We start from the raw sequence: 57,671 nt of genomic DNA, 5'->3' as shown, positions 1-57,671 counted from the left end.
GCGCACACGACCAGCTCGGCCGGCAACACCGCCACGGCGATCGCGGTGCCGCTGCACGTGCTGCAGACGACCGGCAGCACCGCCCTGGTGGGTGTGGCCGCCGCCGTGGCGCTGGTGCCGGTGGTGCTCGGCGGGGTGTTCGGCGGGGTGCTGGTGGACCGTGCCGGGTACCGGCGCACCAGCATCGCCAGCGACCTCGTCGGCGCGGTGACGATCGGGCTGGTGCCGCTGCTGGACGCCACCGCCGGCCTGCCGTTCGGGGTGCTGCTGGCGCTCCTCTTCGCCACGGGGCTGCTGGACACCCCGGGGCAGGCGGCGCGGCACGCGGTGCTGCCGGAACTGGCCGCGGAGTCGGGGCTCGCGCTGGACCGGGTGACGGGGTGGATGGACGCCGCCGAGCGGCTGGCGCGCCTGCTGGGCGCCCCCCTCGCCGGGGTGCTGGTGGGCCTGACCGGTGCGCTCACGGTGCTCGCGCTGGACGCGGTGACGTTCCTGGTGTCCGCGCTGCTCGTCGCGGTGGGCGCCCCCGCGGTCGCCCGCGCCGCCCGGGTGCGCACGGGGTACTGGCGGGAGATGGCCGAGGGCCTGGCGTTCGTGCGCGGCGACCGCCTGCTGCGCGCGGTGGTGCTCCTGGTGGCGTGCACGAACGCCTTCGACGCGGCGTTCAGCTCCGTGGTGCTGCCGGTGGTGGCGCGCGAGCGCTTCGGCGGCGGCCCCGCGCTGGGGCTGCTCGTGGGGGCGTTCGGCGCCGGGGCGGTGCTGGGGGCGCTGACCTACGGCGCCGTGGGCACCCGGTTCCCCCGGCGCACCGTGTTCGCGGTGGCGTTCCTGCTGGTGGGTGCACCGCGCTTCCTCGTGCTGGCCGCCGACCCCGGCCTGGTCGCGGCGGTGGTGACGATGGTCCTCACCGGGGTGGCCGCGGGGGCGATCAACCCGATCCTCGGCGCGGCCGAGCTCGAGCGGGTGCCGCCGCACGCGCGCGCCCGCGTGGCCGGCGTCGTGGGGGCCGGCGCCTGGGCGGCGATGCCGATCGGCCAGCTCGGCACCGGCGTGGCGCTGGAGCACGCCGCCCTGCCGGTCGTGCTGCTCGCGCTGGGCGGGGCGTACCTGGTGGTGACGCTGTGGCCGTTCGGCTCGGCGACCTGGGCGGAGCTGGACCGCGTCCCCTCCCCCACCTCCCCGTGACCCCGCGCGCGTGAACGCTGACCCGTGCGAGATCACGGAGGGGGTGGGGGAGGTCGGGTGAGGAACCCGTGGGACGGGGCGCTCGCCGCGAGGGGTGCGCGGCAGCCGTGGCACGGTGGGCCGGGCGGCCGTCGGCGCCGCGGGCGGGGGGACGGGTGTTCGAGCACGTCGGGGAACTGGTCGCGGAGCACGCCGGGGCCCGGTGGGTCCTGCTGGCCGTGCTCACCCTGTCGGCCCTGGACGCGTTCGTCCCCCCGCTGCCCAGCGAGTCCGTCGTCATCGCCCTGGCCGCGGTCTCCGCCGACACCGGCGCTCCGCACCCGGTGCTGCTGGGCCTGTGCGCGGTGGTCGGGGCGTTCTGCGGCGACAACCTCACCTACACCCTGGGGCGGCACTCCCCGCTGCGGCGCTGGATCGCGGGGCACCCGCGGCTCGAGCGCGCCTTCGCCCGGGCCGAGCGCGAACTGGACCGCCGCGGCGCGTTCGCGGTCCTGGCCGCCCGGTACGTGCCGGTGGGCCGCACCGCCGTGAACCTCACCGCCGGCGCCGCCCGGTTCCCCCGGCGGCGGTTCGTGGGCCTGTCGGCGCTGGCGGCGCTGACGTGGGCTGCGTACTCCGTGCTCATCGGCACCCTCGCCGGGCGGTGGGTGGAGTCGACCCCGCTGGCCGGCGCGCTCGTCGGCATCGCGATCGCCCTGGTGCTGGGCTTCGCCGTGGACACCGTGCTGCAGAAGGTGCTGCGCCCGCGCCCCCGGGTCTGAACCGGGGAGCGCGGGTCAGCGGGTCAGCGGGTCACCAGGACGTCTCCCCCGGCGGCAGCACCGCGAGCTCCGGCACCACGCTGTCCGGCCAGGTCGCGAACACCGTCATCAGCGCCCGCGCCACCGTGGCGGGCTGCTGCAGCTTCGTCAGGTCCGCGTCGGGGAAGCGGTCGGTGACGAACGGCGTGGCCATCCCGCCGGGGATCAGGCCGCTGACCCCCACGCCGATCGAGCCGTGCCGCTGCTTGCAGTCGCGCTGCGCCTCCTTGAACAGGGCGGCGGTGTAGGCGCGCAGGCCGTGCTTGCTGGCCGCGTACGCCGACGCCTCCGTCCACACGCGCCGCGCTGCGGTCGAGAGGGTGTTCACCACGTAGCCGTGGTTGCGCTCCAGCATCGCCGGGTAGGTGTTGGCCACCAGGTACATCGGGCCCAGCAGGTTCGTGGCCACCACGCGCTGCGCCTGTTCGGGGGTCTGGTGCTCGATCGGTGTGCACACGTCGAAACCGGCGTTGTTGACCAGCACGCCCACCGGTCCGTCCTGGTCGCGCACCGACGCGACGGCCGCCTGCACCGCGACCGGGTCGCCGACGTCCAGCACCAGGGGCGCCGCGGAGCCGCCGGCGTCGGCGATCTCGGCAACGGTGCCGTCGGCGCCCTCCTGCCGCACGTCGCTGACCCAGACCTTCGCGCCGGCCGCCGCCAGCTCCTTCGCGATCGCCGCGCCGAGCCCGCTCCCCGCACCGGTGACCAGCGCCACCTCACCCTTCAGATCCATGCTCCCGAACCTAGGGGGACGCCCCCGGACGGGCGAACGCGGCCGTCCGCGGCGCCCGTCGGCCGGCCCGGGCTCGTTAACCTGCCCCGCGACCGACGCACCACCGGGAGGACCCGTGGCACCCGTGAGCCCGCCGCGCTCCCGCCCCGGCGCGCACCCGCGCCGCTGGTGGGCGGCCGCGGGCGTGCGCACGCGCTCCAGCGTGGCGGCCGTGCTGGTCCTGGCGCTGCTCACCGCCACCGCGGGCACCGCCGGGCTGCTGGTGCTGCGCCGTTCCCTGCTGGACACGGTGGCGACCTCGGCGGTCGTGCAGGCCCGGCTCGTGCGGGCGGCGGTCAGCCCGGGAGCGCTCGACGGGAGCGACCCGGCGGCCCGCGAGCGCCTGGACGCGCTGGTGGGCGCCGGCGACGACCGGGGCACGCACGTGCAGGTGGTCGTCGACGGGCAGGTCGTCACCGCCAGCCGGGCCCTGGCCGGGCTGGCGCCGCTCTCCCCCGTCGTCCCGGAGGTGGCGCGGACGCGGGTGCGGGAGCGGTCCCTGCCGCAGCTGGGCGACGACGGGCGCTGGCTGGTGGCCGTGGTGGGCGCGGACGCGGACGGGCAGCGGTACACCGTCGTGGTCGCCGAGAGCACCGGGGGCGCGCAGCGGACCCTGCGCACCGCGGTCCTGCTGGTCGCCGTGGGCGGGGCGCTGCTGCTCGTGGCGGTCGGGGTCGCCACGCGGGTGTTCGTGGGCCGCTCGCTGCGCCCGGTGGAGGCGATCCGCCGCACGGTCGACGGCACCACCTCCGCGGACCTGGCCGCCCGGGTCCCCGTCCCGCCGGGCGACGACGAGGTGTCCCGGCTGGCGCGGACGATGAACGCGATGCTGGGGCGGTTGCAGGCCGCGCAGCGGGCGCAGCGGCGGTTCGTCGCCGACGCCAGCCACGAGCTGCGCAGCCCCGTGGCGACGCTGCGGGCGGCCGCCGAGGTGCAGCGCCTGCACCCGGGTTCGACCGGGCCGGCGGAGTTCGCCGCCCTGGTGGGCGGCGAGGCGGTCCGCCTGGAGCGCCTGGTCGCCGACCTGCTGCTGCTGGCCCGCGCCGACGAGGGTGCGGCGGTGCCGGTGCGCGCGGAGGTGGACCTGGACGAGCTGCTGGAGTCGGAGGCCGCGCGGCTGCGCGCCAGCACGGCGCTGGACGTGGTGGTGCGCACCGCACCGGCCCGCGTCCTGGGCGATGCCGGGCAGCTCGGCCGCGCGGTGCGCAACCTCACCGACAACGCCGCCCGGCACGCGCGCGGCCGGGTGGAGCTGGGGCTGCGCGCCGACGGGCCGGACGCCGTGGTGACGGTCGTCGACGACGGTCCCGGCGTGCCGGAGGGCGAGCGCGAGCGGGTGTTCGACCGGTTCGTCCGGTTGCAGGACAGTCGCGACCGCGCCTCCGGCGGCACCGGCCTGGGCCTGGCGATCGTCGCCGGCACCGTCACCGCGCACGGCGGCTCGGTGCGCTGCACCGCGCCGGCCGGCGGGAGCGGGGCGCTGTTCGAGGTGCGTCTGCCGCTGACCCCGCAGGCCGGGGACGTGCCGGGGGCGCCTCAGCCGCCGTCGGCCGCGAGCCGGTAACCGGCGCCGCGCACCGTCTGGATCGCCGCCCGCCCGAAGGGGACGTCGATCTTGCGGCGCAGGTACCGCACGTACACCTCCACGACGTTCGGGTCGGTGCACGCCAGGGGGTCCCACACGTCGTCGAGGATGCGCGCCTTGCTGACGACCTCGTCGCGGTGGCGCATCAGGTGGTGCAGGAGCGCGAACTCCCGCGCGGTCAGCTCGATCGGGACGTCGCCGCGGTGCACGCGCCGACTGGTGGGGTCCAGGCGCAGGTCGCCGGCGGCCAGCTCCACGGGGCGCTCCGGGGCGCCGCGGCGCACCAGCGCGTGCAGGTGCGCCACCAGCACGGGGAAGGAGAACGGCTTGGTGAGGAAGTCGTCCGCGCCGAGGTCCAGGGCGTCGACCTCGTCGTACTCGCCGTCCTTGGCGGTCAGCACGAGCACGGGGGTCCACACCCCGGCCGCGCGCAGGTCGCGGCACACCTCGTAGCCGTTGCGCAGCGGCAGCATCAGGTCCAGCACGAGCACGTCGTAGCCGAGCTCGGACGCCCGCCAGAACCCCTCGCGCCCGTCGTGGGCGACGTCCACCGAGAAACCCTCCGCGGTCAGGCCCCGGCGCAACGTCTCGGCGAGGACGGTCTCGTCCTCGACCACCAGGACCCTCACGGCACCCGCCCCGCACCCACGGCGGCAGCGTAGGCGGCCGGGCCGGCACGCGGGTGGCGCCGGCACCCGGACGGGTGCACGGCGCCACCGGTCAGGCCCACCGGTCAGGCCAGCGCGAGCCCGGCACCGACGGTGAGCGCGGTGGTCAGCGCGCCGAGGACGAGGCCGCGGCGGGGCGAGGCCGCCACCAGCGGCGAGAAGCGCAGCGGCCGCTCCACGAGGCGCGCGGTCAGCAGCGCGGGCACCACCGCCAGCAGCTCCACCGCCAGCAGCACCCGCCAGGAGGTGGTGCCGAGCACCTCGGTGGCGAAGACCACCGCGGGCACGTGCCACAGGTACCAGACGTACGACAGCCGCCCGCAGGCACGCACCGGCCGCAGGGACAGCACCCGCGCCACCGACCCGCGCGCCGCGCCGCAGGTGCCGGAGGCGATGAGCGCGACGGTGGCCAGGGTGGGCAGCAGGGCGATGCCGCCCGGGTACGGCAGGCGGGTGACGGTCACGGCGCTGACGGCGAGCACCAGGGCACCGGCCCAGCCGGCGGCGCGCAGCACCACCGCGCCGGTACCGGCTCCGGCGCACCGGGCCGCGACCAGGGGGGCGGCCAGGGCCAGCAACCCCCCGGCGCCGAACTGCCACGCCCGCGTGAGCGTGCTCAGGTACCCGAACAGCTCCAGGCGCGCGGTGAGGACGACGCAGGCCGCCAGCGACAGCGCGCTCAGCACCGCCAGGGCGAGCGCCAGGTCCCGGCGCAGCCGGCCGGGACGGGCGCGGCGCGCGACCAGCAGCACCAGCAGCGGCCAGACGAGGTAGAACTGCTCCTCCACCGCCAGCGACCAGTAGTGCTTCAGCGGGCTGTGCGCGACCTCCTCGCCCAGCTCGTGCGAGCCGAACGACAGCAGCCACCAGTTCGCGACCTGCGCGCCCGCGGCGACCGCGTCCCGGGCGATCGCGGGCAGGCGCTCGGGCAGCAGCACCAGCGCACCCAGCAGGGTCGCCAGGACCACCACGGCGGCGCTGGGCAGGATGCGCCGCGCGCGGCGCGCGTAGAAGTCGCGCAGCGACACGCCCCCGGTGNGCTCGGCCTCGCGCACCAGCAGCCCGGTGATGAGGAAACCGGAGACGACGAAGAACACGTCGACGCCGACCAGGCCGGAGCCGAAGAACGGCACGCCCGCCTGGAAGAGCAGGACCACCCCCAGGGCCACCGCGCGCAGCCCCTCCACGTCCGGGCGGAACCCGCCGCCCGCGGGCTCGGCGCTCCCCCGCGCCCGCACGTCCCTGCTGCCGTCCACGACCGTCACGCCGGCCCCCTCCCACCCCGCGGCTCGTTGCGGGAGGGAGGGTGCCACGGCGTCGCTGAGAGGACGCTGACGAAGCCGTGCCCGGGTGCGGCCGCGGCGCGCTCAGAGGACCGTCAGGCCCCGGTCCCGGAAGGCGTCGCGGGCCCGCTCGGTCTGCTCCACCGTCGGCGCGGGGGTGTCCGGCAAGGGGTACGGCAGTCCCAGCCGCTCGTACTTGGACCGGCCCGTGCTGTGGTGCGGCAGGACCTCCACGCGCTCGACCGCCGGCCCCAGGGACGCCGCGATGCGCGCCACGCCGTCGACGTCGTCCTGCGCGTCGGTCAGCCCCGGCACCAGCACGAACCGGATCCACATCCGGTCGCCGCGCCCGGCCAGGCGCTCGGCGAAGCGCAGCGTCGGCGCCAGCGGGCGGGCGGTGACGCGCCGGTAGGTCGCCGGGTCCGAGCTCTTGACGTCCAGGAGCACGAGGTCGACGTCGTCGAGCAGCTCGTCGCTCGCCCGCGCACCCAGGCAGCCGGAGGTGTCCAGCGCCGTGTGCAGGTCCAGCTCCTTGGCCCGGCGCAGGAACGCCGCCGTGAACGCCGGCTGCACCAGCGGTTCCCCGCCCGAGATCGTCACCCCGCGGCCGGAGGCACGCAGGAACGAGCGGTAGCGCACCAGGCGGCCGGCGTGCTCACCCACCGTGGTGGGGGTGCCGTTGCGCACGTCCCGGGTGTCGGGGTTGTGGCAGTGCCGGCAGCGCAGGGAGCACCCCGTCACCCACGTCACCAGGCGGGTCCCGGGACCGTCCAGGGCGGTGACGAGCTCCCACGAGTGCAGCCTGCCCTCGACGGCGTCGATGTCGACGCCGTCGAGGGTGCCGCCCGGCAGGGGCTGGACCACGGTGCGCTCCGGGCGCACCGCGGGCGGGAGCCCCGGGTCGACCGGTGTGCTGGTCACTCGAACCTCACAGGGAGCCGTGGAAGGTGCGGTTGATGACGTCCAGCTGCTGCTCGCGGGTCAGGCGGACGAAGTTGACGGCGTACCCGGACACCCGGATCGTCAGCTGGCCGTACTGCTCGGGGTGCTCCATGGCGTCCAGCAGCGTGGCGCGGTCCAGGACGTCGACGTTCACGTGGAACCCGCCGGAGGCCACGTACCCGTCGAGGACGCCGACGAGGTTGCCCACCCGCTCCTGCGCGGTGCGCCCCAGGCCGTCGGGGGTGACCGACGTGGTCAGGGAGGTGCCGTCCAGGGCGTCCTCGTAGGGGATCTTCGCCACCGACAGCGCCGCGGCGACCATGCCGTGCCGGCCGCGGCCGTTCATGGGGTTGGCGCCCGGGGCGAACGGGGCACCGGCGCGGCGGCCGTCGGGGGTGTTGCCGGTGTTCTTGCCGTAGGCGGGGTACACGCCCTCGACCACGTAGTCGACGACGAGGCCGGTCTCGTCGCGCACCGGGCGCACCGTGGCGTGCTTGATCGCCGACAGGGAGTCCACCGCGACGGAGAGGCCGGCGATGCCGCACGCCAGGGTGCGGTCGACGACCAGGTCGTGCAGCGCCATCTCGATCCGCTCGTAGGCGTACTCGTCGCGCATGTGGTGGATGACGTTCAGGGCGCTGACGTACGTCTCGGCCAGCCAGGCGATCATCGGCTCCAGCTCGGCCACGACGTCGTCGCAGTCCAGCACGTCGCCGGTGACCGGCTCCGCGGCCGGGGCCACCTGCACGCCGCTGACCTCGTCGCGCCCGCCGTTGATCGCGTACAGCAGCGTCTTGGCGAGGTTCACCCGGGCGCCGGGCCGAGGTTGCAGAGGGTCTGCAGGTAGCGGAACGACGTGCGGGTCACCAGCGGGCGGCCGTCCTCGCCGAGACCGCCGATGGACTCCGTGACCCAGGTGGGGTCGCCGGAGAACAGCTCGTCGTACGCGGGGGTCCGCAGGAACCGCACGATGCGCAGCTTGACGACGAAGTCGTCCACGAGCTCCTGCGCGTCCTGCTCGGTCAACCGGCCCTCGGCGATGTCGCGCTGGAGGAACACGTCGACGAACGTGGCGGTGCGGCCCAGGGACATCGCCGCGCCGTTCTGCTCCTTCACCGCGGCCAGGTAGGCGAAGTACAGCCACTGGATCGCCTCGCGGCCGGTGCGGGCGGGGCCGCTGACGTCGTACCCGTAGGAGGCGGCCATCCGCTCCAGCTCACCCAGGGCTCGCACCTGCTCCGAGTTCTCCTCGCGCAGCTGCACGACCTCGGCGGTGCTGCGGCGGGCGTCGAGCAGGGCGCGCTCGGCCTTCTTGCCCTCGATGAGGCGCGCGGTGCCGTACAGGGCCGGGCGGCGGTAGTCGCCGATGGTGCGGCCGCGGCCGTAGGCGTCCGGCAGGCCGGTGATGACGTGCGAGCGGCGGGCGGCGCGGATGGCCGGGGTGTAGGCGTCGAACACGCCCTGGTTGTGGGTCTTGCGGTACGTGGTGAAGATCTCCGCGACGCGCTCGGGGAGCTCGTAGCCGTAGGCGGCCAGGCCGTCCTGCACCGTCTTCAGCCCGCCGTTGGGCATGATCGCCCGACGCAGCGGGGCGTCGGTCTGCAGGCCGACGATGAGGTCCAGCTCGGGGTCCACGTACCCGGGGGCGTGGCTGGTGATGGTCGAGGGGGTGTCCACGTCGACGTCGTGCACGCCCTCGGCGCGCTCGGCCGGGAACATCGCGGTGAGCTTCGCCCACACGGCGCGGGTGCGGTCGGTGGCGGTGTGGCCGGGCACCAGCACCAGGGGAGCCGGGGGCTCCACCCCGTCGCAGTCCTCCGCAGCGTCCGTGCCGCGACCGCGGGGGTGGGCACCGGCACGGGGCCGGGGCGCGACGGCCCGGGCCCCGTGCCGGTGCGGGGGTCAGCCGCCCACGCGCTCCACGACGAGCTCGCGCACGCGCGCGGCGTCGGCCTTGCCGCGCATCTCCTTCATGACGGCGCCGATGAGGGCGCCGGCGGCCTGCGCCTTGCCGCCGCGGATCTTCTCCACCACGCCGGGGTTCGCGGCGATCGCCGCGTCCACGGCCGCCACCAGCGCGGACTCGTCGGAGACGACGGCCAGGCCGCGGGACTCGACGACCTCGGCCGCCGAGCCCTCCCCGGCGAGCATGCCGTCGAGGGCCTCGCGGGCCAGGCGGTCGGTGAGGGTGCCGGCCTCCACGAGCGCCTGCAGCTCGGCCACGTCGGCCGGGCCCACCCGCAGCGCGGACAGCTCCACGCCCTCGGCGTTCGCGCGGCGGGAGAGCTCACCGGTCCACCACTTGCGGGCGCCGGCCGGGGAGGCCCCGGCGGCGACGGTCGCCTCCACGAGGTCGACCGCGCCGGCGTTGGCGGTGTCGCGCATCTCCAGGTCGGAGAAGCCCCACTCGGCCTGCAGCCGCTTGCGGCGCTGCGCCGGGGGCTCGGGCAGCGCGGCGCGCAGCTCCTCCACCCACGCCGGGTCGGGCGTGATCGGCACCAGGTCCGGCTCGGGGAAGTAGCGGTAGTCCTCCGCGTCGGACTTCTCCCGCCCGGAGGTGGTCAGCCCGGTGTCCTCGTGCCAGTGGCGGGTCTCCTGCACCACCCGCTCCCCGGCGCGCAGGACGGCGGCGTGCCGGCTGACCTCGTAGCGCACGGCCCGCTCGACCGAGCGCAGCGAGTTGACGTTCTTCGTCTCCGAGCGGGTGCCCAGCGGGGAGTCGGGCGTGGGGCGCAGCGAGAGGTTCACGTCGCAGCGCAGCGAGCCCTGCTCCATCTTCACGTCCGAGACGTCCAGGGAACGCAGCACGTCGCGCAGCGCCGCCACGTAGGCGCGGGCCACGTCGGGAGCGCGGTCACCGGTGCCCTCGAGCGGGCGGGTGACGATCTCGATGAGCGGGATGCCCGCGCGGTTGTAGTCCACCAGGGAGTACTCCGCGCCGTGGATGCGCCCGGTGGAGCCGCCCACGTGCAGGGACTTGCCGGTGTCCTCCTCCATGTGCGCGCGCTCGATGAGCACCCGGTACGTGAACGCCGGCTTGGAGCCGTCCTCGCTGGCGGGGACGTCGACGTCCAGCCACCCGTCGTACGCGATCGGCTCGTCGTACTGGGAGGTCTGGAAGTTCTTCGGCATGTCCGGGTAGAAGTAGTTCTTCCGGGCGAAGCGGCAGTACGACGCGATCGTGCAGTTCAGCGCCAGGCCGATGCGGACCGCGGACTCCAGCGCCTTGGCGTTCAGCACCGGCAGCGCCCCGGGCAGGCCCAGGGACGTCGGGTCCACCTGGGTGTTCGGCGCGGCACCGAACTCGGTGGGCGCCGCGGAGAACATCTTCGTCACGGTCGACAGCTCGACGTGGACCTCCAGGCCCAGCACCGGGTCGAACTCCGCGACGGCCTCGTCGTAGTCGACGAGCTCCACGTCGGTGGTGCTCATGCGGACAACCCCTTCCACTCCGGGACCTGCGCCAGCAGCGGGCCGCCCCACGTCGCCGTCAGCCGCGCCTCCAGCGCGGCACCCACCCGGTACAGCCGGTCGTCGGCCTGCTGCGGCGCGAGGACCTGCAGCCCCACCGGCAGCCCGTCGGACAACCCGACCGGCAGGGACATGCCGGGGATGCCGGCGAGGTTCGCCGGGATGGTCGCCACGTCGCCGGCGTACATGGCCAGCGGGTCGTCCAGCTTCTCCCCCAGCCGGTACGCCGTGGTCGGCGCCGTCGGGGACACCAGCACGTCCACCTGCCCGAAGGCGGCGGCGAAGTCGCGCTGCACGAGGGTGCGGACCTTCTGCGCGCTGCCGTAGTAGGCGTCGTAGTAGCCCGCCGACAGCGCGTAGGTGCCCAGGATGATGCGGCGCTTGGCCTCGTCGCCGAAACCGGCGGCGCGGGTGGCGCGCATGACCTGCTCGGCGGTGACGCCGTCGCCGGCGGGGGTGACCCGCAGGCCGTAGCGCATGCCGTCGTACTTGGCGAGGTTGCTGGACGCCTCGCTGGGCAGGATCAGGTAGTACGCGGCCAGGGCGTGCACGATGTTCGGCAGGCTCAGCTCGACGACCTCGGCCCCGGCGGCGCGCAGCTCGTCGAGGGCCTCGGTGAACCGGGCGAGGACGCCCGGCTCGTACCCCTCGCCGGACAGCTCGCGCACCACGCCGACCTTCACGCCGGTCAGGTCGCCGCCGGCGCCGAGCCGCGCGGCGCCCACGACGTCCGGCACGGCCTCGGGGATGGAGGTGGAGTCGTACGGGTCGTGCCCGGCGATCACGGCGTGCAGCAGCGCGGTGTCCAGCACGGTGCGCCCGCACGGGCCCGCCTGGTCCAGGGAGCTGGCCAGCGCCACCAGCCCGTAGCGCGAGACCCCGCCGTAGGTGGGCTTGACGCCGACGGTGCCGGTGACGGCGGCGGGCTGGCGGATGGAACCGCCGGTGTCCGAGCCGATCGTCAGGGGCGCCTCGAACGCGGCCAGCGCCGCGGCGGAACCGCCGCCGGAACCGCCGGGGATGCGGGTGGGGTCCCACGGGTTGCGGGTGGGGCCGAACGCGGAGTGCTCGGTGGTCGAGCCCATCGCGAACTCGTCCATGTTCGTCTTGCCGAGCACGACCAGACCCGCACCGTGCAGCTCGCGCACCACGGTCGCGTCGTACGGGGGCACCCAGCCCTCGAGCATCCGGGAGCCGCACGTGGTGGGCATGCCCCGCGTCGTCAGGACGTCCTTGACGCCGATCGGCACCCCGGCCAGCGGGCCGAGCACCGCACCGGCGGCGCGGTCGGCGTCGATCCGGCGGGCGCGGGCCAGCGCCCCCTCGGCGTCGACGTGCAGGAAGGCGTGCACCCCGTCGGGGTTCTCCCCGGAGGTGGGGCCGTCGACGGCCTCGATGCGCTCCAGGTGGGCCTGGACGACCTCCTCGGAGGAGACGACCTTCGCGCGCAGGCCCTCGGCCAGGCGGGCGGCGTCCCAGCGGACGAGTTCGGAGACGCCGCTCACGCGTCCTCCTCCAGGATCTGCGGGACGCGGAAGCGCCCGTCCTCGGCCTCGGGGGCGGCGGCGAGCGCGTCCTCGGCGCTCAGGCCGGGGCGCACCACGTCGGGGCGGGTGACGTTGGTCAGGGGCACGGGGTGCGAGGTGGCGGGCACGTCGTCGGACACGACGGAGGCGACCTGCTGGACCGCGTCGAGGACCGCTCCGAGCTGGCCGGCCATCCGGTCCAGCTCCTCGTCGGTCATGTCGATGCGCGCCAGGCGCGCGAGGTGCTCGACCTCGGGACGGGAGATGGTGGACACGACGGGTGAGTCTAGGACGGGCCCACCAGCAGCTGCGTGGCGGCGAGCTCCCGGTACAGCGGGGAGCGCTCCAGCAGCTGCGCGTGCGTGCCGGCGGCGGTGGTGCGCCCGTCCTCCAGGACGACGATCTGGTCGGAGTCGACGACGGTGGACAACCGGTGGGCGACGACGACGAGGGTGCGGCGGTCGGCGGCGGCGGCCAGCGCCTCGCGCAGCAGGGCCTCGTTGCGGGCGTCGAGGCTGGCGGTGGGCTCGTCCAGCAGCAGCAGCTCCCCCGGCCCCAGCAGGGCCCGGGCGATGGCCAGGCGCTGGCGCTGCCCGCCCGAGAGGAGCACGCCGCGCTCGCCGACCTCCGCGGCCAGCCCCGGGCCGCGCTCGGCGAGCTCGCGCAGGCCGACGGCGTCCAGGGCGGCGAGGACCTCCTCGTCGGTGGCGTCCGGTGCGGCGAGCACGAGGTTCTCGCGCAGGGTGCCGGCCAGGACGGGGGCGTCCTGCTCCACGTAGCCGAGGCGGGCGCGCAGCGCGGCGCGCGGCAGGTCGCGCACGTCCACCCCGTCCACGCGCACGCTGCCGGCACCGGCGTCGTGGAAGCGCTCGACGAGGGAGAGCAGCGTGGACTTGCCGGCCCCCGAGGGGCCCACGAGGGCGGTGCGGGTGCCGCGCGGCACGGCGAAGCTCGCCCCGCGCAGCGCGGGGGTGCCGTCGGGGTAGGCGAAGGCGACGTCGTCGAACTCCAGCAGGGGCACCTCCCCGGCCCGCTGCGCCGGCACGGCGGCGGCGGGACGGGGTTCGCGACGGGGCTCGTGACGGGGCTCGTCCTGCTCCACCGGCAGCGCCAGCACCTCCTGCACGCGGGTCAGGGCGGCCGCACCGGCCTGCACGACCGTCCAGGTCTGCACGAGCTGGCCCAGCGGGGCGACGAGGGTGAACAGCAGCAGCACGAACCCGACGAGCTCGGCGACGCTCGTGGCGCCCGAGGCCACGCGGGCCCCGCCCACGCCGAGGACGGCGACGAAGGCACCCTGCACGGACACCTGCATCGCCGGGCCCAGCAGCGCCCGCACGCGCGAGGCGCGCACGGCGGCGTCGCGGGCGCGGCGGGCGGCGGCGACCACGCCGTCCAGCTCGCGGTCGGTGGCACCGCTGGCGCGCAGGGTGCGCAGCGCCCCCAGGACCCGGCCGACGGCGGAGCTCATCGCGCCCACCTCGGTCTGGGTGGCGAGGGTGAGCCGGCCCAGCCGGCTGGAGGCGATCGCGATGGCGGTGCCGGCCACGGCGATCGCGACGAGCGTCACCGCCAGCAGCACCGGGTCCAGGACGGCCATGAGCACGACGGCGCCCAGGAACGTCAGGACGGTGGCGAGCAGGTCGAACAGCCCGGAGGTGACGACGGCGGCCAGGGCCGTGGTGTCGCCGGACACGCGCGAGAGCAGGTCCCCGGAGGCGCGCGCGTCGCGGGCGGCGACGGTCAGCCGGGCCAGCCGGGTGACCAGGGAGGTGCGCACGCCCAGCACGACGCCGGCGCCGGCGCGCTCCAGCAGGAACTGCCGGGCGCCGTCGGTCACCGCGCCGAGCAGCACCACGGCCACCAGCAGCGCGGCCACGGGGGCGAGGGGCGAGCCGTCCTGCACGACCCGCACGACGGCGGCCACGGCCAGCGGCTGGGCCAGCGCGGTGGCCGCACCCACCAGGGACAGCAGCACCGCGACGGCGATGGCGGTGCGGTGCGGGCGCAGGTGCGGCAGCAGCGACCGGCCGGCCTCGCGCAGCGGGAGGACCTCGGGGGTCTCGGGAACGCTCACGGGCGCAGTGTGGGCGGACCGGCCGGTGGTGCGCGTCCACCGCTCGTCGTCGCCCGCCTCCGGCGAACGGGTGCGTGTCCAGTTCGTGATCGGGGACACGCGCGCAGCACCGGCGCCCGTGGGTCATCATGGGCGCACGCCCGGTGCGGCGAGGAAGCTGCACCTGAGAGGAGAACACCGATGACCGTCCTCACCCGCGCTCGCCGCCTGGCGCTGCTGGCCGGTGGCCTCGGGCTGGCGCTCGCCGCGAGCGGCTGCGCCACCGCCGAGGAGGCCGGTGTCGACGAAGGCACCGGCGCCGGCACCGGCACCGACGTCACCGGGGCCGAGATCGACTGCTCGCAGTTCGACCAGTTCGGCGACAGCCTCGACGGGACCGAGGTGGAGGTCTACACCTCCATCGTCACCCCCGAGGACCAGCCGTTCAAGGACACGTTCGAGCCGTTCACCGAGTGCACCGGCATCACGGTGAACTACAACGGCACCAAGCAGTTCGAGGCTCAACTGCCCGTGCGCGTGCAGTCCGGCAACGCCCCGGACATCGCCTTCCTGCCGCAGCCGGGCCTGCTGGAGCAGATGGTCTCCACCGGCGAGGTCGCCGCCGCCCCGGAGGCGGTGGCGCAGAACGTCGAGGAGCACTTCAGCGAGGACTGGCGCGACTACGGCTCCGTCGACGGCACGCTGTACGCCGCCCCGCTGGGCGCGAACGTGAAGTCCTTCGTGTGGTACTCCCCCTCGGCGTTCGAGGAGGCCGGCTACGAGGTCCCGCAGACGTGGGACGAGCTCATCGCCCTGACCGACCAGATCGTCCAGGACAACCCCGACACCAAGCCGTGGTGCGCCGGCATCGGCTCCGGCGAGGCCACCGGCTGGCCGGCCACCGACTGGCTGGAGGACGTCGTCCTGCACGAGCTCGGCCCCGAGGTCTACGACCAGTGGATCGCGCACGAGATCCCGTTCAACGACCCGAGGATCGTCGCCGCGCTGGACCGCGTCGGCTCGATCCTGCGCAACCCCGACTACGTCAACGGCGGCTTCGGCGACGTGGCGTCCATCGCGACGACGACCTTCCAGGACGCCGGCATCCCCATCACCCAGGGGAACTGCTGGCTGCACCGGCAGGCGTCCTTCTACCAGGCCAACTGGCCCGAGGGCACCGAGGTCGCCGAGGACGGCGACGTCTTCGCCTTCCCGTTCCCGCAGATCGGCGAGTCGGCCGGCAAGACGGTCGTCGGCGGCGGTGAGTTCGTCGCCGCGTTCGCCGACCGGCCCGAGGTGCAGGCGCTGCAGTACTACCTGTCCACCCCGGAGTGGGCGAACCTCAAGGCGCAGGCCACCGGTCCCGGCTGGCTGAGCGCCAACACGGGCCTGGAGCTGGACAACCTCACCAGCCCGATCGACCAGCTCGCGGCCGAGCAGCTGCAGGACGAGTCGGTCACGTTCCGCTTCGACGCCTCCGACCTCATGCCCGCCGCCGTCGGCGCGGCGGCCGAGTGGCGCGAGCTGACCGCGTGGATCGCGGCCGGACAGGACACGCAGACGACCCTCGACAACATCGAGGCCGCCTGGCCCGCCAGCTGACGGGCACCCCGAGGGGCCGGGCACCGCACCTGGTGCCCGGCCCCTCTCCCGCCGTCCGCACACCTCCGTCCGCTCACCTCACCGAGGAGGTCCTCCGGTGGATTGGCTGCTCGACGCCGACAGCACCGCCCACAAGCTCGCCCTCATGGTCGTCGCCGTCCTCGCCTTCGTGGTGGTGATGGGCGTCATCCTGTTCGCCGTCGACAAGCCCAAGCGGGTCCCCACCTGGCTCGTCGTCGCCGGCTTCGTCGGCCCCGCCCTGCTGCTCGTGACGATCGGCCTGGTGTACCCGGCCCTGAACACGCTGTGGCTGTCGCTGAAGTCGCCCGACGGCAGCAGCTTCGTCGGCCTGGACAACTACCAGCAGGTCTTCACCAGCGACAACCTGCAGCTCGTGCTGCGCAACACGGTCCTCTGGGTGGTCCTGGTACCGCTCATCTCCACCGCGTTCGGCCTGATCTACGCGTACCTGGTGGACCGCACCCGCTTCGAGTCCCTGGCCAAGGCGCTCATCTTCCTGCCCATGGCCATCTCCGGCGTGGCCGCCGGCCTGATCTGGCGGTTCGTCTACGAGTACCGCCCCGACCAGCCGGGCATCGAGCAGATCGGCCTGCTCAACCAGCTCCTGGTCTGGCTGGGGCTGGAGCCCTACCAGTTCCTGCTGCACCAGCCGTGGAACACGTTCTTCCTCATCGTCGTGATGATCTGGATCAACGCGGGCTTCGCCATGACGGTGCTGTCGGCCTCGATCAAGGCGATCTCCGACGACATCGTCGAGGCCGCCAGGCTGGACGGCGCCAGCTCCTTCCAGATGTTCCGCTCGGTCACCGTGCCGAGCATCCGCCCGGCGCTGGTCGTGGTCCTCACGACCGTCGCCATCAGCACGCTGAAGGTCTTCGACATCGTGTACGTGATGACCGGCGGCCAGTTCGGCACGTCCGTGGTGGCCAGCGAGTTCTACTCGCAGTCCTTCCGGCAGTTCAACCAGGGCCTGGGCGCGGCGCTGGCCGTCCTGCTGTTCGTGCTGGTCATCCCGATCATCGTCTACAACGTCCGGCAGATGCGCCTGGCGGAGGAGGTCCGGTGAGCGGGCAGACCGACACCAGCAGGGTCGTCACGAACCCCACCGGGGAGATCGAGTCCCGGCCCCGCAAGCTCAGCCGGGCCGAGAAGCGGGCCATCGCGGCGAAGAACCGGCTCAGCTCCCCCGCGGCCTCCGTGATCGCCCTGCTCATCGCGGCGCTGTGGACGGTCCCCACGCTGGGTCTGCTCATCACCAGCTTCCGGGTGGAGAGCGACATCCAGACCGACGGGTGGTGGAACGCCTTCGCCCGCCCGCTGTTCACCGGGTACAACTACGTCTCGGCGCTCGAGACCGGCCTGGGCGACAACTTCGTCAACACCCTGGTCATCACGATCCCGGCCGTGGTCATCCCCATCACGCTGGCCCTGCTGGCGGCGTACGCGTTCGCGTGGATCCCCTTCCGGGGGCGCGAACTGCTCTTCGTCGCCGTCTTCGCGCTGCAGGTCGTGCCGCTGCAGGTCACGCTCATCCCGCTGCTGAGCCTGTACGTCGACCTCGGCATCGACGGCTCGTTCTGGACCGTGTGGCTCTCGCACACCATGTTCGGCCTGCCCCTGGCGATCTTCCTGCTGCACAACTTCATGAAGGACGTGCCCGCCTCGCTGGTGGAGGCGGCGCGCATGGACGGTGCCGGGCACGTGACCGTCTTCTTCAAGGTGCTGCTGCCGCTGCTGGTGCCGGCCATCGCGGCCTTCGGCGTCTTCCAGTTCCTGTGGGTGTGGAACGACCTGCTCATCGCCCTGACGTTCGCCGGGGGTGACGCGACACCGCTGACCTCGGCGATCGCCGACCTCGCAGGCACCCGGAACAACGCCTGGTACCTGCTGGCGCCGGGCGCGTTCCTGGCGATGGCGGTGCCGCTGGCGGTGTTCCTGGGCCTGCAGCGGTTCTTCGTCCGCGGCCTGCTGGCCGGGTCCGTCAAGGGCTGAGGCTCCTCAGGACCGCCCGGCGCCGTCCGGGCGCGGGCGGTCCTCGGGGTGGGCCCGCAGCGCCACGACGGCCACGTCGTCACCGGGCTCGGGCACGGCCCGCTCCAGCAGCGCGTCGACGAACTCCTCCAGCGGCAGGTGGGCCAGGTCGGCGACGGCCTCCAGCAGCCGGTCGAGCCCGGTGTCGAGGGACTCGTCGCGCCGCTCGACGAGGCCGTCGGTGTAGAGCAGGACGGTCGCGCCCGGCACCAGCGGCGCCTGGTGGTCACCACGGTCCAGCTCGGGCGCCAGACCCAGCAGCAGGTCGGCGGGGGCCTCCAGGAGGCGGGGTGCGCGTCCGGGCTCCACGAGCAGCGGCGGCGGGTGCCCGGCGTTGGACCAGCGCAGCGTGCGCGTCCCCGAGGCCCGCTGGGCCGGCGTCTGCTCCACGCGCGCCAGGACGGCCGTGGCCAGGGTGCTCACCCCCAGCCGGTGCAGCGCCCGGTCGAAGACCGCCATGATCTTCCCCGGCGGGTCGGTCACCGCCTGGGCGACGCCCCGCAGGACCCCGCGCAGCTGGCCCATCTCGGCGGCGGCCACCTTGTCGTGGCCGGTGACGTCGCCGATGACGATGGTGGTCGAGCCGTCCCGGGTGAGGAAGGCGTCGTACCAGTCACCGCCGATCTGCGCCTCCTGCGCCGCCGGCAGGTAGCGCACCGCGATCTGCAGGTGGTCGGGCTGCGGCGGCTCGGTCAGCAGCGAGCGCTGCAGCGCCTCGGCGAGCGTGCGGGTGGCGTGCGCCCGGCGGCGCTCGTCCTGCAGCCGCCGCACGCGCTCCAGGGCTTGCGCGCACTGGGCGGCGAACGCCTCCAGCAGCCGCACCTCGTCACCCTCCAGCGGCCGCGGCTCGGCCCAGCCCACCGCCACGGACCCCAGCGGCTCACCGCCACCGGTGGACAGCGGCATCGCCGCCCACGCGGGCAGCTCCCCGGCGCCGGGCAGCGGCACGCTCGTGGCCCAGCGGCAGCCCTCACCGGCCGCCACCGGCCGGCCGCGGGCGGCGAGGGCCACCGGTGCGTCGGAGGTGAGCGGGATCCGGGCGGTCGGTGCGGTCGCCGCAGGCCCCTCTCCGCCGAGGAACGTCAGCGCCAGCTCGGCCCCCTCGCGCAGCGCCACCACCACGGCCTCGGCACCGGTGGCGGCGCGCCCGTGCTGGGCGAGGTGCTCCAGCACCCCGGGCACGGTCTCCGCGGTCGCGAGCGCGGAGGCCGCGGCGGCCAGACCCGCCAGGCGGCGCGCGGTGCGCCGTTCGCGCTCCCCGGAGCGGCGCAGCTCGGCGTTGAGCTCCTCCAGCTCGCGGGTGCGCTCGAAGAGGTCCCCCTCGACCTGCTGCACGCGCTCGGACCACTGCTGCCCGTCGGCCACCGCACGGCGGGCGGCCTCGCGGTCGCGGACGTAGTCGGTGATGTCGTCCGAGCGGTGCAGCAGCAGGACCACGTCGCCGCGCTCGTCGAGGACCGGCACGTTGCGCGGGCTCCAGAACCGCTCCTCGAAGCCGCCACCGGGTACGGGGATGTCGTACTTCTGCAGCGCCATGGTCTGCGGGCACCGGGTGTCGCGGGCCAGCTCCAGGGAAGCGCGCAGGTTGCGCAGGCCGTCGGCGGACGGGTCGTCGGGGTTCGCGGGGAACACCTCGAAGAGGTGCCTGCCCACCTGCTGCTCCAGCGTGGTGGCCGTCGCCTCCAGCCGCGCCCGGTTGGCGTGGACGATGACGAGGTCGGGGGTGAGCAGCAGGAACGGTGCCGGCGCCTGGTCGAAGACCATCGCGAAGTCGGGCACGGGCGGGTGCACGGCCTCGCCCCGCTCCGCTGGACGGTCCCCGACGGCCACGCGTCCTCCTGCTCCTCACCGGTCCCCCCGCAGCTCCCAGCCGATCACCCCGGGCTCCACCGCGCCACCGCAGCGGCCCCGCGTGGCGGGCGGCGGAGGCGGCTCGTAGCGTCGGCGGCGTGACGACGACGTCTGCCACCGCCCCCACGGCGCGCACCGCCCACCCGCGGCGCTTCCTGATGTGCGCGCCGGAGCACTTCACGGTCTCGTACGAGATCAACCCGTGGATGGACGCCGCCGCGCCGGTCGACGCCGCGCGGGCGCTGGCGCAGTGGCACCTGCTGCGCACCACGTTCGAGCGGCTGGGCCACGAGGTCGAGGTGGTGCCCTCCGCGCCGGGCCTGCCGGACATGGTGTACGCCGCCAACGGCGCGCTGGTGACCCCGCAGGGCTCGGTGGGGGTGCGCTTCGCCCACCCCGAGCGCGCCGGCGAGGCGGAGGCCTACGCTCGCTGGTTGGAGGAGCACGGGCTGGGCCCGGTGCACCGCCCGGTGCACGTCAACGAGGGCGAGGGCGACCTGCTCGTGGTGGGTGAGCACCTGCTGGCCGGGCACGGCTTCCGCACCGACCTGGCCGCGCACCGGGAGGTCGAGGAGGTCCTGGGCCGGCCGGTGACGTCGCTGCGGCTGGTGGACCCGCGCTTCTACCACCTGGACACCGCCCTGACGGTGCTCGACGACGACCCGCGCCACCCGGACGTCGCCTACTTCCCCGGCGCGTTCGACGAGGCGTCGCAGCGCACGCTGCGGGAGCTGTTCCCGCACGCGCTGCGCACCGACGCCGCCACGGCCGAGGTGCTGGGCATGAACGCCGTCAGCGACGGGAAGCACGTGGTGCTCTCACCCCGGGCGCAGCGCTACGCCGAGCAGCTCACCGAGCGCGGGTACGTGCCCGTGCCCGTGGACCTGTCGGAGCTGCTGCGCGGCGGCGGCGGCGCGAAGTGCTGCACGCTCGTGCTGCGGGACTGAGCGCTACTCCCCCGCGCCGTCCCCGGGCTCCCCGGGCTCCCCGGCCCCCTCGGGTTCCTCGGGCTCGGCGACGGCCTCGGGCCCGCCGTCCAGCAGCGCGCGGAAGGCGTCCTCGTCGAGGATCCGCACGCCCAGCTGCTCGGCCTTGTCCGCCTTGGACCCGGGCGCGTCGCCGACGACGACGAAGCTCGTCCTCTTCGACACGCTCGCGGACGCCTTGCCGCCGCGGGCGAGGATCGCCTCCTTCGCCTCGTCGCGGGTGAAACCCGTGAGCGAGCCGGTGACCACGACCGTGAGGCCCTCCAGGGTGCGGGGCGTGGACTCGTCGCGCTCGTCCTCCGTGCGCACCCCGGCGCGGCGCCACTTGTCCACGACGGCGCGGTGCCAGTCGACCTCCAGCCACTCGCGCACGGCCTCGGCGATCGTGGGACCGACGCCCTCGGTGGCGGCGAGCTCCTCCAGCGAGGCGTCCTCGATCGCCTGGAGGGAACCGAACCGCCCCGCCAGCGCGCGCGCCGCGGTGGGCCCCACGTGCCGGATGGACAACCCCACGAGCACCCGCCACAGCGGCTGCGACTTCGCCGCCTCCAGGTTCGCCAGCAGCCGGCGGCCGTTCGCCGACAGGGTGCCGTTCTTGTTGGTGAACAGCGGGACGCGCAGCAGGTCGTCCTCGGTGAGGTCGAACAGGTCGCCCTCGTCGGTGACGACACCGGCCTGCGGCAGCGCGGTGGCCGCCTCGTACCCGAGGGCCTCGACGTCGAAGGAACCCCGGCCGGCGACGTGGAAGATGCGCTCGCGCACCTGCGCCGGGCAGCTGCGCGCGTTGGGGCAGCGGATGTCGACGTCGTCGGCGCGCATCCGGCGCAGCGGCGTGCCGCACTCGGGGCAGTCGGTGGGGAAGACGAACTCGCGCTCGTCGCCGGTGCGCAGGTCCACCACGGGGCCGACGACCTCGGGGATGACGTCGCCGGCCTTGCGCACCACGACGGTGTCGCCGATGAGGACGCCCTTGCGCTTCACCTCGTCGGAGTTGTGCAGCGTCGACAGCTGCACCGTGGACCCGGCGACCTTCACGGGCTCCAGGTGCGCGAAAGGGGTGACCCGGCCGGTGCGGCCCACGTTGACGCGGATGTCCAGCAGCTTCGTGGTCACCTCCTCGGGCGGGTACTTGTAGGCGATCGCCCAGCGGGGGGCGCGCGAGGTGGCGCCCAGCCGGCGCTGCAGCGGCACCTGGTCGACCTTGACGACGACCCCGTCGATCTCGTGCTCGACGTCGTGGCGGTGCTCGCCGTAGTACCGGACGTACTCGGCGACCTCGGGCAGGGTGTCGACGACCTTCGCGCGCGGGGAGGTCGGCAGACCCCAGGCGGCGAGCCTGGCGTACGCCTCGGACTGGGTGGCGTTCTCCATGCCGCGCCGGGCACCGATGCCGTGCACCAGCGCCCGCAGCGGCCGGGTGGCGGTGACGCGGGGGTCCTTCTGCCGCAGCGACCCGGCGGCGGCGTTGCGGGGGTTCGCGAACGGCGGCTTCCCGGCGTCCATGATGCGGGCGTTGAGCTCCTCGAAGGCCGCGACGTGGAAGAACACCTCCCCGCGCACCTCCAGGAACTCCGGCAGGTCCTCACCCGTGAGCTGCTGGGGGACGTCGGCGATGGTGCGCACGTTCAGGGTGACGTCCTCGCCGGTGCGGCCGTCGCCGCGGGTGACACCGCGCACGAGACGGCCGTCCTGGTAGACGAGGTCGATCGCCAGGCCGTCGATCTTCGGCTCGCACAGGTACCGCGCCCCCTCACCCACCTCCTTCTCCACGCGCGCCGCCCAGGCGGACAGCTCGTCGGTGGAGAAGGCGTTGTCCAGGCTGAGCATGCGCTCGGGGTGGTTCACGGCGGTGAACTCGGTGGAGAACGTGCCGCCCACCGTCTGCGTCGGGGAGTCCGGGGTGCGCAGCGCCGGGTGCTCCTCCTCCAGCGCCCGCAGCTCGCGCTCCAGGCCGTCGTACTCCGCGTCGCTCAGGAACGAGGCGTTGCGCACGTAGTAGGCGAACCGGGCGGCCTCGATCCGCTGGACCAGCTCCTCCCAGCGGTGCCGCGCCGCGGCGGGGACCTCCCCGTGCAGCGGGTCCGGGGCGGTGCTCTCGGCGCTCTGGCTCACGGTGGACATCCTGCCGCGCCGCTCCGACACGTGCCGGGCGAGGGCCCGGGCGAGGGCACCGAGCGAGCACCGAGCAGGCACCCAGCGTTCACCCGGGCGATGCCCGGCGTCCCTCCGGGGGTCCGGCGCGCTGCCCTAGCGTCCCCGCCCGTGACCCCCCGCCCGCGGCGCAGCGCCGCCCTCCCCCTCGTCCTGTCCGGCGCCGTGCTCGCCGGCACCCTCGCCGGGACCACGGCGGCCTCCGCGCGCGAGGACCGCTTCGACGCGGACTTCCCTGCCCAGTCCGCCCGCCTCGTGGGCCACCACGTCCTGCCCGCCGCCACCTTCGGCGAGCCCGTGCCGAGCGGCTCGGCGATCGAGGGCGCCAACGGCGTGGCCGTGCCGTTCGACGCCCAGCCCGTGCAGGGCTTCTCCGGCAACCTCGTCCAGCCCGACGGCAGCTGGCTGGTGCTGTCCGACAACGGCTACGGCGCCAAGGCCAACAGCGCGGACTTCCTGCTGGCCGTGCACCGCCTGCAGCCCGCTGAGGACGGCTCCGTCGAGCTCGTGCCCGGCGGGTTCACCCTCTCCGACCCGTACCGGCACGTGAGCTGGGAGCTGACCCGCGAGGACCGCCGCCTGACCGGCGCCGACTTCGACGTGGAGTCCTTCCGGCAGGCCCCCGACGGCACGTTCTGGTTCGGCGAGGAGTTCGGGCCGTACCTGCTGCACACCGACGCCGCCGGCCGGCTCGTCGAGGCCCCCGTGCCGCTGCCTGGTGTGAGCTCCCCCGACGACCCCGCCCTGGGCGACGCCGAGCCGAACCTCGGCGGCAGCAAGGGCTTCGAGGGCATGGCGATCTCCTCCGACGGGCGCTACCTGTTCCCGATGCTCGAGGGCCCGGTGGCCGGCGACGACCCGCAGGACCTGCGGGTGCTGCGCTACGACACGCAGCAGAACCGCTACCGCGGCGAGGAGTTCACGTACCGGCTGGAGTCGCCGAAGAACGCCATCGGCGACTTCACCCGCGTCGACGACCACCGCTTCCTGGTGCTGGAGCGCGACAACGGCCAGGGCGCCACCGCGGTGTTCAAGGCGGTGTTCCTCGTCGACACCAGCCGCACCGACGCGGCCGGGCACCCGCTGAAGACCCAGCTGGTGAACCTCATGGCCGTGCCGGACCCGGACGGCGTCGCGCCGCAGCTCAGCGCGGAGTCGGGCTACGTGACGTTCCCGTTCCAGACGATCGAGAGCGTCGACGTGGTGGACGAGCACACCATCGTCGTCGGCAACGACAACAACTTCCCGTTCTCCGCCGGCCGCACCGAGGGTGCACCGGACGACAACGAGTTCCTCACCATCGAGGTGCAGGCCGACCTCGGCTGAGGCCCCGCCTCAGGCTGCGCCGGGCGGTCCACCGGTCGCCCGGCGCAGCACCAGGAACTCCAGGTCGTCGCGCTTCGGCACCCCGAAGCGCTCGTCGCCGTACGGGAACGGCCGGCGGTGACCCGTGGCGGAGAAACCCCGCCGCTCGTACCAGGCGATGAGGTCGGCGCGCTGGGCGATGACCGTCATCTCCAGCGCCGCCGAACCCCAGCGCCGCACCGCCTCGGCGTCGGCGCGCGCCAGCAGCGAAGCGCCGATGCCGCCGCCCTGCAGCACCGGGCGCACCGCGAAGGTGCCGAAGTAGGCCGTCTCCCCCGTCCGGCGGAGCTCGCAGCACCCGAGCAGGCGCGCGCCGGCCGGCCCGCCCGCGGGGTGCTCGGCCAGCAGCAGGACCGCGTCGGGGTCCGCCACGATCGAGGCGATGCCCTCCTCGTCGGTGCGCCGGCCGTCGAGCAGGTCCGCCTCCGTGGTCCACCCCGCCCGGCTGGACGCACCGCGGTAGGCGGACTCCACCAGCGCCACCACCGCGGGCACGTCCGCGAGCGCCGCCTCGCGGAACACCGGCCCCGCCTCAGTCACCGGAGGCCTCCGCGAGCGCCGCACCCGCCTCGCGCAGCCGGCGCAGCACACCGCGCAGCGAGTCCGGCGGCAAGTCCTGCAGGCCCTCGGTGCCGGTGAGGACCACTTCGGCCAGACCGGCCGGGGCCAGCCCCACGCGTCGCCACGGCCCCTGGACCGCGTCGACGAGCGCTGCGACCGCCGGCGGAGGGGCCACGGCGGGCAGGGCCCCCGCCCACAGGCGCACGCCGCCCTCGACGGTCGCCGCCAGCGACTCCCACCCGTGCGCGCCCAGGCGCGTCACGTCGAGCGCGACACCGGCCGCGCCCGCCTCGCGCACCAGCGCCAGCGGCGGCTCGTCCGGGGCCAGGCGCACGACGGGCTCGCCGCCGGCGGCGCGCACCGCGTCGACCACGGCGCGCAGGCCGGTGCGCACCTCGGCGCGGTCCACGGCGCGCAGGCTGCCGTAGCCGGACCGCGTGGGCAGCCGCCCGGCGAGCACGGCGGGCAGCGAGGGTTCCTCCACCTGCACCACCGGCCGGGCCCCGGGCACCAGCCGCCGCAGGTCGGCGACGTGGGCGGCGATCCCCTCGGCGAGGGAGGCGACGACGTCGCGCCGGGCGCCGGGGTCGGAGGCGCTGCGCTCCCCGCGGGGCAGCTCGACGGCGGCGGCCAGCGACCAGGGGCCCAGCACCGCCAGCACCAGCGGCCCGCCCCAGCCGTCGGCGGCCTCGGCCAGCTCGTCCAGGTCGGCGCGCAGGTACGCGTGCGCGCGCTCCTGGTCGCGGCCGGGTGCGTCGGTGAACCGCCAGCCGGACGGCTGCAGGTCCACCGGCAGGTCCACCAGGAGCGCGGCGGCGCGCCCGACCGGGTCCGCGCCCGGGCCGCGGGCGGGCAGCTGGGGCAGGTGCGGGGCGTGCGGGGGCTCGCCGAGCTCGCCGAACACGGTGCGGGCGGCCTCGCGCGGGTCGGTGCCCGGCAGGGCGACCGGTGCGCTCACGGCACCGGGGGCGGTGGCGCGGGCGGCGGGCGGCGTGGCGTCGGGCACGTCCGCGCACGCTACCGGCGCGGCGGGTGCGACGAACGACGGACCCGATCCGAGCCGGTCGTCCCTGGACGGCGACCGCGCCGGTGCGGGTGGATGGCCCACAGCCGCCTCACGGACGGGGGCGGCCGTCCCGCCAGCCCCACCGGAGAGGCCGCCCATGCACCAGCAGCCGGCACCGCGCCGCACCGCACGCCCCACCCCGAACCCCCCTGCCCGGCGGTCGCCGACGCTGGCGGCGGTCGGCGCCGTCGCCCTCGGCGCCACCCTGCTCACCGGCGGCACCGCGGCGGCGGTGAGCGCGCCCACCACCACGGCCCCCACCGCGTCGCTGCCGGGCGACGCCCCGCTGTCGGCGCTGGCCACCGCGCGGCCGACGACCCTCGAGCAGGCGCAGCGGCAGTTCACCGAGCGCTACCCGGCCTTCTACCGCGACCAGGAGCCGGCGTGGGCGCCGTGCACCGCAGAGGCCGTGGACTCCGCGCAGCTGGCCCCCCTGCTGGAGTGCGCGGAGGTGCTCGTGCCGCGCGACCACCTCGACCCGGCCGCCGGTGAGCCGCTGCGCATCGCGATCAGCCGGCTGCCGCAGCAGGGCGAGCGCCCCGCCCGCACGGTGATCACCAACCCCGGCGGCCCCGGAGGGGCCGGCCTGTCCCTGGCCACGCTCGGGATGCAGCCCGCGCTGGCCGGCACCGAGGTGGTCGGGCTGGACGTGCGCGGCACGGGCGCCAGCTCGGTCCTGACGTGCGGCGCGGAGGCGAACGCGGCGATGCTCCAGGCGCCCGACCCGCGCGACCGCTCCCCCGAGGCGCTGGCGGCCACCGCCGAGGCGATGCGGGCCACCGCGGCCGCCTGCGAGGACGACCCGCTGGTCGACGTGGTGAACACCGAGCAGACCATCGCCGACATCGACCTGGTCCGGCACGCGCTGGACCGCGAGACGATCGACTGGGTGGGCTACTCCGGCGGCACCTGGCTGGGGGCGCAGTACGCCACGTACTTCCCCGCGCGCGTGGGCCGGTTCGTGCTGGACTCCAGCGTCGAGGCGACCGCCGCCTTCCAGGAGGTGTTCAGCGAGAACCAGCCGCCGGCGTTCCAGCGGCGCTTCGAGGCCGACTTCGCCACCTGGGCCGCGAGCTACGACTGGCTGTTCGGCCTGGGCCCGACCGCCGGCGCGGTCGAGGGCACCTACGAGCGGGTCCGCGCCGAGCTGGCCGCCCGCCCCCTGCAGCTGTCGGGCGTCACGCTGGTGGACGGCAGCGTGGTCGACGTCCTCGTCGCGCAGGCCATGTACTCCAAGACCCAGTTCGAGTCCCTGGCGTGGATCCTGCGGAGCCTGGACGTGGTGACGGGCCTGCGCGCCGCGGCGGGTGCGGACGCAGCGGCCGGGGCCGCCGCGGACGCGGCGGCCGGCGACCTGGCCCGGCGCGTGCAGGAGCTGCTGCCCGAGCGCCTGGCCGAGGAGCGACCCACCCACGCGGACTCGTTCGCCGCGACGTTCCTGGCCACCACGTGCAACGACACCGCGTGGTCGCGCGGGGAGGAGTTCTGGAACGACCTGGGGCAGATCCAGGGCTCGCAGTACCCGCTGCGCGGCTGGGCCGTGACCCAGCAGCCGTGCGGCTACTGGGACCGCGCCCCGCTGAGCCTGCCGCGCCCGGACGGTCGCGACCTGCCGCCGCTGCTGATCGTGCAGTCGCGCCACGACCCGGCGACCTCCTACGAGGGCGCGCTCGCCACGCACGAGGCGCTGGGCTCGTCGGTGCTGATCACCGTCGAGGACGAGGGCGACCACGCCCTGTACGCCTCCGCGGGCAACCCGTGCGTGGACGCGGTCGTCGACGAGTTCCTCACCACGGGCGTCGCCCCGGAGCAGGACGTGACCTGCGCCGGGACCGGCGTGCCCGCGCCGGGCTCGCAGCTGCTCAGCTCGGTGCAGCAGGCGGTGCGCTCCGCGGTCACCCCGTGAGCTGAGGGCGGGGCGGTCGTGGTGGCGGCGGGCGGCGGCGTGAGGACCGGCAGCGCGTGGGCCGGCCGTGCGTGGGCGAGGATGGCGCGGTGAGCAGCACCACGCACCCCGCGCCGCGCACCCCCGCCCCGCCCGCCGCCCCCGGTCTGCCCGGCGACGGCGAGGGGGACGCCGAGCGCCGCAGCGGGCTGCGGCGCATGCGGCTGGTCGCCACGAGCCTGCTGGTGGTGGCCGCGGTCGTGTACGCCGCCACGCTGGGCCGCGACGGGGCCTGGGGCTTCGTCAACGCCGGCGCGGAGGCCGCGATGGTCGGCGCGGTGGCGGACTGGTTCGCCGTCACCGCGCTGTTCCGGCACCCGCTGCGGCTGCCCATCCCGCACACGGCCCTCATCCCCCGGCGCAAGGAGGCCCTGGGCAAGAGCCTGGAGCAGTTCGTCGCCGAGAACTTCCTGGCCGAGGACGTCGTGCGCGACAAGGTCCAGCGCGCCGGGGTCCCCGCCCGGGTCGGCTCCTGGCTGCACGGGCGCGGCGGCGCCGCCCGGGTGGTCGACGAGGCCGCCACGGTGCTGACGGGCGCGCTGGGGATCCTGCGCGACGAGGAGGTCACCGGCGTCCTGGACCAGGTGGTGGTGCGCCGGCTGGCGGCCGAGCCGTGGAGCCCGGTGCTGGGCCGCCTGCTGGCCGAGGTGGTGCGCGACGGCACCCACCGCCCGGTGGTGGACCTCACCCTCGCGGAGGCGCAGCGCTGGCTGCGGGCCAACGAGCACACGGTGCGCCGCCTCGTGGAGGAGCGGGCGCCGCTGTGGGCACCGGACTGGCTCAACGAGCGCCTCGGCAAGCGGGTCCACACCGAGGCGCAGCGGTGGGTGGACGACGTCACCGCCGACCGCGAGCACCCGGGCCGCAAGGCCATCGACGACCTGCTGGCCCGCTACGCCGACGCCCTGCAGAACGACCCGGACACCCGGGCGAAGGCCGACGAGTTCCAGCGGCGGCTGCTGAGCTCCCCGGGTCTGGCCGACACCCTGGCCGGGTTGTGGACGAGCGTGCGCGGCTACCTCAACGACGCCCTGGCCGACCCGTCCTCCTCGCTGCGCACCCGCAGCGAGGAGGCGCTGGTGGACCTGGGCCACCGCCTGGTGGACGACGCCGCGTTCGCCGCGCGCGTGGAGCGCCACCTCACCGATGCCGCCGGGCACGTGGTGCGCCGCTTCGCCCCGGAGCTGGCGACGGTCATCTCCGACACCGTGGCGCGCTGGGACGGCGACGACGCCGCGAACCGCATCGAGCTGTTCGTCGGGCGCGACCTGCAGTTCATCCGGATCAACGGCACGGTCGTGGGTGCGCTGGTGGGCCTGCTCATCCACGCGGTGACGGTGCTGGTGAGCTGACCGGGCGCACGGCCGCACCACCCAGGACGGGCGGCGGCGTGGGGTCCTCGCGCCGCGGACGGACGGGGCCGAGGACCCTGTCGGCGTAGGCGGCGGCGGGCAGCGGCCGGGAGAACAGGTACCCCTGGCCCTGCTGCACGCCGAGCTCGACCAGCCGGGCGCGCTGCTCCGGGGTCTCGATCCCCTCGGCCAGCACCCGCAGACCGAGCGCGCCCGCCATGGCCAGCACCCCGGCGACGAGCTGCCCGTCCCCCTCGACGACCCCCACCACCACGGAGCGGTCCACCTTGATCACCTGCACCGGGAAGCGGCGCAGGTAGTCCAGGGCGGTGTACCCGGTGCCGTAGTCGTCCAGGTGGACCTCGACGCCGGCGGCGTGCAGGCGGGTGAGCGTGCGGGCTGCGGGGCTGTCCAGGGGCAGCTGCTCGTGCTCGGTGATCTCCAGGTGCAGCAGGTGCGCCGGCACGTCGGCGGCGGCCAGCAGGGTCAGGACGCGGCCGGCCAGGTCCGGGTCGTCGAGGCTGGTGCGGGTCAGGTTCACGGCCACCGGCAGGGCGCGCCGGCCCTGGTCGCGCCAGCGGGCCAGCTGCTGCACCACCCCCTCCAGCACGGCGGTGTCCAGCTGGGCGTCCAGGTCGTTGCTGCGGACCAGCGCGAGGAAGTCGGCGGGGGCCAGCAGGCCGTGCTCCGGGTGGAACCAGCGCACCAGCGCCTCGGCGCCGGTGGCCCGGCCCGAGGCCAGGTCGACGAGGGGCTGGTAGTGCACCTCCAGGTGCCCGACCCCCGCAGCGCGCCCGGACAGCAGCCGGCGCAGCTGGCCGCTGAGCGTGTAGCGCCGGGCGACCTCCTCGCGCATGGCGGGGTGGTACGACACGGCCCTGGAGCCGCCGCCGGACTTCGCGGCGTACATCGCCACGTCGGCGCGGGTGATCAGCTCGGCCAGCGGCACCGGCCCGGAGGTCTCCTCGTGGGCGATGCCGACGCTGGCCCCGGTCCGCAACCGCAGGTCCTCGACCGGGACGGGAGCCGCGAGCGCGCGCAGGAGGTGGTCGGCGACGGCGGCGGCGCACGCGGTGGGGACCAGCACGGTGAACTCGTCACCGCCCAGGCGCGCGACGGCGCCGGCGGCGCCGGCGACCTCGCGGGTGGCCGCCACCAGCCGGTCGCGCACCTGCAGCAGCAGGGCGTCGCCCACGTCGTGGCCGTGCGTGTCGTTGACCTGCTTGAAGTCGTCGAGGTCCAGGAGCAGCAGGCTGCGGCCGCCGGCCGGGGCTCGCTCGCCGTGGGCCCGGGCCAGCCCGCGCCGGTTGGCCAGGTCGGTGAGGGGGTCGTGCTCGGCCAGGTGCTCGCTGGCGCGCAGGGCCGCCCGGGCGCGCAGCAGGCACAGCGCGGCGACGATCGCCCCGGTCACCGGGATCGTCCAGTCCGGCAGGCCCGGGGCGCCGCGGGTCCGCGCCACCCACCACAGCGCGGCCGGCACCGCCACCAGCGGCAGCAGCCCCAGCAGGGCCGCCGAGGGGGAGCGCCGGCGGGTGAAGGTGCGCGCCTCGAACGCCGACGTCATCGTCGGGTGCACGGCGGCGAGCCCGAACAGCCCCAGGGACAGCACCCCCAGGCTCTGCAGCGGTTCATCGGGCAGCGCCAGGCGGTGCCCGTGCAGCGCGCACGAGAGGTCGTAGGCGATGGTGAGCGCGGCGGCCACCAGCAGCAGCCAGGAGCTGACCGGCAGGGCGCGCCGCGAGGCGGTGAAGCGCAGCAGCACCGCCAGGACGGCGACGTCGACGGTGGCCACCACGACACCGGAGACGTCACCGCGCCCGTTCAGCAGCGCGGCCAGCACCTGGGCGCCGGCCAGGGCGAGGACCGCGACGGTGACGAGCAGGTCGAGGCGGCCGCCCGGGGAGGGTTCGCGGTCACCGGCCCGGCGGCGCGCCACGTGCACCACGATCCCGGCCGCGACGGCCTGGCCCGCCGAGACGGTGGCGTTCGCCGCGGCGGTGGCGTGCCCGTGGACCTGCACGAGCAGGGCCCCGCTCCCCCACAGCGCGAGCATCACCGCCACCAGCCACCACGCGGCCCCGCGCGGGCGGTGCAGCACCGCGCCCGCCACGACCAGCAGCACCGAGCCGGCCGAGGTCGCCACCACGGCCGCGGGGCGCCACCCCGGCACGACGAGCACGGCGCCGGCGGCGAGGAGGACGCCGGCGAGCAGCGACCACGTCAGGCGGGCGCTGCGGGCGGCGCGGTGCGAGGTCACGTCCCCCCCTCGGCCGCCGCGGGGGCGGGCTTGACCCCGGGTGCCCCGTCCGGGTGCGCCCGGGCGTGACGGGAGCGGGCGGGTTACGGTTCCGGGGTGAGCGAGCAGCGAGGCGGCGGTACGGGCTACGTGAACCCGAAGGGGTCCTTCGAGCGCGACCAGAACTACCTCACCACCCGCGTCACCGCCGACGGCCGCGACGGTTACCCCGTCGAGCCGGGGCGCTACCGCCTCGTGGTGGCGCGGGCGTGCCCGTGGGCGAACCGGGCGACGATCGTGCGCCGGCTGCTCGGCCTGGAGGCGGCGATCTCCCAGGGCATCTGCGGGCCCACCCACGACGAGCGCAGCTGGACCTTCGACCTGGACCCGGGCGGGAAGGACCCGGTGCTGGGCATCGAGCGGCTGCAGGAGGCGTACTTCGCGCGCGTGCCGGACTACCCGCGCGGCATCACGGTGCCGGCGCTCGTGGAGGTCTCCACCGGGCAGGTCGTGACGAACGACTTCGCGCAGATGACGCTCGACCTCTCCACCGAGTGGCGCGAGCACCACCGCCCCGGCGCCCCCGACCTCTACCCCGAGCACCTGCGCGACGAGATCGACGAGGTGAACGACGGCGTGTTCCGCGACGTCAACAACGGCGTCTACCGGGCCGGTTTCGCGGGCACGCAGGGCGCGTACGAACGGGCCTACGACCGGCTGTTCGCACGGCTGGACGAGCTGTCGGAGCGCCTGTCGCGGCAGCGCTTCCTCGTGGGGGACACGATCACCGAGGCGGACGTGCGGCTGTTCACGACGCTGGCCCGCTTCGACGCCGTCTACCACGGCCACTTCAAGTGCAACCGGAGCAAGCTCACCGAGATGCCGGTGCTGTGGGCGTACTTCCGCGACCTGTTCCAGACCCCCGGGTTCGGCGACACGACCGACCTGGTGCACATCAAGGCGCACTACTACGAGGTGCACCGCGACATCAACCCCACCGGGGTGGTGCCGAAGGGCCCGGACACCTCGGACTGGTGGGAACCGCACCACCGCGAAGAGCTGGGCGGGCGCCCGTTCGGCGACGGCACCCCGCCCCCGCCGCCGCTGCCGGAGGAGACCGTCCCGGCCGACCACCCGCCGCAGCGGGCCGCCTGACGGACCGCGCCGCCGGGTCCGGGTCCGGGTACTGGGGGTCTCAGCCCCGCGCGGGGGACGTCCCGGAGATCGTGGCCGACCCCAGCACCCGCGTGCCGGCGTAGAACGCCACCGTCTGCCCGGGCGCCACCCCGGTCAGCGGCGCGCGCAGCGCCACCCGCACCTCCTCGCCGGCCACCTCGGCGACGGCGGGCACGGCCTCGCCGTGGGCGCGCACCTGCACGTGGACCTCCACGGGACCGGACGGCTCCGGCGCGCTCCACACCGCCTCCACGGCACGCAGCTCCCCCACCGCGAGGCGCTCGGCGGGGCCGACGGTGACGGTGCGGCGCACCGGCTCGATGGACAGCACGTAGCGGGGACGGCCGTCGGGGGCGGGCCGGGTCAGTCCCAGCCCCTTGCGCTGGCCGACGGTGAACCCGTACGTGCCGGTGTGGGCGCCCAGCACGGCGCCGTCCTCGTCGACGACCTCACCGGGCTCCTCCCCCAGCTTCTCGGCGAGGAAGCTGCGGGTGTCGCCGTCGGGGATGAAGCAGATGTCGTGGCTGTCGGGCTTGCGGGCCACTGGCAGGCCGCGGCGCTCGGCCTCGGCGCGCACCCGCTCCTTGGTGGGGGCCTCGCCCAGCGGGAACATCGCGTGCGCGACCTGGTCGGCGTCCAGGACGGCCAGCACGTACGACTGGTCCTTGGCCGCGTCCGCGGCGCGGTGCAGCTCGGCGCCGCCGGGGCCGGGCAGCACGCGCGCGTAGTGGCCGGTGCAGACGGCGTCGAAGCCGAGGGCGATCCCCTTGTCCAGCAGGGCCGCGAACTTGATGCGCTCGTTGCAGCGCACGCACGGGTTGGGGGTGCGCCCGGCGGCGTACTCGGCGACGAAGTCCTCCACCACCTCCTCCAGGAACGACTCGGAGAGGTCCCACACGTAGAAGGGGATGCCCAGCAGGTCGGCGGCGCGGCGCGCGTCGAGCGCGTCCTCGATCGTGCAGCAGCCGCGCGAGCCGGTGCGCAGCGTGCCGGGGGCGCGGTTGAGGGCCATGTGCACGCCGACGACGTCGTGCCCGGCGTCCACCGCGCGCGCGGCGGCCACCGCGGAGTCCACGCCGCCGCTCATGGCGGCCAGCACCCGCATCAGGACGCCTCCGCCGCGGTGCCGGCGGACGGAGCGCCGGTGGCGGCCGCCGGGCGGCGCCGGCGCGCCCGGGAGGTGCGCGCCGAACCGGACGCGCGGCGAGCGCGCTCGACGGCGGGGCCGATCGCGGCGAGCGCGGCGTCGACGTCCGCGTCGGTGGAGCTCCACCCCAGGGAGAAGCGCAGCGCCCCGGCGGCCTCGCCCTCGTCCAGGCCCATCGCGAGCAGGACGTGGCTGGGCCGCGGCACGCCCGCCTGGCAGGCGGAGCCGGTGGAGCACTCCACCCCGGCGGCGTCGAGCAGGTACAGCAGCGAGTCGCCCTCGCAGCCGGCGACGGTCACGTGCGCGTTGCCGGGCAGGCGGTGCGCGGCGTCGAGGACGGGGTCGCCGCGCAGCACCAGGCCGGGCACGGCCGCGCGCAGGCCCGCCACGAGGCGCTCGCGCAGCGCAGCGGTGCGCTCCCCCTCACCGGGGTCGGCGAGCGCAGCGGCCAGGGCGGCGGCGGTGGCGCGCGCCGCGGGGGCGTCGAGCGTGCCGGAGCGGGCGCCGAGCTCCTGCCCGCCGCCGTGCTGCAGCGGCACGAGCGGGGTGCCGCGGCGCAGCAGGAGGGCCCCGGCACCGACGGGCCCGCCGAACTTGTGCGCCGACAGCGACAGGGCGTCCGCACCGCTGGCGGCGAAGTCCACGGGGAGGTGGCCGACGGCCTGCACGGCGTCGGTGTGCAGCGGCACCCCGGCGGCGTGGGCCAGTTCGGCGGCGGCGGAGACCGGCTGCACGGTGCCGACCTCGTTGTTCGCCCACATCAGCGACACGAGCGCGACCTCGCCGGCGCCGTCGGCCAGCTCGGCGCGCAGGGCGTCCAGGTCGGCGCGGCCGTCGGCGTCCACGGGCAGCAGCCGCACGTCGGCGCCCTCGTGCTCGGCGAGCCAGGCGGCGCAGTCCAGCACCGCGTGGTGCTCGGCGGCGCCGACGAGCACGCGGCGGCGGCGCGGGTCCGCGTCGCGGCGAGCCCAGTACAGGCCCTTCAGGGCGAGGTTGTCGGCCTCGGTGCCGCCGGAGGTCCACACCACCTCGGCGGGACGCGCCCCCACGGCGGCGGCCAGCGCCTCGCGCGACTCCTCCACGGCGGCGCGCGCACGGCGCCCGCTGGAGTGCAGTGACGACGGGTTGCCGGCCAGGGAGGCCGCGGCGGCGTACGCCTCGAGGGCCTCGGGCCGCAGGGGGGTCGTCGAGGCGTGGTCGAGGTACGCCGTCACCCCACCAGTGTAGGAGCGCGCGGTCGTGCCCCGGCCCCCTCGACCCGGCACGCGGCGCCCGCCTCGGGCAGACTGCGCCGGTGCCTGTTCCGACCACGCGCCGCGACGGACCGACCGCTCCCCGTGCCTCCCGGAGGACCTCCCCGCACCCCCTGGGCGTCACGCTGCGCCCGGAGGGCGAGGGCGGCGGCGCCGACGTCGCCGTCCTGGCCGCCCACGCCGACGCCGTGGAGGTGTGCGTGGTCGGCGACGACGGCCGCGAGGCGCGCACCGCCCTGCCGGACGTGGAGCTGGGCGTGTGGCACGGGCACGTGCCGGGCCTGCGGGAGGGCTCGCGGTACGGGCTGCGGGTGCACGGGCGCTGGGACCCGGAGCGGGGGCTGCGGCACAACCCCGCCAAGCTGCTGCTGGACCCGTGCGCGCGGGGGGTGGAGGGCGAGGTGGACCTCGTCCCGGAGGTCTTCGGGCACGCGGTCGGCGCCGACCTGCGCGGTGACCTCGCGGTGCCGGACGGGCGGGACAGCGCCGGGCACGTCCCGCTCGGCGTGGCGCTGGGGCCGATGCCCGAGCACCTGCGGGTGCGCCCCGGCGAGCAGCCGCGCACCCCGTGGTCGCGCACCGTCGTCTACGAGGCCCACGTGAAGGGCCTGACGAAGCGCCACCCGGACGTCCCGGAGGAGCTGCGCGGCACCTACGCCGCCCTGGCGCACCCGGCGGTGCTGGAGCACCTGACGTCCCTGGGCGTGACCGCGCTGGAGCTGCTGCCGGTGCACGCCAGCACCTCGGAGGTGCACCTGCGCCGGCGCGGCCTGGTCAACCACTGGGGGTACAACACCCTGGCCTTCAACGCCCCGCACCCGGGGTACGCGACGGCCGCGGCGCGCGCCGCCGGCGCCGCGGCGGTGCGCGAGGAGTTCCGGGGGACGGTGGCCGCGCTGCACGGGGCGGGCATCGAGGTGCTGCTGGACGTCGTCTACAACCACACGTGCGAGGAGGGCCCCGACGGCCCGCACCTGTCGCTGCGCGGGCTGGACGAGGCGACGTACTACCTGCGCGACGCGGGCGGGCGCCCCTTCGACGTCACCGGCTGCGGGAACTCCCTGGACTTCGGTGAGCGCCGCGTCGTGCAGTTCGCGCTGGACTCCCTGCGGCACTGGGTGAGCGAGTACGGGATCGACGGTTTCCGCTACGACCTGATGACGACGCTGGCGCGCGGCCGGGAGGGCTTCACCCCCGACCACCCGCTGCTGGTGGCGCTGACGAGCGACCCGGTGCTGGCGGGCGTCAAGCACGTCGCCGAGCCGTGGGACGTCGGCCCCTTCGGCTGGCGCACCGGCCAGTACCCGCCGCCGGTGCACGAGTGGAACGACCGGTTCCGCGACGGGGTGCGCCGGTTCTGGCTCACCGACGCCCGGGAGGTGGCGCTGGGCCACGGGGCGCCGGACGCGGCCGGGCGGGGACTGCGGGAGTTCGCCACGCGCTTCGCCGGCTCGGCGGACACGTTCGACGTCACCCGGGGACGGCTGACGAGCGTGAACTTCGTGACCGCGCACGACGGGTTCACGCTGGCCGACCTGGTCTCCTACGACCGCAAGCACAACGAGGCCAACGGCGAGGGCAACCGCGACGGCAGCGACTCGGACACCAGCTGGAACCACGGGGTGGAGGGCCCCACCGACGACCCGTCGGTGCTGGCGGCGCGACGGCGCAGCACCCGCAACCTGCTGGCGACGCTGCTGCTGTCCTCGGGCGTGCCGATGCTCACCGCGGGCGACGAGCTGGGCCGTTCGCAGGGCGGCAACAACAACGCCTACTGCCAGGACAACGAGATCTCGTGGGTGGACTGGGACCTGGCGGACTGGCAGCGCGACCTGCTGGCCGACACGCGTGAGCTGGTGGCGCTGCGCTCGCGCTACCCGGTGCTGCAGGACGCCGGGGTGCGGCGCGGGCACCCGGTGCGCGAGCAGCGCGAGGACCTGCTGTGGTTCGCCGAGGACGGCGCGGGCATGACGGTGGACCGCTGGCACGACGCGGGGCGGCGCATCCTGCAGGTGGTGGTCGACGGCCGCGACCGCGGCCTGGCGTCCGTGCTCGTCGTGGTGAACGCCGGCGAGCGCCAGCGCGACGTGGTGCTGCCGCGCGTGGAGGGGCTGGCGCGGTTCCACCCGCGCTGGAGCAGCACCCCCGACCGGCGGCGACGGGCGGCGGCGGCGGGCGAGCCGCTGCGGGTGCCGGCCTGGTCGGTGCGCGTGCTGGCGACCGCCTGAGCGGGCGGGCCCGGGCGGGCGCCGCCGCGGTGGTGCTGCTGCCGGGCACGGGTTGCCGCGCGGTGGAGCTCGCCGCGCAGGAGGCGGCGCTGGCCCGCTCGGGGCGGCGCGCGGTGCCGCTGGACCTGCCCGGCCACGGCGCGGAGCCGCCCGTGCCGGGCGCGGCGACGCTGGAGGCGGTGGCGGCGCGGGTCGGGGAGCGGGTGGCGGCGCTCGCCGGTCCGGGGCCGGTGGACCTCGTGGGCCACTCCACGGGCGGCGTGGTGGGTCTGCTGCTGGCCGCGCACCGGCCGGAGCTGCTGCGCCGGCTGGTGCTGGTGGACTCCAACGTGCCGGTGAGCGGCGAGGCGGTGGCCGCGAAGCGGGTCCGCGCGGCGGCGGTGCGCGCCGACGGCTGGCACGAGGTGCTGGTGACGTCCATGCGCGCGGCGTGGGGCGAGCGCCTGCCCCGGCTGCGCGAGGAGGTCGTCGCCCGCATCGCGGCCACGCCGGAGGCCGCTGTGCGCCGGTTGTGGGCGGACGTGCTGGAGCTGGACCCGCGTCCGGTGCTGCGGGCGGCGCGGGTGCCGCTGCTGCACGTGCGCAGCACCCGCGACGTGGACGCCGCCGGGTTGCGGGCGCTGAACCCGCGCGCCCGCTCCGCGGACCTGCGCCCGCTGGCCGCCGGGCACTGGCCGCACCTGGTCGAACCGGACCGGGTGAGCGCGCTGCTCCTGGAGTTCCTCGACGACGGCGGTGGCGGCGAGGACGGCGGTGGTGCGGGTGGCGGGGCGGACCCCGCCCCACCACCCGCGCCCTGAGCGGCGGCGCGCGTCAGGCGTTGGCGACGAGCCCCAGCTCGGCGGGCGTGGCCAGGCCGCCGTGCCGGGGCAGCACGCGCACGGTGTACCCGAACGGGCCGGTCTGCCGCAGCGCGACCTCACCCTCGTAGCGGTGCCGGCCGTCGCCGAAGTCCTCCGCGTGCCGCAGGGCCAGCACGCCGGAGGGGCTGAGCTGGTCGGACTCGCTGACGCGGCCGTGCACGACCTGCACCTCCACGTCGTCCGGGCGCAGCGAGCCCAGGGAGACGAAGCCGCGCACGTGGAGCACGTCGCCGACCTGGGCGGAGTCGCCCACGCCGGAGGACTCCACGTGGTCGACCCGCACGCCCGGCCACGCCCCGCGCACCTCGCCCTTCCAGCGCGCCAGGTCCTTCGCCGCGGCCGCGCCGGAGGCCGCGGCGGCCCGGCCCGCGACGGCGGCCGGCACGTACAGCTGCCGCACGTAGTCGCTGACCATGCGGCTGGCGAGGACCTTCGGCCCCAGCGAGGCCAGGGTGTGGCGCACCATCTCCAGCCAGCGCGCGGGCAGGCCGCGCTCGTCGCGGTCGTAGAACCGCGCGGCCACCGAGTTCTCGACGAGGTCGTACAGCGCCGCCGCCTCGAGGTCGTCGCGGCGGTCGGGGTCGTCGACGCCGTCGGCGGTGGGGATCGCCCACCCGTTGCCGCCGTCGTACCACTCGTCCCACCAGCCGTCGAGGATCGACAGGTTCAGCCCGCCGTTCAGGGCGGCCTTCATGCCCGAGGTGCCGCACGCCTCGAAGGGGCGCAGCGGGTTGTTCAGCCACACGTCGCACCCCGGGTACAGCGACAGCGCCATGGTGATGTCGTAGTTGGGCAGGAAGACGATGCGGTGGCGCACCTCGGGGTCGTCGGCGAAGCGCACCATCTGCTGGATGAGGCGCTTGCCGGTCTCGTCGGCCGGGTGGGACTTGCCGGCGATGACGAGCTGGACCGGCCGCTGCGGGTGCAGCAGCAGCGACTTCAGCCGCTCGGGGTCGCGCAGCATGAGCGTCAGGCGCTTGTACGTCGGCACGCGCCGGGCGAACCCGATGGTCAGCACGTCCGGGTCCAGGACCTCCCGGGTCCAGGCCAGCTCGGCCTCGCTGGCGCCGCGCTGCAGCCACGACAGCCGCAGCCGGCGGCGGGCGTCCTCCACCAGCCGGCCGCGCAGCACCCGGCGGGTGCGCCAGATCTCCTCGTCGGGGACCTGGTCGACCTTCTCGAACCCCTGGCCCTCGCGGACGAGTTCGGGGCCGATGTACTGCTCGCCCATGCGCAGCACCTCAGCGGCGACCCACGTGGGGGCGTGCACGCCGTTGGTGATGGACGCGATGGGCACCTCGGGCGCGTCGAACCCGGGCCACAACCCGTCGAACATGCCGCGGCTGACGGCGCCGTGCAGCTTCGAGACGCCGTTGGCGCGCTGCGCCAGGCGCAGCCCCATGACGGCCATGTTGAACACGCCGGGGTCGCCGCCGGGGTAGTCCTCGGCGCCCAGGGCGAGGACGCGCTCGACCGGCACGCCCGGCAGCGGGTTGCCGGGGCCGAAGTACAGCTCGATCTGGTCGCGGCCGAAGCGGTCGATGCCGGCGGGCACGGGCGTGTGCGTGGTGAACACGGTGGCGGCCCGGACGGCCTCCAGCGCCTCCTCGAACCCCAGGCCCCGCTCGACGTGCTCGCGGATGCGCTCCACGCCGAGGAACCCGGCGTGCCCCTCGTTGGTGTGGTAGACCTCCGGCTCCGGTGCACCGGTCAGCCGCGACCACGCCCGCAGCGCGCGCACCCCGCCGATGCCACACAGCAGTTCCTGCTGCAGGCGGTGCTCGCCGCCACCGCCGTAGAGCCGGTCGGTGACGGAGCGGGCCGCGTCGTCGTTCTCCTCCACGTCGGAGTCCATCAGCAGCAGCGGGACCCGCCCGACCTGCGCCTTCCACACCTGGGCCGTCAGGCGGCGACCGCCGGGCAGGTCCACGTGGACCTTCACCGGGGTGCCGTCCGCCTCGCGCAGCAGGGCCAGCGGCAGCCCGTCCGGGTCCAGGACCGGGTACGTCTCCTGCTGCCAGCCGTCGCGGGAGAGGGACTGCTTGAAGTAACCGGTGGCGTAGAACAGCCCGACGCCGACCACGGGCACGGCCAGGTCGCTGGCGGACTTCAGGTGGTCGCCGGCGAGGATGCCCAGGCCGCCGGAGTACTGCGGCAGGGCACCGGTGATGCCGAACTCCATGGAGAAGTACGCGATGGACCGCGGGGCGTCCGGCCCCAGGGAGGCGTACCAGCCGGGTCGCGCCAGGTAGGAGCGCAGGTCCGCCGCGGCGGCCTCGACGCGGCGCACGAAGCCCGCGTCGGTGGCGAGGGCCTCCAGCCGCTCCGTGCTCAGGGCGCCCAGCAGGGCGCCCGGTTCGCGGTGCACGGCTACCCAGGCGGCCGGGTCCATGGACTCGAACAGCTCGCGCGTGGGCTCGTGCCACGACCAGCGCAGGTTGCTGGCCAGCTCCCCCAGGGGGGCCAGCGGGGCGGGGAGCACGGTGCGGACGGTGAAGCGTCGGATGGCTCTCACGAACATCGACAGTAGCCGCGCGGGCACGCGCACGACAGGTGAGCGCTCCACCTCCGCGGCACCGCGCGCCCCGCCGCCGCCCGGCCCGCGCGAGCGGGAACGGCGGCCGCTCCCCCGCAACTTCCCCGCGACACCTCCGCCCGCCGTCGGTAGGTTGCCGCACGTGACGACGAAGGAGCAGCCGACGACGCGCGGGACCGCCGCCACCACGGCGCGACGCCCGGACACCCCCTCGGCGGGCGGCGTGCCGGCCGGGAGCAGCACCCGGCCGGTGGTCGGGCGCATCCCCGTCCTCGACGTCGCCCCCGCGGTGGACGCGGGGCGCTGGCCCTCCAAGGCGGTGGTCGGGGAACTCGTGCCGATCACGGCCACCGTGTTCCGCGAGGGCCACGACGCGGTCGCCGCCACGGCCGTGCTGGTGCGCCCGGACGGCACCGACGGCCCCAGCGCGCGCATGACCCTGACGAACGCCGGCACCGACCGCTACGCCGCCGTGCTCGTGCCGGACGGCGAGGGCGACTGGGGGGTGCGGGTGGACGGCTGGTCCGACCCGTACGGCACCTGGGACCACGACGCGACCATCAAGGTCGGCGCCGGGGTGGACGTGGCGCTCATGCTGGAGGAGGGCGCCCGGCTGCTGGAGCGCGCCGCGGACCTGCCGGGCCGCGACCGCGAGGGCGCGCAGGTGCTGCGCGACGCCGCCGGCCGGCTGCGCGACACCTCCCTGGGGGACGGCGAGCGGCTGGCCGCCGGGACGTCCGACGGCGTGCGCGCCGCCCTGGACCGGCTGCCGCTGCGCGAGATGGTCTCCCCCTCCCCCACCCACCCGCTGGTGGTGGAGCGACGGCTGGCCGCGTTCAGCAGCTGGTACGAGTTCTTCCCCCGGTCGGAGGGCGCGTACTTCGACGAGGCCGCCGGCCGGTGGGTCTCCGGCACCTTCCGCACGGCGGCAGAGCGGCTGCCCGCGATCGCCGACATGGGCTTCGACATCGCGTACCTCACCCCGATCCACCCCATCGGGCGCACCAACCGCAAGGGCCCGAACAACTCGCTGAACGCCGGCCCGCTGGACCCCGGCTCGCCGTACGCGATCGGCGCCGCCGAGGGCGGTCACGACGCCATCCACCCGGAGCTGGGCACCTTCGAGGACTTCGACTTCTTCGTGGCCCGGGCCAGGGAGCTGGGCCTGGAGGTGGCGCTGGACCTGGCGCTGCAGTGCGCACCGGACCACCCGTGGGTCACCGAGCACCCGGAGTGGTTCACCACGCGCGCCGACGGCACGATCGCCTACGCGGAGAACCCGCCGAAGAAGTACCAGGACATCTACCCGCTGAACTTCGACAACGACCCCGAGGGCATCTACGCCGAGGTCAAGCGCGTGGTGGACGTGTGGATCGAGCACGGCGTGACGTGCTTCCGCGTGGACAACCCGCACACCAAGCCGGTCGAGTTCTGGGAGTGGCTCATCGGCGAGGTGCGCCGCGAGCACCCCGAGGTGGTGTGGCTCTCGGAGGCGTTCACCCGCCCGGCGATGATGCACACCCTGGCCAAGGTGGGCTTCCAGCAGTCGTACTCCTACTTCGCGTGGCGCAACGCCGGCTGGGAGATCCGCGAGTACCTGGAGCAGCTCACCACGGAGTCGGCGCACTACATGCGGCCCAGCTTCTGGCCCACGACGCACGACATCCTCACCCCCACCATGCAGTACGGCGGCCCGCCGGTGTTCAAGCTGCGCGCCGTGCTGGCCGCGCTGCTGAGCCCGTCGTGGGGCATCTACTCCGGCTACGAGCTCGTCGAGCACGCCGCGCGCCCCGGCGCCGAGGAGCAGCTGGACAACGAGAAGTACCAGTTCCGTCCCCGCGACTGGGAGCGCGCGGAGCGCGAGGGCTGGAGCCTGGCGCCGTACCTGAAGCGCCTGAACGAGGTGCGCCGGGCGCACCCCGCGCTGCAGGAGCTGCGCGGCACGGCGTTCCACCCCTGCGACGACGAGAACGTCCTGGCGTTCTCCCGCCGCCGGGTGGCACCCGACGGGACCGAGGACCTCGTGATCGTGGTCGTCAACCTCGACCCGCACGCCACCCGCGAGACCACCGTGCACCTGGACATGGGCGCGCTGGGCCGGCAGTGGTGGGAGCGGTTCACCGTGCGCGACGAGCTGACCGGCGCGGTGCACGAGTGGGGCGAGCACGACTACGTGCGACTGGACCCGTACGTCGAGCCCGCGCACGTCTTCCACGTGCTGCCGCACGGGGCGGGAGGATGACCTTGGAGAACCTCCACATCGCCGGCCCCGGCCTGAAGAACGACCCGCAGTGGTACAAGACCGCCGTCTTCTACGAGGCCCTGGTCCGCGCGTTCTCCGACTCCAACGGCTCTGGCACCGGGGACTTCTCCGGCCTGACCGACCGCCTCGACTACCTCCAGTGGCTCGGCGTCGACTGCCTGTGGCTGCCGCCGTTCTTCGCGTCCCCGCTGCGCGACGGCGGGTACGACATCGCCGACTACAACGCGGTGCTGCCCGAGTTCGGCACCCTGCCGGACTTCCAGCGCCTCGTGCAGGAGGCCCACCAGCGCGGCATCCGCATCATCATCGACCTGGTGATGAACCACACCAGCGACCAGCACCCGTGGTTCCAGGCCAGCCGCTCCGACCCCGACGGCCCGTACGGCGACTTCTACGTCTGGAGCGACACCGACGAGAAGTACGCCGACGCACGCATCATCTTCGTCGACACCGAGACGTCGAACTGGACGTTCGACCCGGTGCGCCGGCAGTACTTCTGGCACCGCTTCTTCAGCCACCAGCCGGACCTCAACTTCGAGAACCCGGCCGTCGAGGAGGCGATGTTCGACACCGTCCGCTTCTGGATGGACATGGGCATCGACGGCTTCCGCCTCGACGCCGTCCCCTACCTCTACGAGGAGGAGGGGACCAACGGCGAGAACCTGCCCGCCACCCACCAGTTCCTCAAGCGGCTGCGGAAGATGGTCGACGACGAGTACCCCGGCCGGGTGCTGCTCGCCGAGGCCAACCAGTGGCCGTTCGACGTGGTGGAGTACTTCGGCACCGAGGAGGAGCCGGAGTGCCACATGTGCTTCCACTTCCCCGTCATGCCGCGGCTGTACTACGCGATGCGCGAGGGCAAGGCCACGCCGATCATCGACATCCTCTCGGCGACGCCGGAGATCCCCGTCTCCAGCGGCCAGTGGGGCACGTTCCTGCGCAACCACGACGAACTGACGCTGGAGATGGTCACCACCGAGGAGCGCGCCGCCATGTACGGCTGGTACGCGCCCGACCCGCGCATGCGCGCCAACATCGGCATCCGCCGGCGCCTCGCGCCGCTGCTGGACAACTCCCGACCCGAGATCGAGCTCATCCACGCGATGGTGCTGTCGCTGCCGGGCAGCCCGTGCCTGTACTACGGCGACGAGATCGGCATGGGCGACAACATCTGGCTCGACGACCGCGACGCGGTGCGCACGCCGATGCAGTGGACCCCGGACCGCAACGCCGGCTTCTCCTCCGCCGACCCCGGCAAGCTGTACCTGCCGACCATCCAGTCGCTGGTCTACAACTACCAGGCGGTCAACGTGGAGGCGCAGCTGGCGACGTCCAGCTCCCTGCTGCACTGGGTGCGCCACGTCCTCGCCGTGCGCCGGGCGCACCCCGCCTTCGGGCTGGGGCGCTACGTGCCGCTGACCCCGCGCCACCCGGAGAGCACCGAGGAGGGCCTCAGCCCCGCGGACGCCTCGCTGGAGGCCGCCGTCGGCGCCGCGCAGGTGCGCCCCGACGAGGGGTACTGCAGCAACGACTCCGTGCTGGCGTACCTGCGCGTGCTGGAGCCCACCCAGGAGCAGGAGGGCGAGACGGTGCTGTGCGTCAACAACCTCTCCGACCACGCGCAGTCGGCGGTGCTGCGGATGCCCGGTCAGGCGGGCGCGGGCGTGCGGGACCTCTTCGGCGGCGCCGCCTTCCCCGACGTGGACGCCGAGGGAGGCCTGACCGTCACCGTCGGCCCGCGAGGTTTCTACTGGCTGAAGCTCGGAGGTGGCTCGTGACCGGCCCCACCACCACGGACCCGGCCTCGGACGCGGCCCTCGCCGAGCTGCTGCTGCAGTGGGCGCCGCACCAGCGGTGGTTCGCCCACAAGGGCGCCTCGGTGCACCTGCAGCGCCTGGAGCGCACCCCCCTGGACGAGGGCGGCGTGGCGCAGCTCGTGGCCCTGACCGTGCGCACCGGCGCGGGCGAGGAGGCGACCAGCACCGTCTACGCGGTGCCGCTGACGGTGCGGCCGGCCCCCGACGACGACCTCGCCGGCGCGCTGGTGGGGCACCTGCCGGACGTCGACGGGGCGGAGGCCTGGGTGTACGACGGCCCCCACGACCCCACCTTCACCCGCGCCCTGCTGACCCTCGTCGCCGCCGAGGAGGGCGCCGGGTCGGCGGCCTTCGGCGTGCACGGCACGAGCGCCGACGGCGGCCTGCCGGTACCCACCGGCGCGAGCACGAAGGTGCTCGGCGGCGAGCAGTCGAACACCTCCATCGTCGTCACCCCGCCGCCCGGTTCGGACGCGGCACCGCTCATCGCGAAGGTGTTCCGCGTCCTCAGCGCCGGCGACAACCCCGACGTCGTCGTGCAGACCGCCCTGGCCGCGGCCGGTTGCGAGCGCGTGCCCCGCCCCGCGGGCTGGGTCGACGGGCAGTGGACCGCCCCGGACGGGCGCGTCGCGCACGGCCACCTCGCGCACCTGACGGAGTTCCTCGCCGGCTCGCAGGACGCCTGGCGGGTCGCCACCGCCGCGGTGGAGCAGGGGCGCGACTTCAGCGCCGAGGCGGGCGAGCTGGGTGCGGCCACGGCCGAGGTGCACGCCGTCCTGGCCCGGGAGCTGGCCACCGAGCCCGCCACGCCCGAGCGCCTCGCCGCGTTCGCCGACGGCCTGGCCGCCCGGGTGGCGTGGGCCTGCACCGCGGTCCCGGAGCTGCACGAGGTGGCGGAGGCGGCCACCGCCCGCGTCGACGCCGTGCGGCACGTCAGCGGTGCGCCGGACCTGCAGCGCGTGCACGGCGACTACCACCTGGGGCAGGTGCTGCGCTCCGAGCAGCGCGGCTGGGTGCTGCTGGACTTCGAGGGCGAACCGCTGCGACCGCTGGCCGAGCGCAGCGTGCCCGACCTCGCGCTGCGCGACGTGGCCGGGATGCTGCGCTCCTTCGACTACGCCGCCTCCAGCGGCGCCGGCCGGGTGGGCGAGGAGGCCGCCGGCCGCTGGGCCGCCGCCTGCCGCGAGGCCTTCCTCGCCGCGTACGCCGCGGGCACCGGTGTGGACCCGCGCGAACCCGGCTCGGCAGCCGCGACCCTGCTGGCGGCCCTCGAACTGGACAAGGCCCTGTACGAGGTCGTCTACGAGGTCCGCAACCGGCCGGACTGGGTAGGCATCCCGATGGGCGCCGTGCGACGCCTGACGTCGTGACCACCACGGCCTGACCGACCGACCGAGAACCCCGGTCCGTTCCGACGCGCGGGCGGGCCCTGCCGACCGGAGACTGGAGCCCATGTCGAGCGAAGCCGCCACCCCCCGCCCCGTGGACGCGGACGACCTGGCCAAGGTCGCCACCGGGTCCCACTGGTCGCCGCACTCCGTGCTGGGCGCGCACCCGCACGACGGTGCCGTGACCTACCGCGCCCTGAAGCCGTTCGCCTCCGCCGTCACCGTGCTCACCGAGGACGGCGGCCGCGTCGGCCTGGTCCACGAGCACGACGGCGTGTGGGCCGGGGTCCACCCCGGTGGGTCCGTCGGCGACTACCGCCTGGAGGTGACCTACCCCGACGGCGAGCCGCACGTCGTCGACGACCCCTACCGGTTCCTGCCCACCGTCGGCCAGGTCGACCTGCACCTCATCGGCGAGGGCCGCCACGAGCAGCTGTGGGACGTCCTGGGCGCGCACGTGCGGCACTGGGACGGCCCCCGGGGCCGTGTGGACGGCACCGCGTTCGCCGTGTGGGCCCCGAACGCGCAGGCCGTGCGCGTCGTGGGCGACCACAACCACTGGGACGGGCGCGCGCACGCGATGCGCTCGCTGGGTTCGTCCGGCGTGTGGGAGCTGTTCGTGCCCGGCGTGGGCGCCGGCAGCCGCTACAAGTTCGAGATCCTCGGCCCGGACGGGCACTGGCGGCAGAAGGCCGACCCGATGGCCCAGGCCACCGAGGTGGCGCCGGCGACCGCGTCCGTCGTGGCGGAGTCCGCCTACGAGTGGGGCGACGCCGACTGGCTGGCGAAGCGCGCGGCGACCGACCCGCACTCCGGGCCGGTGTCCGTCTACGAGGTGCACCTGGGCTCCTGGCGCCAGGGGCTCGGCTACCGCGAGCTGGCGGAGGAGCTGGTCTCCTACGTCAGCGAGGCCGGCTTCACCCACGTGGAGTTCCTGCCCGTCATGGAGCACCCGTTCGGCGGCTCCTGGGGCTACCAGGTGACGTCGTACTTCGCGCCCACCTCGCGGTGGGGTTCGCCCGACGAGCTGCGGCACCTCATCGACCGCCTCCACCAGGCCGGCATCGGCGTCATCATCGACTGGGTCCCCGGGCACTTCCCCAAGGACGAGTTCGCCCTGGCCCGCTTCGACGGGACGCCGCTCTACGAGCACCCCGACCCGCGCCGCGGCGAGCAGATGGACTGGGGCACGTACGTCTTCGACTTCGGGCGCAGCGAGGTGCGCAACTTCCTCGTCGCCTCGGGCCTGTACTGGCTGGAGGAGTTCCACGCCGACGGCCTGCGCGTCGACGCGGTCGCCTCGATGCTCTACCTGGACTACTCCCGCGAGGAGGGCCAGTGGCTGCCCAACCAGTACGGCGGCCGGGAGAACCTGGAGGCCATCAGCTTCCTGCAGGAGGCCAACGCCACCGCCTACAAGCGCACCCCCGGCATCATGATGATCGCCGAGGAGTCCACGGCGTTCCCCGGCGTCACCGCCCCCACCAGCGGCGGCGGCCTCGGCTTCGGCCTGAAGTGGAACATGGGCTGGATGCACGACTCGCTGCAGTACGTGTCCCAGGACCCGGTCTACCGCCAGTACCACCACGGCGAGCTGACGTTCAGCCTCGTCTACGCGTTCAGCGAGCAGTTCTGCCTGCCCATCTCCCACGACGAGGTGGTGCACGGCAAGGGCTCGCTGCTGCGCAAGATGCCCGGCGACCGCTGGCAGCAGCTGGCGAACGTGCGCGCCTACCTGGCGTACATGTGGTCCCACCCCGGCAAGCAGCTGCTGTTCATGGGTGCGGAGCTGGGTCAGGAGGCCGAGTGGTCCGAGGGCCGCTCGCTGGACTGGTGGCTGCTGGACACCCCCTGGCACAAGGGCCTGCACGACCTGGTCGCGGAGCTCAACGCCCTGTACAAGGCGCACCCGGAGCTGTGGTCCCAGGACTTCTCGCCCGAGGGGTTCGAGTGGATCGACGGCGGTGACAACCAGCGCAACCTCGTCTCGTACGTGCGCCGGGCCACCGACGGCAGGCAGCTGGCCGTCGTGGTGAACTTCTCGGCCAGCCCGTACGAGGACTTCCGCGTCGGCCTGCCGCGGCCGGGCCGCTGGAAGGAGCTCCTGAACACCGACGCCGAGCGCTTCGCCGGCTCGGGCGTGGTGAACGACGGCACGATCGTCGCCGACGGCCCGGCGTGGAACGGCCAGCCGCAGTCCGCGGCGCTGCGCGTGCCGCCGCTGGGCGCGATCTGGCTGGTGCCGGAGGACTGACCCGCAGCACCCACGACGGCGGCCNGGGTGACCGGCCGCCGTCGTCGCACGCGGGCGGGAGCGGGTCAGCTCTCGGCGGGCTCCACCGGGTTCGCCTCCAGGTAGTCGCCCACCACCTCCGAGACGGGCTCCTTGCCGACCTGCACCCGCGCCAGGTACTCCGTGAGCTTCTCGGTCGTCAGGGTCTCCGAGAAGGCGTTCAGCGCGTCGGCGATGCGGCTGTCGCTCCTCGCCGCGCTGATCAGCGGCACGACGTTCTCGGCCAGGAACAGGTCCTCCGGGTCCTCCAGCACGACGAGGTCGTTGGTCTCGATCGAGGAGTCGGTGGTGAAGAGGTTGGCGACCTGGACGTCGCCGTCCAGCAGCGCCTGGACCGTCAGCGGGCCGCCGACGTCCAGCGAGCGGTAGCCGGCGAACTCCACGCCGTAGACCTCCTCCAGCCCCACCAGGCCCTGGTACCGCTCGGCGAACTCCGGCGCACCGCCGGCCGTGAGCTGCCCCGCCACCGGTGCGAGGTCCGCGATGCTCGTCAGGCCGTACTGCTCGGCGGTGGCCCGGGTGACCGTCAGGCTGTCCTTGTTCTGGGCCTCGGCCTGCTCCAGCACCGTCAAGCCGTCCGGCAGCGCGTCCTGCAGCGCCTCGTACACCTCCTCGGGGGTGCTGACGTCCTCGGGGACGCCGCCCTCGGAGACCGCCGCGAGCAGGGCGCCGTTGTACTCGGGGATGAGGTGGATCGAGCCGTCCTGGAGGGCGCGCAGGTAGATCTCGCGGGAGCCGATGCCGAAGTTCCGGTCGACCTCGACGCCGGACTCCTCCAGCACCTGCGCGTACATCTCCGCCAGCAGCTCGTTCTCGGGGAAGTTCGCCGAGCCGATCACCAGCGCGGACGTCGCGGTCTGCCCGGTGCCGGGGTCCGCGGCCAGCGGGTCCTCCCCCGCCCCGCAGGCGGCCAGGCCGAGTGCGGTGCTCGCGGCCAGGGCGGTCGTCAGCAGGGTCCTGCGCTTCACGGGTGGATCCTTCCGTCGGTCCTCACGCCAGGTCGGCGTCGAGGCGGGACTGGGCCGGGGTGGGCGGGCGGCGCCCGCCGCGGGCGCGGCGCGGGCGGCGGCCGGTGAGCCCCCGGGAGACGACGGACCGCTGCGCCACGGCGAGCAGCAGGTCCAGGACGATCGCCAGCACGGCGACCACGACCGCGCCGGCGGCCACGCGACCGTAGTCGTTGACGGCCAGGCCGTCGATCAGCAGGCGCCCCAGGCCGCCCAGCCCCACCGCGGCGGCGACCGTCGCGGTGGCCACCACCTGCAGCGTCGCCGCGCGCAACCCGCTGAACAGCACGGGCAGCGCCATCGGCACCTCCACGCCGAACAGCACCTGCAGCGGGCGCATGCCCATGCCCCGCGCGGCGTCCACGGCGGCGCGGTCCACCGAGCGCAACCCGGCGTAGGTGGAGGTGAGGATCGGCGGGACGACGAGGACCACCAGGGCGATGAGGACCGGCAGCACGTTCAGGCCCATGAGCGTCACCAGCAGCATGAGCAGGCCCAGCGTCGGCAGGGCCCGCCCGGCGTTGCCCGCGTTGATCGCCAGGAGGGAGCCGCGGCCGGTGTGGCCGATGAACAGGCCCAGCGGGAAGGCGATGAGGACACCGGCCAGCAGGGCCAGGCCGGTGTACCCCAGGTGCGCCAGCACCAGCTGCGGGATGGAACCCGGCCCGCTCCAGTTCGCCGGGTCCAGCAGGTACGGGGTGTTCTCCACGGCGCTCAGCCCTTCCGTCCGGCGAGGCGGGTCCACGGCGTCGCCCAGCGCTGCAGCAGCACCAGCAGCAGGTCGGCGACCGCGGCGAGCAGCAGCGTCAGCACGATCCCGGTGACGATCGGCGCGGCGTAGTCGAGCTGGAACCCGCGGGTGAACAGCTCCCCCAGCCCACCGACCCCGATGAGCGCCCCGACGCTGACCAGGCTGATGTTGGAGACCGCCGCCACCCGCGCGCCGGCCAGCACCACGGGCAGCGCCAGCGGCAGCTCCACCTCCAGCAGCCGCCGCGTGCGCCGGTACCCCATGGCGGTCGCCGCCTCCGCCAGCGCCGGGTCCACCGAGCGCAGCCCGTCGGCGACCGTGCGGGCCATCAGCGCCAGCGTGTAGACGGCCAGCGCCACCACGATGTTCACCGGGGACAGGATGCGGGTGCCCAGCAGGTACGGCAGCGTCACGAACACCGCCAGGGACGGGATGGAGTACACGATCCCCGACAGCCCCATCAGCGGCTGGTACAGGCGGGGGAAGCGCACCCCCAGGTAGCCCACCGGCAGCGCCAGCAGCACGCCGATCAGGAGCGGCACGACGGCCAGGAGGACGTGCTGGGCGAGGGCGTCGAGGACGACGCCGGAACTGCCCCGCAGGTAGTCGATCACTGCGGCTCCGTGGTTGGACCGGGACGGGGACGGCCCCACAGTTCAGCACCCGGCGGCCGGCTCCGCGAACCGGGGGGCGTGTTCCGCGCGGGTAGCGGCCCGGGACGGCGCCCGGGGGCCGGCCGGGGAGCCGTTCAGGGGCGGGGTGCGCGCATCCGCGCCAGCGGGGGCGCGTGCAGCGGCTCGGTGCGCCAGGTGCCGCGGAAGGTGCCCGCGGCCACGTCCAGCTCCAGCACCAGGCGGTGCGGGGTCTCCACGAACACCACGTCCACGCGCAGCGAGCGCGGCCCCGTCCACGCCCAGCTCGTCGCCAGGGCGCCCGTGGTCCTCCAGCCGTCGCCCAGCGCGGCGGCCAGCCGGTCCTCACCGTCCTCCAGGACGAGCGACCAGCCGGCCGCGGCGCGCTCCAGGCGGACCCGCGCCAGCGTGGCCGGGGCGCTGCTGGGGGCGGCGGTGAGCAGCGCCGGCTCAGGCTCGCGCACCGGCCCCGAGGACGGCGGCACGTCCAGGCGCAGCCCGCGCAGGCGGGCGGCGAGCGCGGCGTCGTGCGCGGCGGCGTCCGGGGGCAGCGGCGGACCGGACAGGGCGGGCACCAGGTGCTCCCAGACCGCCTCCAGCAGCACCTGCGTGGGCACCGTCTGGCCGGTGATCGCCACGACGGCGTCCTGCTCGGGCAGCACGAGGGCGAACTGCCCGTAGGCCCCGTCGGCGCGGTAGCCGTGCCGGGAGGGCCAGAACTGGTACCCGTACCCGAGCTGCCAGTCCGGGTCCGGGTGGGCCGCGCAGGTGTCCACGTGGGAGCGGCCGACCTCGTCGACCCACTCCGCGGGCAGCAGCTGCTCCTCGCCCCAGCGCCCCCGGCCCAGGTGCAGCTGCCCCAGCTTCGCCAGCGCGTCCGTGGTGGCGTGCAACCCGGAGAAGCCGACCTCGCGACCGTGCGCGTCGGTGAGCCAGGCGGTCTCGCCGATGCCCAGCGGGTCCAGCACGCGCGGGCGCAGGTACCGCGTGAGGGTGCCGCCCGTGGCCCGCTGCACGACGGCGGCGATCGCGAACGTGCACGGCTGGTTGTAGGCGAAGACCGTGCCCGGCTCGCCCTCCGGCGGCAGGCGCAGGAAACCGCGCACCACGTCGCCGGTGGGGTCGGCGCTCGCCGCCCCGATCGTCTCGCCGCGGTGGCCGCTGGCCATGGCGGCCACGTGCCGCAGCGTGATCGAGCGGGAGCGCTCGTCGGTCACGTCGGCGTCGAGCTCGGGGAAGTGCGACAGGACGGTGGAGTCCAGGTCCACCAACCCCTCGGCCACCGCCAGGCCGAGCGCGGTGGCGGTGAAGCTCTTGCTCACCGAGTACAGCAGGTGCAGCCGGTCCGGGGCGTACGGCTCCCACCAGCCCTCCGCGACCACCGCCCCGCTGCGCAGCACGGCCAGGGAGTGCAGCTCGACACCGTCGGCGGCCTCGACCGCGTCGAGGAAGGCCGCCACGCCGCGGGCGTCGACGCCGAGGGCGGAGGGGGCGCTGCGGGGCAGCTCGCCGCCGGTGCCGGTCGCGGTGGTCGCGTCGGTGCTCACCCGCGTGATCCTAGGCGGCGCCGGGGGCGCCCCGCGGGAACGCGGCGGGCGCTCCCGCGAGGCGGGCGGGGATCAGAACAGCGCGCGCGAGAGCGCCGTGCGCGCTGTCGCCACGCGGGGGTCACCCGCGCCGACGACCGTGAACAGCTCCAACAGGTGGGCGCGGGCCGCGTCCCGGTCCTCGCCCGCGGCGCGCCGCACGATGCGCAGCAACCGCTCGAAGGCGTCCTCCACGTGGCCGCCGACGAGGTCGAGGTCGGCCACGACGATCTGCGCGGTGACGTCGTCGGGGGCGTCGGCCGCGGCGGCCCGGGCCGCACCGGCGTCCACCCCGCTCAGCCGGCGCAGGACCTCGACGCGCGCCAGGCCCTCGGTGGCCGCCGCGTCGCGCGGGTCGCTCGCCAGCACCTTCCGCCAGGCGGCCGCGGCGGCGTCGTAGTCGCCCGCCTCGGCCGCGGCCTGCGCCTCGGCGTGCAGCGGGGGCAGCGAGGGCTGCTCGGGCTCGGGGGTCTCGGCGGGCGCCTCACCGGCCACGCGGCCGGTCACGCCGTTGGCCTCGGCGACGCGCAGGACCTCCTCGAGCAGCGGGCGGGCCTCCTCCGCCGGGGGGTAGGCGCCGGTGAACAGCGGCAGCGGCTGGCCCTTGACGATCGCGGCGACCAGCGGCACCGAGCGCGCCTGCAGCGACTGCAGCAGCGACTGCGCCAGCGCGGGCTCGGCCTGCACGTCGATGCGGCCCAGCAGGAACCGCCCGGCGAACTCGCCGGCCAGCTGCGCGAGGACCTCCGAGCCGGTGTCGTACCCCTCGGCCCACAGGTCCAGCACGACGGGGAACTCCACCGAGCGCTGGACGACCTCGGCGAAGGACTCCTCGGTGACGTCCACGACGAACGGGGAGGCCTGCTGCGCGGAGTCGGGGTCGGCGGACGCGCGGCGGGCGACCTCCTCGCGGCGGGAGTTGCGGGCCGCCAGCGCACCGAGGTCCACCGCCCCGCGCAGGTTCAGCCCCGCACCGGGGGGAGTCGGCTGAGTCATGGCGATCAGCTTCTCACGCGGTCACCGCGGGCCGGCACCGGCCCGCGACGCCGGCGGGGTTCAGCGGTGGGGTTCAGGACGCCTCGACGGAGACCGGCCCGCTCTGCACGGCGACGGCGGAGACCTGCCCGTCGCCCGGCGGGACGGCGAAGACGACGACCTCCTCCAGCACCGTGGTCACGGAGGTGACGTCGCCGTCGCGGCCGGCCAGGGCCGCCGCGACGTCCTGCAGGGTGCCCGGCCGCCCGCCGGCCGGCCCGCGGGCCGTCACCGAGGACCGGTACCCCGCCACGACGAGGGCCCCGCCGTCGCGGGTGCGCACGGCCACGACGGAGTCGTCCAGCAGGTCGCGCTCCTGGGTCAGCGACCCGCCGGCGGCCTCCAGCGCGCCGGTCTGCTCCTGCGCGGAGGAGACCACGCTGCTCCGGTACGCGTCGGCGGTGAACCGGTCGGCGAACTCGCTGTCGTCCCCGTGCAGCAGCACGTCGGCGTAGCGCTCCGCCACGGCGCGCGGGCTCATCGGCAGGTTGGTGTCCTCGTCGGGCCCCACGACCGCGGCCCCGTCGGCGGGGGCGCCGGTGGTGGGCAGGCTGGCGCCGGGCAGCAGCGAGGGCGTGCCCCACACCCGGTACGGCTCGCGGGCCGAGGGCGAGCGCAGCACGACCACCGACGGCTTGCTGTCCTCGCCCGGCTCCGTGACGGTCAGGAACCAGCGCGGCCAGCCGTCCTGGCGCGGCAGCACGGAGGAGATGGCGTCCAGGTCGTCGGCCCCGGCGGCCGGCGGGGCCACGCCGGCGGCGGCGACGGTCGCGGCGGCCCGGCGCAGGTCCAGCTCGGGGCCGGTGACGCGCGCGGCGAGCGCGTCCAGGTCGGTGGCGGCGGGGTCGCCGGCGGCGCCGAGGGCGGCGGTGGCCGCCTCGGCGATGCGGGCGGCCTGGGCGGGCTGGACCACCAGGGCCGTCCGCTCCCCCGCGGCGGCCGCCGGGGCGGTGACCGCGGGCAGCTCCGCGCACGCCGGCAGCACCAGCACGGCGGCGCAGGCGGCGAGCGCGGCGGCCCGGGTCGTCGCGCGGGCCGCCGCAGGGGTCGTCGCGCGGGCCCTGGTGGTGCGGGGCGGTCGCATCAGCGGGTCTCCTGCCGGGCGGGGCGGGCGGGCGGGCGCGAGCCGCGCGCGGGGCGGCGGCGGTGCAGCAGCAGGCCCACCGCGCCGAGGACGGCCAGGACGGCGCCACCGGCCGCGAGGGGCACGGCGACGGGGTGCCGGGCGGCGTCGCCGGTGAGGCGCCAGGTCAGCTCGACCTGCTGCGGGGCGGCGGCGGTGCCGTCGGTGGTGACGACGGCGACCGCCCCGCCCGCGGCGTCGAGGGCCTCGTCGGAGGTGGTGTCCCAGGTCAGCTCGGCGCTGCCGGGACCGTCCGCGGAGGCGAGCCACACGTCCGCGGCCCGGGGGTCGGCGGCCGCGCCGGAACCCTGCGCACCGGTGCGGGCGAGGGGCTCGTCGAGGTCACCGGCCACGCCGGTGACCTCGGTGCGAGCGGCCTCCCCCAGCCACGCCCGCGCGTCGCGCGCGGTGGTGACGCCGACGAACACGTCCCGGCCGTCCTCGGCGGAGGCGCGGACGGTGGCGGCCGGCCCGGACAGCTCGAGCAGCCCGGGGGTGGTCACGACGGCCACCGAGCCGGCGGCGGGCCGCACCCCGGCGGTCAGGGTGCCCGGCGGGGCCAGGACCGTCAGCAGCAGGGCACCGGCGACGGCGCAGCCGACGCCGGCGAGCAGCAGCAGCCGGGCGATCGCGCGTCGCACGTGGTCCTCCGGTGTGGTGGGGGTCTCGCCCGGGTCGGTGGGCGTCGGGCCCGGTTCCACCACGGGCGACGGCGGCCGCGGACGGGGTGCCGGGTACGGGGGGACACCCTACGCACCCGCGGGCCGTGCCCGGGAACGCCGCGAGCGCTGAACCGCCCCCGGGGGCGGTCCCGTTGTCACCGGTGACGGACCCGTGGACCGGTCCCGCGCGGACGGTCCACGGGCCGTCGCACCGCGGCGGCCGGCCGCGGCACCCCGCGCCCGACCCAGGGCCCGCCCGGGCCACCCGACGAACGCGGAGGACCTCCACGATGACCGCTGCCCGATCGTCCACGACCGCGGCCCCGGCCGCGCCCACCGTCACCCGCGGCGCCGCGAGCGCCGCCCGCACCCCGGCAGCGACCAGCGCCGGGCTGCTGCTGCTGCGCCTGGTCACCGGCGCCCTGCTGCTCGTGCACGGCGTCCCCAAGCTGTCCGACCCCGCCGGTGCGACCGGGACGGCCGCCTCGGTCGGGGTGCCGGCTCCCGACCTCGCGGGCTGGCTGGTGATCCTCGGTGAGGTGGGCCTGGGCGCGCTGCTGCTGGTGGGGCTGCTCACCCGCGTGGCGGGCGGCCTGCTGGTGCTGCAGATGGCGGGGGTGTGGCTGCTCGTGCACGCCCCGCAGGGCTTCCTGGTGCAGGGTCAGGTCAACGGCGAGAACGCGCTGCTGCTCGGTGCGGCCGGCCTGGCGCTGCTGTTCACCGGTGCGGGCCGCTTCTCCCTGGACGCCGCCGCGCAGCGGGTCCTGCCCCGCTCGCGCGGCTGACGCCGGCGGGGCCGGCGGGGGTCACTGCCCCCGGCCGGCCTCGCCCTGCGCGCGCTCCACGGCGGCCTCCAGCCGCTCCAGCTTGCCCGTCAGCTCCCCGTCGCGACCGGGCCGGAGGTCCGCCTTGAGCACGAGGGAGACGCGGGGGCCGTGCCGGCCGACCGCCTCGCAGGCCCGGCGCACGACGTCCATGCACTCGTCCCACGAGCCCTCCACCGTGGTGAACATCGCGTCGGTGCGGTGCGGCAGCCCCGAGGAGCGCACGACGAGCACGGCGTCCGCGACCGCCGCGCTCACCGAGTCCGGCGCCCCCTCGGGCGCGGGACCACCGGACGGGGAGACGGAGAAGGCGACCAGCACGCGTCCACGCTAGGCGCCGCGCCCGGCCGTCGCCTGCCGGACGGTGCGCCACCGCGCGGCTACGCTGCTGGCAGCGGCCGCGCCGCGCCGGGGACCGCCGCGCGGCAGCCCCTCAGCCCGTCCCCGTCACGTCCCGGAGGTCCGCCGGTGTCCCACGAGTCCCCCGACGCCTTCAACGTCGTCGTGCGCGGTTACGACCGCGGTCAGGTCGAGGCCCGGCTGCAGCACCTCGAGGACGCGCTGCGCGAGGCGCGGGCCCGCGTGGAGGAGAGCGACGCGCGCGCCCTGCGCGTGGCCGCCGAGCTCAGCCAGGCCCAGAAGGAGCTGCGCGAGCACGACAAGCCCACCTACTCCGGGCTCGGGGCGCGCATGGAGAAGCTGCTGCGCCTGGCCGAGGACCAGTCCGGCGAGATCCTGCGTTCCGCCCGCCGCGACGCCGACCGGCTGCGCGAGGAGGCGCGCGCGGAGGCCCTGGAGACCCGCGCGCGCGCCGACGAGGACGCGCAGCGGCGCACCGGGGGCGCCGCCCGGGACGCGGAGGAGATCATCTCCCGCGCCCGCACCGAGGCGGAGGGCATCGTCGAGGCGGCGCGGCGCAGCGCGGCGGAGACCACCGCGGCCGCCGAGCGCCACGCGGCGAACCTGCGCGCGCAGGCCGAGCACGAGACCTCCGAGGCGATCGCCGCCGCCGAGCGGCACGCCGCCGAGCTGCGCGCGCAGGCGGAGCGGGAGTCGCTGGAGCTGCGCACCGGCACCGAGGCCGCCGTGCGCGAGCAGGAGCTGGCCCTGGCCGCCGCCCGCGAGCGCGCCGCCGAGGAGGACCGCCAGCGCCTGGAGGTCGCCGCCGCCCGCACCGCCGCCCGCATCGCCGAGGCCGAGCAGCGCGCCGCCGAGGCCGAGGAGCGCGCCCAGCAGGCCGCCGAGGCGGCCGAGTCCATCCGCGCCGAGGCGCTGGCCCAGGCGGCGCTGCGCGCCGAGACCGCCCGGCAGGAGGCCGACGGGCTGCTGACCGACGCGCGCACGCGCGCGCAGCAGATGATCGACACCGCGCGCGAGCAGGCCGAGCGCAGCCGCGCCTCGGCGCAGTCGGAGGTCGACGAGCTGATGCACCAGCGCGACGAGATCACCGAGCACCTCGACGACCTGCGGGGCCTGCTCGGGCTGACCCCGCCGGTGATCACCACCCCGGCGGGGACCGGCGAGCACGAGGAGGGGGCCGAGGTCGTCGACCTCAGCGAGCGCGCCCCGCGCGAGGACCGCGCCGGCGCGGTCGGCTGAGCCGTGCGCGGGGGGTCCCGGGCGGCCGGG

General features: G+C 75.6%; 43 protein-coding genes and 1 pseudogene (1 of these 44 cut by a window edge). 19 read left to right on the top strand and 25 right to left on the bottom strand.

The genetic code is table 11. The annotated features are described in order from the left end of the window. On the top strand, nucleotides 1–1,185 hold the 3' portion of the coding sequence (locus MN205_RS12785) for an MFS transporter (RefSeq protein ID WP_242127832.1). Its footprint begins 36 nt before the window's first position; the window shows 1,185 of its 1,221 coding nt (coding positions 37–1,221); its start codon lies beyond the left edge, outside the window; it ends in the stop codon at nucleotides 1,183–1,185. 155 nt (nucleotides 1,186–1,340) lie between these two features. Beyond that, nucleotides 1,341–1,946 (top strand): DedA family protein, encoded by a 606-nt coding sequence (locus tag MN205_RS12780; protein WP_242127830.1) that lies wholly within the window; start codon nucleotides 1,341–1,343, stop codon nucleotides 1,944–1,946. 31 nt (nucleotides 1,947–1,977) lie between these two features. Here the strand turns inward: MN205_RS12780 and MN205_RS12775 are convergent, their stop codons facing one another. Further along, entirely contained in the window at nucleotides 1,978–2,721 is a 744-nt protein-coding gene (locus tag MN205_RS12775; RefSeq protein WP_242127829.1) for an SDR family oxidoreductase, read from the bottom strand. Nucleotides 2,722–2,836: 115 nt separating this feature from the next. Between MN205_RS12775 and MN205_RS12770 the strand changes: the two genes are divergently transcribed. Continuing rightward, on the top strand, nucleotides 2,837–4,324 hold the full coding sequence (locus tag MN205_RS12770) for a HAMP domain-containing sensor histidine kinase (RefSeq protein WP_242127826.1): 1,488 nt from the start codon (nucleotides 2,837–2,839) through the stop codon (nucleotides 4,322–4,324). On the opposite strand, the gene MN205_RS12765 is transcribed toward MN205_RS12770, so the two are convergent. From MN205_RS12765 to MN205_RS12720, 8 genes and pseudogenes are all read right to left on the bottom strand, one after another. Then, nucleotides 4,297–4,974 carry a response regulator transcription factor gene (locus MN205_RS12765; protein ID WP_242127824.1) on the bottom strand — a complete coding sequence of 226 codons (678 nt, stop codon included), beginning with the start codon at nucleotides 4,972–4,974 and terminating at the stop codon, nucleotides 4,297–4,299. The two genes, MN205_RS12770 and MN205_RS12765, sit on opposite strands and share 28 nt — an antisense overlap. Nucleotides 4,975–5,078: 104 nt before the next feature. Then, nucleotides 5,079–6,278 (bottom strand): acyltransferase, encoded by a 1,200-nt coding sequence (locus tag MN205_RS12760; RefSeq protein WP_242127822.1) that lies wholly within the window; start codon nucleotides 6,276–6,278, stop codon nucleotides 5,079–5,081. Nucleotides 6,279–6,380: 102 nt separating this feature from the next. Further along, on the bottom strand, nucleotides 6,381–7,217 hold the full coding sequence (gene pflA, locus MN205_RS12755) for a pyruvate formate-lyase-activating protein (protein WP_242127820.1): 837 nt from the start codon (nucleotides 7,215–7,217) through the stop codon (nucleotides 6,381–6,383). Nucleotides 7,218–7,224: 7 nt separating this feature from the next. Next, nucleotides 7,225–8,996, bottom strand: a pseudogene (locus MN205_RS22350) (pyruvate formate lyase family protein); the annotation flags it as partial. A gap of 144 nt (nucleotides 8,997–9,140) precedes the next feature. Continuing rightward, a complete protein-coding gene (gene gatB, locus MN205_RS12735) occupies nucleotides 9,141–10,670 on the bottom strand; it encodes an Asp-tRNA(Asn)/Glu-tRNA(Gln) amidotransferase subunit GatB (RefSeq protein WP_242127816.1) in 1,530 nt (509 codons plus the stop codon). Continuing rightward, on the bottom strand, nucleotides 10,667–12,214 hold the full coding sequence (gatA, locus tag MN205_RS12730; RefSeq protein WP_242127814.1) for an Asp-tRNA(Asn)/Glu-tRNA(Gln) amidotransferase subunit GatA: 1,548 nt from the start codon (nucleotides 12,212–12,214) through the stop codon (nucleotides 10,667–10,669). Before gatA ends, gatB begins: the two co-directional genes overlap by 4 nt. After that, complete coding sequence (gene gatC / locus MN205_RS12725) at nucleotides 12,211–12,510, bottom strand: Asp-tRNA(Asn)/Glu-tRNA(Gln) amidotransferase subunit GatC (RefSeq protein WP_242127811.1); 300 nt, start codon at nucleotides 12,508–12,510, stop codon at nucleotides 12,211–12,213. The genes gatA and gatC overlap by 4 nt, the downstream gene beginning before the upstream one ends. 11 nt (nucleotides 12,511–12,521) lie before the next feature. Further along, the gene (locus MN205_RS12720) at nucleotides 12,522–14,312 is read right to left on the bottom strand and encodes an ABC transporter ATP-binding protein (protein WP_242127808.1); all 1,791 of its coding nucleotides are present in this window, start codon (nucleotides 14,310–14,312) and stop codon (nucleotides 12,522–12,524) included. 180 nt (nucleotides 14,313–14,492) lie between these two features. Between MN205_RS12720 and MN205_RS12715 the strand changes: the two genes are divergently transcribed. From MN205_RS12715 to MN205_RS12705, 3 genes are all read left to right on the top strand, one after another. Next, nucleotides 14,493–15,893 (top strand): ABC transporter substrate-binding protein, encoded by a 1,401-nt coding sequence (locus MN205_RS12715; RefSeq protein ID WP_242127806.1) that lies wholly within the window; start codon nucleotides 14,493–14,495, stop codon nucleotides 15,891–15,893. A 97-nt stretch (nucleotides 15,894–15,990) separates the two neighbouring features. Then, entirely contained in the window at nucleotides 15,991–16,980 is a 990-nt protein-coding gene (locus MN205_RS12710) for a carbohydrate ABC transporter permease (RefSeq protein WP_242127804.1), read from the top strand. Beyond that, nucleotides 16,977–17,906, top strand: coding sequence for a carbohydrate ABC transporter permease (locus MN205_RS12705; RefSeq protein WP_242127789.1), 930 nt, complete (start codon nucleotides 16,977–16,979; stop codon nucleotides 17,904–17,906). The genes MN205_RS12710 and MN205_RS12705 overlap by 4 nt, the downstream gene beginning before the upstream one ends. 6 nt (nucleotides 17,907–17,912) lie before the next feature. Here MN205_RS12705 and MN205_RS12700 read toward each other — a convergent pair whose 3' ends face one another. After that, a complete protein-coding gene (locus MN205_RS12700; RefSeq protein ID WP_242127787.1) occupies nucleotides 17,913–19,775 on the bottom strand; it encodes a SpoIIE family protein phosphatase in 1,863 nt (620 codons plus the stop codon). Between the two features lie 119 nt (nucleotides 19,776–19,894). Here MN205_RS12700 and ddaH point away from each other — a divergent pair, with 119 nt between their 5' ends. Further along, complete coding sequence (gene ddaH / locus MN205_RS12695) at nucleotides 19,895–20,743, top strand: dimethylargininase (protein WP_242127784.1); 849 nt, start codon at nucleotides 19,895–19,897, stop codon at nucleotides 20,741–20,743. A gap of 3 nt (nucleotides 20,744–20,746) precedes the next feature. On the opposite strand, the gene ligA is transcribed toward ddaH, so the two are convergent. Then, nucleotides 20,747–22,903, bottom strand: a complete 2,157-nt coding sequence (gene ligA / locus MN205_RS12690; protein ID WP_374115924.1) for an NAD-dependent DNA ligase LigA — start codon at nucleotides 22,901–22,903, stop codon at nucleotides 20,747–20,749. 141 nt (nucleotides 22,904–23,044) lie between these two features. Between ligA and MN205_RS12685 the strand changes: the two genes are divergently transcribed. Next, nucleotides 23,045–24,259 carry an esterase-like activity of phytase family protein gene (locus MN205_RS12685; protein WP_242127780.1) on the top strand — a complete coding sequence of 405 codons (1,215 nt, stop codon included), beginning with the start codon at nucleotides 23,045–23,047 and terminating at the stop codon, nucleotides 24,257–24,259. Nucleotides 24,260–24,268: 9 nt separating this feature from the next. On the opposite strand, the gene MN205_RS12680 is transcribed toward MN205_RS12685, so the two are convergent. Together MN205_RS12680 and MN205_RS12675 are read right to left on the bottom strand one after the other, a co-directional pair. Continuing rightward, the gene (locus MN205_RS12680) at nucleotides 24,269–24,838 is read right to left on the bottom strand and encodes a GNAT family N-acetyltransferase (RefSeq protein WP_242127778.1); all 570 of its coding nucleotides are present in this window, start codon (nucleotides 24,836–24,838) and stop codon (nucleotides 24,269–24,271) included. After that, nucleotides 24,831–25,865: a hypothetical protein gene (locus tag MN205_RS12675; RefSeq protein ID WP_242127776.1), complete on the bottom strand. Its 1,035-nt coding sequence runs from the start codon at nucleotides 25,863–25,865 to the stop codon at nucleotides 24,831–24,833. The genes MN205_RS12680 and MN205_RS12675 overlap by 8 nt, the downstream gene beginning before the upstream one ends. Before the next feature lie 157 nt (nucleotides 25,866–26,022). Here MN205_RS12675 and MN205_RS12670 point away from each other — a divergent pair, with 157 nt between their 5' ends. Next, a complete protein-coding gene (locus MN205_RS12670; RefSeq protein WP_242127775.1) occupies nucleotides 26,023–27,831 on the top strand; it encodes an alpha/beta hydrolase in 1,809 nt (602 codons plus the stop codon). Nucleotides 27,832–27,920: 89 nt separating this feature from the next. Next, entirely contained in the window at nucleotides 27,921–29,222 is a 1,302-nt protein-coding gene (locus MN205_RS12665) for a DUF445 domain-containing protein (RefSeq protein ID WP_242127773.1), read from the top strand. Here MN205_RS12665 and MN205_RS12660 read toward each other — a convergent pair. Next, nucleotides 29,191–31,479, bottom strand: a complete 2,289-nt coding sequence (locus tag MN205_RS12660; protein WP_242127772.1) for a bifunctional diguanylate cyclase/phosphodiesterase — start codon at nucleotides 31,477–31,479, stop codon at nucleotides 29,191–29,193. The two genes, MN205_RS12665 and MN205_RS12660, sit on opposite strands and share 32 nt — an antisense overlap. Before the next feature lie 96 nt (nucleotides 31,480–31,575). Between MN205_RS12660 and MN205_RS21915 the strand changes: the two genes are divergently transcribed. Next, nucleotides 31,576–32,613, top strand: a complete 1,038-nt coding sequence (locus MN205_RS21915; RefSeq protein ID WP_242127770.1) for a glutathione S-transferase family protein — start codon at nucleotides 31,576–31,578, stop codon at nucleotides 32,611–32,613. 40 nt (nucleotides 32,614–32,653) lie between these two features. On the opposite strand, the gene mnmA is transcribed toward MN205_RS21915, so the two are convergent. Together mnmA and MN205_RS12645 are read right to left on the bottom strand one after the other, a co-directional pair. Further along, nucleotides 32,654–33,739, bottom strand: a complete 1,086-nt coding sequence (gene mnmA, locus MN205_RS12650) for a tRNA 2-thiouridine(34) synthase MnmA (RefSeq protein WP_242127768.1) — start codon at nucleotides 33,737–33,739, stop codon at nucleotides 32,654–32,656. Then, nucleotides 33,739–34,995, bottom strand: a complete 1,257-nt coding sequence (locus tag MN205_RS12645; RefSeq protein ID WP_242127767.1) for a cysteine desulfurase family protein — start codon at nucleotides 34,993–34,995, stop codon at nucleotides 33,739–33,741. Before MN205_RS12645 ends, mnmA begins: the two co-directional genes overlap by 1 nt. Nucleotides 34,996–35,075: 80 nt before the next feature. Here MN205_RS12645 and glgX point away from each other — a divergent pair, with 80 nt between their 5' ends. Both glgX and MN205_RS12635 read left to right on the top strand, forming a co-directional pair. Continuing rightward, nucleotides 35,076–37,262, top strand: coding sequence for a glycogen debranching protein GlgX (glgX, locus tag MN205_RS12640; protein WP_242127765.1), 2,187 nt, complete (start codon nucleotides 35,076–35,078; stop codon nucleotides 37,260–37,262). A 29-nt stretch (nucleotides 37,263–37,291) separates the two neighbouring features. Then, nucleotides 37,292–38,062: an alpha/beta fold hydrolase gene (locus tag MN205_RS12635; protein ID WP_242127763.1), complete on the top strand. Its 771-nt coding sequence runs from the start codon at nucleotides 37,292–37,294 to the stop codon at nucleotides 38,060–38,062. Between the two features lie 13 nt (nucleotides 38,063–38,075). Here the strand turns inward: MN205_RS12635 and glgP are convergent, their stop codons facing one another. Then, a complete protein-coding gene (glgP, locus tag MN205_RS12630; protein WP_242127760.1) occupies nucleotides 38,076–40,640 on the bottom strand; it encodes an alpha-glucan family phosphorylase in 2,565 nt (854 codons plus the stop codon). Nucleotides 40,641–40,803: 163 nt separating this feature from the next. Between glgP and MN205_RS12625 the strand changes: the two genes are divergently transcribed. The 4 genes from MN205_RS12625 (at nucleotide 40,804) to glgB (ending at nucleotide 48,383) form a co-directional block, all read left to right on the top strand. Then, nucleotides 40,804–42,903, top strand: a complete 2,100-nt coding sequence (locus MN205_RS12625; protein ID WP_242127758.1) for an alpha-1,4-glucan--maltose-1-phosphate maltosyltransferase — start codon at nucleotides 40,804–40,806, stop codon at nucleotides 42,901–42,903. Then, entirely contained in the window at nucleotides 42,900–44,702 is a 1,803-nt protein-coding gene (treS, locus tag MN205_RS12620; protein WP_374115923.1) for a maltose alpha-D-glucosyltransferase, read from the top strand. Before MN205_RS12625 ends, treS begins: the two co-directional genes overlap by 4 nt. Next, entirely contained in the window at nucleotides 44,699–46,111 is a 1,413-nt protein-coding gene (locus tag MN205_RS12615) for a hypothetical protein (protein ID WP_242127754.1), read from the top strand. The genes treS and MN205_RS12615 overlap by 4 nt, the downstream gene beginning before the upstream one ends. Before the next feature lie 82 nt (nucleotides 46,112–46,193). Continuing rightward, complete coding sequence (gene glgB, locus MN205_RS12610; RefSeq protein WP_242127752.1) at nucleotides 46,194–48,383, top strand: 1,4-alpha-glucan branching protein GlgB; 2,190 nt, start codon at nucleotides 46,194–46,196, stop codon at nucleotides 48,381–48,383. A gap of 65 nt (nucleotides 48,384–48,448) precedes the next feature. On the opposite strand, the gene MN205_RS12605 is transcribed toward glgB, so the two are convergent. The 7 genes from MN205_RS12605 to MN205_RS12575 form a co-directional block, all read right to left on the bottom strand. Then, on the bottom strand, nucleotides 48,449–49,390 hold the full coding sequence (locus tag MN205_RS12605) for an ABC transporter substrate-binding protein (RefSeq protein WP_242127750.1): 942 nt from the start codon (nucleotides 49,388–49,390) through the stop codon (nucleotides 48,449–48,451). Between the two features lie 22 nt (nucleotides 49,391–49,412). Continuing rightward, nucleotides 49,413–50,138, bottom strand: coding sequence for an ABC transporter permease (locus tag MN205_RS12600; protein ID WP_242127748.1), 726 nt, complete (start codon nucleotides 50,136–50,138; stop codon nucleotides 49,413–49,415). Between the two features lie 5 nt (nucleotides 50,139–50,143). Then, nucleotides 50,144–50,794 (bottom strand): ABC transporter permease, encoded by a 651-nt coding sequence (locus tag MN205_RS12595; RefSeq protein WP_242127746.1) that lies wholly within the window; start codon nucleotides 50,792–50,794, stop codon nucleotides 50,144–50,146. A 134-nt stretch (nucleotides 50,795–50,928) separates the two neighbouring features. Beyond that, nucleotides 50,929–52,359: a serine hydrolase gene (locus tag MN205_RS12590; RefSeq protein WP_242127744.1), complete on the bottom strand. Its 1,431-nt coding sequence runs from the start codon at nucleotides 52,357–52,359 to the stop codon at nucleotides 50,929–50,931. A gap of 72 nt (nucleotides 52,360–52,431) precedes the next feature. Beyond that, the gene (locus tag MN205_RS12585) at nucleotides 52,432–53,394 is read right to left on the bottom strand and encodes a co-chaperone YbbN (protein WP_242127742.1); all 963 of its coding nucleotides are present in this window, start codon (nucleotides 53,392–53,394) and stop codon (nucleotides 52,432–52,434) included. Between the two features lie 73 nt (nucleotides 53,395–53,467). Beyond that, complete coding sequence (locus tag MN205_RS12580; RefSeq protein WP_242127740.1) at nucleotides 53,468–54,517, bottom strand: hypothetical protein; 1,050 nt, start codon at nucleotides 54,515–54,517, stop codon at nucleotides 53,468–53,470. Further along, nucleotides 54,517–55,197 (bottom strand): hypothetical protein, encoded by a 681-nt coding sequence (locus MN205_RS12575; protein WP_242127739.1) that lies wholly within the window; start codon nucleotides 55,195–55,197, stop codon nucleotides 54,517–54,519. Before MN205_RS12575 ends, MN205_RS12580 begins: the two co-directional genes overlap by 1 nt. Before the next feature lie 311 nt (nucleotides 55,198–55,508). Here MN205_RS12575 and MN205_RS12570 point away from each other — a divergent pair, with 311 nt between their 5' ends. After that, nucleotides 55,509–56,003 (top strand): DoxX family protein, encoded by a 495-nt coding sequence (locus MN205_RS12570; RefSeq protein ID WP_242127737.1) that lies wholly within the window; start codon nucleotides 55,509–55,511, stop codon nucleotides 56,001–56,003. Nucleotides 56,004–56,024: 21 nt separating this feature from the next. Here MN205_RS12570 and MN205_RS12565 read toward each other — a convergent pair whose 3' ends face one another. Beyond that, nucleotides 56,025–56,363 carry a thiamine-binding protein gene (locus MN205_RS12565; RefSeq protein WP_242127735.1) on the bottom strand — a complete coding sequence of 113 codons (339 nt, stop codon included), beginning with the start codon at nucleotides 56,361–56,363 and terminating at the stop codon, nucleotides 56,025–56,027. Nucleotides 56,364–56,510: 147 nt separating this feature from the next. On the opposite strand from MN205_RS12565, the gene MN205_RS12560 reads away from it, so the two are divergent. Continuing rightward, complete coding sequence (locus MN205_RS12560) at nucleotides 56,511–57,641, top strand: hypothetical protein (RefSeq protein WP_242127733.1); 1,131 nt, start codon at nucleotides 56,511–56,513, stop codon at nucleotides 57,639–57,641. Nucleotides 57,642–57,671 lie beyond the last annotated feature (30 nt).

Source organism: Kineococcus sp. TRM81007 (assembly GCF_022669155.1).
In the GTDB taxonomy this organism is placed as follows: domain Bacteria; phylum Actinomycetota; class Actinomycetes; order Actinomycetales; family Kineococcaceae; genus Kineococcus.
The sequence above is the reverse complement of the archived record's forward strand: the minus strand, read 5'-3'. Positions and strand labels throughout refer to the sequence as shown.

Excerpts from the sequence above, each read along its gene's own strand:
- MN205_RS12585 (WP_242127742.1), bottom strand. The coding sequence starts at position 53,394 with ATGACTCAGCCGACTCCCCCCGGTGCGGGGCTGAACCTGCGCGGGGCG.
- MN205_RS12670 (WP_242127775.1), top strand. The coding sequence starts at position 26,023 with ATGCACCAGCAGCCGGCACCGCGCCGCACCGCACGCCCCACCCCGAAC.
- MN205_RS12570 (WP_242127737.1), top strand. The coding sequence starts at position 55,509 with ATGACCGCTGCCCGATCGTCCACGACCGCGGCCCCGGCCGCGCCCACC.
- gatB (WP_242127816.1), bottom strand. The coding sequence starts at position 10,670 with ATGAGCACCACCGACGTGGAGCTCGTCGACTACGACGAGGCCGTCGCG.
- MN205_RS12580 (WP_242127740.1), bottom strand. The coding sequence starts at position 54,517 with ATGCGACCGCCCCGCACCACCAGGGCCCGCGCGACGACCCCTGCGGCG.
- ligA (WP_374115924.1), bottom strand. The coding sequence starts at position 22,903 with ATGTCCACCGTGAGCCAGAGCGCCGAGAGCACCGCCCCGGACCCGCTG.
- treS (WP_374115923.1), top strand. The coding sequence starts at position 42,900 with ATGACCTTGGAGAACCTCCACATCGCCGGCCCCGGCCTGAAGAACGAC.
- mnmA (WP_242127768.1), bottom strand. The coding sequence starts at position 33,739 with ATGCGGGTGCTGGCCGCCATGAGCGGCGGCGTGGACTCCGCGGTGGCC.
- MN205_RS12775 (WP_242127829.1), bottom strand. The coding sequence starts at position 2,721 with ATGGATCTGAAGGGTGAGGTGGCGCTGGTCACCGGTGCGGGGAGCGGG.
- MN205_RS12715 (WP_242127806.1), top strand. The coding sequence starts at position 14,493 with ATGACCGTCCTCACCCGCGCTCGCCGCCTGGCGCTGCTGGCCGGTGGC.
- glgB (WP_242127752.1), top strand. The coding sequence starts at position 46,194 with ATGTCGAGCGAAGCCGCCACCCCCCGCCCCGTGGACGCGGACGACCTG.